Annotated in this window: 52 protein-coding genes, 1 tRNA gene and 1 riboswitch (1 of these 54 cut by a window edge); of the genes, 6 read left to right on the top strand and 47 right to left on the bottom strand. The window is 62.3% G+C overall.

The features are described 5' to 3' along the window. Nucleotides 1–254: 254 nt before the first annotated feature. From AWB74_RS25845 to AWB74_RS25815, 7 genes are all read right to left on the bottom strand, one after another. Nucleotides 255–330: transfer RNA gene (locus tag AWB74_RS25845), tRNA-Thr, on the bottom strand. 18 nt (nucleotides 331–348) lie between these two features. Further along, complete coding sequence (locus tag AWB74_RS25840) at nucleotides 349–834, bottom strand: ClpXP protease specificity-enhancing factor (RefSeq protein ID WP_061149511.1); 486 nt, start codon at nucleotides 832–834, stop codon at nucleotides 349–351. Between the two features lie 63 nt (nucleotides 835–897). Then, nucleotides 898–1,509: a glutathione S-transferase N-terminal domain-containing protein gene (locus tag AWB74_RS25835; protein WP_014192402.1), complete on the bottom strand. Its 612-nt coding sequence runs from the start codon at nucleotides 1,507–1,509 to the stop codon at nucleotides 898–900. Nucleotides 1,510–1,603: 94 nt separating this feature from the next. Then, nucleotides 1,604–2,359 carry a cytochrome c1 gene (locus AWB74_RS25830; RefSeq protein ID WP_061149510.1) on the bottom strand — a complete coding sequence of 252 codons (756 nt, stop codon included), beginning with the start codon at nucleotides 2,357–2,359 and terminating at the stop codon, nucleotides 1,604–1,606. A gap of 23 nt (nucleotides 2,360–2,382) precedes the next feature. Then, nucleotides 2,383–3,765, bottom strand: a complete 1,383-nt coding sequence (locus AWB74_RS25825) for a cytochrome b (RefSeq protein ID WP_061149509.1) — start codon at nucleotides 3,763–3,765, stop codon at nucleotides 2,383–2,385. Next, nucleotides 3,766–4,386, bottom strand: coding sequence for a ubiquinol-cytochrome c reductase iron-sulfur subunit (gene petA / locus AWB74_RS25820; protein ID WP_041730699.1), 621 nt, complete (start codon nucleotides 4,384–4,386; stop codon nucleotides 3,766–3,768). 218 nt (nucleotides 4,387–4,604) lie between these two features. Then, on the bottom strand, nucleotides 4,605–5,351 hold the full coding sequence (locus AWB74_RS25815) for a Nif3-like dinuclear metal center hexameric protein (RefSeq protein WP_061149508.1): 747 nt from the start codon (nucleotides 5,349–5,351) through the stop codon (nucleotides 4,605–4,607). Between the two features lie 20 nt (nucleotides 5,352–5,371). On the opposite strand from AWB74_RS25815, the gene AWB74_RS25810 reads away from it, so the two are divergent. Continuing rightward, nucleotides 5,372–6,595 carry a S1C family serine protease gene (locus AWB74_RS25810; protein ID WP_061149507.1) on the top strand — a complete coding sequence of 408 codons (1,224 nt, stop codon included), beginning with the start codon at nucleotides 5,372–5,374 and terminating at the stop codon, nucleotides 6,593–6,595. A gap of 97 nt (nucleotides 6,596–6,692) precedes the next feature. Here AWB74_RS25810 and tatC read toward each other — a convergent pair whose 3' ends face one another. The 29 genes from tatC to AWB74_RS25665 all read right to left on the bottom strand — a co-directional run bounded on the left by tatC (nucleotide 6,693) and on the right by AWB74_RS25665 (nucleotide 28,094). Next, a complete protein-coding gene (tatC, locus tag AWB74_RS25805; protein WP_061149506.1) occupies nucleotides 6,693–7,469 on the bottom strand; it encodes a twin-arginine translocase subunit TatC in 777 nt (258 codons plus the stop codon). Between the two features lie 50 nt (nucleotides 7,470–7,519). Continuing rightward, nucleotides 7,520–8,050: a Sec-independent protein translocase protein TatB gene (gene tatB, locus AWB74_RS25800; RefSeq protein WP_061149505.1), complete on the bottom strand. Its 531-nt coding sequence runs from the start codon at nucleotides 8,048–8,050 to the stop codon at nucleotides 7,520–7,522. A gap of 36 nt (nucleotides 8,051–8,086) precedes the next feature. Beyond that, nucleotides 8,087–8,323, bottom strand: a complete 237-nt coding sequence (tatA, locus tag AWB74_RS25795) for a Sec-independent protein translocase subunit TatA (protein WP_061126099.1) — start codon at nucleotides 8,321–8,323, stop codon at nucleotides 8,087–8,089. A gap of 150 nt (nucleotides 8,324–8,473) precedes the next feature. Next, complete coding sequence (locus AWB74_RS25790; protein WP_061126100.1) at nucleotides 8,474–8,836, bottom strand: histidine triad nucleotide-binding protein; 363 nt, start codon at nucleotides 8,834–8,836, stop codon at nucleotides 8,474–8,476. Between the two features lie 30 nt (nucleotides 8,837–8,866). Further along, the gene (locus AWB74_RS25785) at nucleotides 8,867–9,259 is read right to left on the bottom strand and encodes a DUF4870 family protein (protein WP_061149504.1); all 393 of its coding nucleotides are present in this window, start codon (nucleotides 9,257–9,259) and stop codon (nucleotides 8,867–8,869) included. 32 nt (nucleotides 9,260–9,291) lie between these two features. Beyond that, on the bottom strand, nucleotides 9,292–9,660 hold the full coding sequence (locus AWB74_RS25780) for a phosphoribosyl-ATP diphosphatase (RefSeq protein WP_061126102.1): 369 nt from the start codon (nucleotides 9,658–9,660) through the stop codon (nucleotides 9,292–9,294). Beyond that, nucleotides 9,657–10,061: a phosphoribosyl-AMP cyclohydrolase gene (gene hisI / locus AWB74_RS25775; RefSeq protein ID WP_061149503.1), complete on the bottom strand. Its 405-nt coding sequence runs from the start codon at nucleotides 10,059–10,061 to the stop codon at nucleotides 9,657–9,659. The genes AWB74_RS25780 and hisI overlap by 4 nt, the downstream gene beginning before the upstream one ends. A 4-nt stretch (nucleotides 10,062–10,065) precedes the next feature. Next, nucleotides 10,066–10,839 carry an imidazole glycerol phosphate synthase subunit HisF gene (gene hisF / locus AWB74_RS25770; protein ID WP_061149502.1) on the bottom strand — a complete coding sequence of 258 codons (774 nt, stop codon included), beginning with the start codon at nucleotides 10,837–10,839 and terminating at the stop codon, nucleotides 10,066–10,068. A 78-nt stretch (nucleotides 10,840–10,917) separates the two neighbouring features. Further along, nucleotides 10,918–11,670 carry a 1-(5-phosphoribosyl)-5-[(5-phosphoribosylamino)methylideneamino]imidazole-4-carboxamide isomerase gene (hisA, locus tag AWB74_RS25765; protein WP_061149501.1) on the bottom strand — a complete coding sequence of 251 codons (753 nt, stop codon included), beginning with the start codon at nucleotides 11,668–11,670 and terminating at the stop codon, nucleotides 10,918–10,920. A gap of 148 nt (nucleotides 11,671–11,818) precedes the next feature. Beyond that, complete coding sequence (gene hisH, locus AWB74_RS25760) at nucleotides 11,819–12,460, bottom strand: imidazole glycerol phosphate synthase subunit HisH (RefSeq protein WP_087039194.1); 642 nt, start codon at nucleotides 12,458–12,460, stop codon at nucleotides 11,819–11,821. Continuing rightward, the gene (locus AWB74_RS25755; protein WP_061149499.1) at nucleotides 12,457–13,077 is read right to left on the bottom strand and encodes a YchE family NAAT transporter; all 621 of its coding nucleotides are present in this window, start codon (nucleotides 13,075–13,077) and stop codon (nucleotides 12,457–12,459) included. The genes hisH and AWB74_RS25755 overlap by 4 nt, the downstream gene beginning before the upstream one ends. A 38-nt stretch (nucleotides 13,078–13,115) precedes the next feature. After that, nucleotides 13,116–13,703 carry an imidazoleglycerol-phosphate dehydratase HisB gene (gene hisB / locus AWB74_RS25750; protein WP_061149498.1) on the bottom strand — a complete coding sequence of 196 codons (588 nt, stop codon included), beginning with the start codon at nucleotides 13,701–13,703 and terminating at the stop codon, nucleotides 13,116–13,118. 32 nt (nucleotides 13,704–13,735) lie between these two features. Further along, nucleotides 13,736–14,809, bottom strand: a complete 1,074-nt coding sequence (hisC, locus tag AWB74_RS25745) for a histidinol-phosphate transaminase (protein ID WP_061149497.1) — start codon at nucleotides 14,807–14,809, stop codon at nucleotides 13,736–13,738. A 92-nt stretch (nucleotides 14,810–14,901) separates the two neighbouring features. Continuing rightward, complete coding sequence (hisD, locus tag AWB74_RS25740; protein ID WP_061149496.1) at nucleotides 14,902–16,224, bottom strand: histidinol dehydrogenase; 1,323 nt, start codon at nucleotides 16,222–16,224, stop codon at nucleotides 14,902–14,904. Between the two features lie 46 nt (nucleotides 16,225–16,270). Next, entirely contained in the window at nucleotides 16,271–16,972 is a 702-nt protein-coding gene (gene hisG / locus AWB74_RS25735) for an ATP phosphoribosyltransferase (RefSeq protein WP_061149495.1), read from the bottom strand. Further along, the gene (murA, locus tag AWB74_RS25730; protein ID WP_061149494.1) at nucleotides 16,969–18,240 is read right to left on the bottom strand and encodes a UDP-N-acetylglucosamine 1-carboxyvinyltransferase; all 1,272 of its coding nucleotides are present in this window, start codon (nucleotides 18,238–18,240) and stop codon (nucleotides 16,969–16,971) included. The genes hisG and murA overlap by 4 nt, the downstream gene beginning before the upstream one ends. Nucleotides 18,241–18,391: 151 nt before the next feature. Next, a complete protein-coding gene (locus tag AWB74_RS25725) occupies nucleotides 18,392–18,631 on the bottom strand; it encodes a BolA family protein (protein WP_061149493.1) in 240 nt (79 codons plus the stop codon). A 20-nt stretch (nucleotides 18,632–18,651) separates the two neighbouring features. Then, entirely contained in the window at nucleotides 18,652–19,407 is a 756-nt protein-coding gene (locus AWB74_RS25720; RefSeq protein ID WP_061149492.1) for an ABC transporter permease, read from the bottom strand. After that, nucleotides 19,404–20,330, bottom strand: coding sequence for an ABC transporter ATP-binding protein (locus AWB74_RS25715; protein ID WP_061126113.1), 927 nt, complete (start codon nucleotides 20,328–20,330; stop codon nucleotides 19,404–19,406). The genes AWB74_RS25720 and AWB74_RS25715 overlap by 4 nt, the downstream gene beginning before the upstream one ends. A gap of 217 nt (nucleotides 20,331–20,547) precedes the next feature. After that, on the bottom strand, nucleotides 20,548–20,835 hold the full coding sequence (locus tag AWB74_RS25710; RefSeq protein WP_061149491.1) for an STAS domain-containing protein: 288 nt from the start codon (nucleotides 20,833–20,835) through the stop codon (nucleotides 20,548–20,550). Then, on the bottom strand, nucleotides 20,832–21,461 hold the full coding sequence (locus AWB74_RS25705; protein WP_061149490.1) for an MlaC/ttg2D family ABC transporter substrate-binding protein: 630 nt from the start codon (nucleotides 21,459–21,461) through the stop codon (nucleotides 20,832–20,834). Before AWB74_RS25705 ends, AWB74_RS25710 begins: the two co-directional genes overlap by 4 nt. A 124-nt stretch (nucleotides 21,462–21,585) precedes the next feature. Next, nucleotides 21,586–22,473, bottom strand: a complete 888-nt coding sequence (locus AWB74_RS25700; RefSeq protein WP_061149489.1) for an MlaA family lipoprotein — start codon at nucleotides 22,471–22,473, stop codon at nucleotides 21,586–21,588. A gap of 11 nt (nucleotides 22,474–22,484) precedes the next feature. Continuing rightward, nucleotides 22,485–23,069: an outer membrane lipid asymmetry maintenance protein MlaD gene (gene mlaD, locus AWB74_RS25695; protein ID WP_061149488.1), complete on the bottom strand. Its 585-nt coding sequence runs from the start codon at nucleotides 23,067–23,069 to the stop codon at nucleotides 22,485–22,487. Nucleotides 23,070–23,162: 93 nt separating this feature from the next. Then, nucleotides 23,163–23,930: a lipid asymmetry maintenance ABC transporter permease subunit MlaE gene (gene mlaE / locus AWB74_RS25690; protein ID WP_061126118.1), complete on the bottom strand. Its 768-nt coding sequence runs from the start codon at nucleotides 23,928–23,930 to the stop codon at nucleotides 23,163–23,165. Next, nucleotides 23,927–24,742, bottom strand: a complete 816-nt coding sequence (locus tag AWB74_RS25685; protein WP_061149487.1) for an ABC transporter ATP-binding protein — start codon at nucleotides 24,740–24,742, stop codon at nucleotides 23,927–23,929. The genes mlaE and AWB74_RS25685 overlap by 4 nt, the downstream gene beginning before the upstream one ends. A gap of 98 nt (nucleotides 24,743–24,840) precedes the next feature. Then, the gene (gene thiE / locus AWB74_RS25680) at nucleotides 24,841–25,914 is read right to left on the bottom strand and encodes a thiamine phosphate synthase (protein WP_087039193.1); all 1,074 of its coding nucleotides are present in this window, start codon (nucleotides 25,912–25,914) and stop codon (nucleotides 24,841–24,843) included. Continuing rightward, a complete protein-coding gene (locus AWB74_RS25675; RefSeq protein ID WP_061149486.1) occupies nucleotides 25,911–26,717 on the bottom strand; it encodes a thiazole synthase in 807 nt (268 codons plus the stop codon). The genes thiE and AWB74_RS25675 overlap by 4 nt, the downstream gene beginning before the upstream one ends. Nucleotides 26,718–26,740: 23 nt before the next feature. Further along, complete coding sequence (thiS, locus tag AWB74_RS25670) at nucleotides 26,741–26,938, bottom strand: sulfur carrier protein ThiS (protein WP_061149485.1); 198 nt, start codon at nucleotides 26,936–26,938, stop codon at nucleotides 26,741–26,743. Nucleotides 26,939–26,954: 16 nt separating this feature from the next. Next, complete coding sequence (locus AWB74_RS25665; protein WP_087039192.1) at nucleotides 26,955–28,094, bottom strand: FAD-dependent oxidoreductase; 1,140 nt, start codon at nucleotides 28,092–28,094, stop codon at nucleotides 26,955–26,957. A 178-nt stretch (nucleotides 28,095–28,272) separates the two neighbouring features. Further along, nucleotides 28,273–28,397, bottom strand: a riboswitch (TPP riboswitch). 228 nt (nucleotides 28,398–28,625) lie between these two features. Here AWB74_RS25665 and AWB74_RS25660 point away from each other — a divergent pair. The 3 genes from AWB74_RS25660 (at nucleotide 28,626) to AWB74_RS25655 (ending at nucleotide 31,774) form a co-directional block, all read left to right on the top strand. Further along, nucleotides 28,626–30,368, top strand: a complete 1,743-nt coding sequence (locus AWB74_RS25660; RefSeq protein WP_061149516.1) for an ABC transporter ATP-binding protein/permease — start codon at nucleotides 28,626–28,628, stop codon at nucleotides 30,366–30,368. Nucleotides 30,369–30,621: 253 nt separating this feature from the next. Next, entirely contained in the window at nucleotides 30,622–30,987 is a 366-nt protein-coding gene (locus AWB74_RS46495) for a hypothetical protein (protein WP_160110319.1), read from the top strand. A gap of 1 nt (nucleotide 30,988) precedes the next feature. Continuing rightward, a complete protein-coding gene (locus AWB74_RS25655; protein WP_061149483.1) occupies nucleotides 30,989–31,774 on the top strand; it encodes a DUF1828 domain-containing protein in 786 nt (261 codons plus the stop codon). A 57-nt stretch (nucleotides 31,775–31,831) separates the two neighbouring features. Here AWB74_RS25655 and AWB74_RS25650 read toward each other — a convergent pair whose 3' ends face one another. The 3 genes from AWB74_RS25650 to AWB74_RS25640 form a co-directional block, all read right to left on the bottom strand. Further along, nucleotides 31,832–33,298, bottom strand: a complete 1,467-nt coding sequence (locus tag AWB74_RS25650; protein WP_061149482.1) for a glutamate synthase subunit beta — start codon at nucleotides 33,296–33,298, stop codon at nucleotides 31,832–31,834. Nucleotides 33,299–33,376: 78 nt separating this feature from the next. Next, entirely contained in the window at nucleotides 33,377–38,080 is a 4,704-nt protein-coding gene (locus AWB74_RS25645; protein ID WP_061149481.1) for a glutamate synthase-related protein, read from the bottom strand. Nucleotides 38,081–38,402: 322 nt separating this feature from the next. Next, nucleotides 38,403–39,110 carry a transposase gene (locus AWB74_RS25640; RefSeq protein WP_061149480.1) on the bottom strand — a complete coding sequence of 236 codons (708 nt, stop codon included), beginning with the start codon at nucleotides 39,108–39,110 and terminating at the stop codon, nucleotides 38,403–38,405. A 206-nt stretch (nucleotides 39,111–39,316) separates the two neighbouring features. Here AWB74_RS25640 and AWB74_RS25635 point away from each other — a divergent pair, with 206 nt between their 5' ends. Together AWB74_RS25635 and AWB74_RS25630 are read left to right on the top strand one after the other, a co-directional pair. After that, nucleotides 39,317–40,042: an OmpW/AlkL family protein gene (locus tag AWB74_RS25635; protein WP_061149479.1), complete on the top strand. Its 726-nt coding sequence runs from the start codon at nucleotides 39,317–39,319 to the stop codon at nucleotides 40,040–40,042. Between the two features lie 293 nt (nucleotides 40,043–40,335). Continuing rightward, a complete protein-coding gene (locus AWB74_RS25630; RefSeq protein ID WP_061149478.1) occupies nucleotides 40,336–40,713 on the top strand; it encodes a DUF883 family protein in 378 nt (125 codons plus the stop codon). A 4-nt stretch (nucleotides 40,714–40,717) separates the two neighbouring features. Here AWB74_RS25630 and ugpQ read toward each other — a convergent pair whose 3' ends face one another. The 8 genes in view from ugpQ to AWB74_RS25590 are tightly spaced (at most 60 nt apart) and all read right to left on the bottom strand, a layout consistent with a single transcriptional unit that may run on beyond the window. Continuing rightward, nucleotides 40,718–41,473, bottom strand: coding sequence for a glycerophosphodiester phosphodiesterase (gene ugpQ, locus AWB74_RS25625; protein ID WP_061149477.1), 756 nt, complete (start codon nucleotides 41,471–41,473; stop codon nucleotides 40,718–40,720). Between the two features lie 13 nt (nucleotides 41,474–41,486). Then, entirely contained in the window at nucleotides 41,487–42,563 is a 1,077-nt protein-coding gene (locus AWB74_RS25620) for a sn-glycerol-3-phosphate import ATP-binding protein UgpC (protein WP_061149476.1), read from the bottom strand. Nucleotides 42,564–42,567: 4 nt separating this feature from the next. Further along, nucleotides 42,568–43,413 carry a sn-glycerol-3-phosphate ABC transporter permease UgpE gene (gene ugpE, locus AWB74_RS25615; RefSeq protein ID WP_061126129.1) on the bottom strand — a complete coding sequence of 282 codons (846 nt, stop codon included), beginning with the start codon at nucleotides 43,411–43,413 and terminating at the stop codon, nucleotides 42,568–42,570. Further along, the gene (ugpA, locus tag AWB74_RS25610; protein ID WP_061149475.1) at nucleotides 43,410–44,294 is read right to left on the bottom strand and encodes a sn-glycerol-3-phosphate ABC transporter permease UgpA; all 885 of its coding nucleotides are present in this window, start codon (nucleotides 44,292–44,294) and stop codon (nucleotides 43,410–43,412) included. Before ugpA ends, ugpE begins: the two co-directional genes overlap by 4 nt. 60 nt (nucleotides 44,295–44,354) lie before the next feature. After that, nucleotides 44,355–45,680 (bottom strand): sn-glycerol-3-phosphate ABC transporter substrate-binding protein UgpB, encoded by a 1,326-nt coding sequence (gene ugpB / locus AWB74_RS25605; RefSeq protein ID WP_061149474.1) that lies wholly within the window; start codon nucleotides 45,678–45,680, stop codon nucleotides 44,355–44,357. 44 nt (nucleotides 45,681–45,724) lie between these two features. After that, nucleotides 45,725–46,945 carry a deoxyguanosinetriphosphate triphosphohydrolase gene (locus AWB74_RS25600; RefSeq protein WP_061149473.1) on the bottom strand — a complete coding sequence of 407 codons (1,221 nt, stop codon included), beginning with the start codon at nucleotides 46,943–46,945 and terminating at the stop codon, nucleotides 45,725–45,727. Nucleotides 46,946–46,999: 54 nt separating this feature from the next. Then, nucleotides 47,000–48,076, bottom strand: coding sequence for a 3-dehydroquinate synthase (aroB, locus tag AWB74_RS25595; RefSeq protein ID WP_061149515.1), 1,077 nt, complete (start codon nucleotides 48,074–48,076; stop codon nucleotides 47,000–47,002). Between the two features lie 16 nt (nucleotides 48,077–48,092). After that, nucleotides 48,093–48,157: the end of a shikimate kinase gene (locus tag AWB74_RS25590; RefSeq protein ID WP_061149472.1), read on the bottom strand. 481 nt of this gene lie beyond the right edge of the window; only the last 65 of its 546 coding nucleotides appear in the window; the start codon falls outside the window, past its right edge; the stop codon is at nucleotides 48,093–48,095.

Here is a 48,157-nt window from a genome sequence, read left to right as displayed (position 1 = left end):
CAGAACCGCACTCGCCATCAAGCGCCCACACTTATCGGCTGTTAGTTTTTAAAGAGCACATCGCAAGACCGTCAAACCTGCCTACCGTCTTGCGTCGCTGCGTTGTCTGCAGCAGAGAAACGAGATTATGAAGAACGCTTCGATCACTGTCAACAAGTATTTCGCAACTTCTTAACTTGCTGACTGACCTACTCGTCCAACCGACTTAAAGCAAACGGGTCGTGCAAACATCGCACGACCCGTGCCGTAAATCTTGGTGCCGGCTGCAGGACTCGAACCCGCCACCTGATGATTACAAATCAACTGCTCTACCAGATGAGCTAAGCCGGCGAAGCTCGAGATTCTACTTCATTTGACGACTTTGAGGTGAGACCTCGCGGCCGATTTCGACGCATCGTCGTCGGCGTTCGATTCCGGCTCGTCATGAGAACTCGAACTGGCCGGCTCCTCGATCTGCCGATCACGCTCGACCGGCCGTGACCCAATGGGCGCACTGGCCAAGTCCACGCCCGAATGCGAGGCCGGCTCGACCGGAAACGCCATGCCTTGTCCGTTTTCCCGCGCATAAATGGCGAGCACGTTTGCGACCTGCACTTCGATCTTGTGGGACTTGCCCGAGAAGCGCGCGCTGAACTCGATCCACTCGTTGCCCATCTGCAGTTGGCTCGTCGCCTCGAAACTGATGTTCAACACGATCTCGTCGTTGCGCACGAACTGGCGCGGCACGCGCGTAGCCGCATCGACTCGCACGGCGATGTGGGGCGTAAAGCCATTGTCCGTGCACCACTCATACAGCGCGCGCAACAAATACGGCTTGGTGGAAATCTCTTGCATCAACTTTCCTCTGTCGAAACGCGACCGCGCGAAACCACGCAGCCGCCTTCCAACGCATGCAAACTATCGACGCATCACCTTTTCGGAAGGCGTCAGCGCTTCAATATAAGCCGGGCGGCTGAAGATCCGCTCGGCGTACTTCATCAACGGTGCCGCATTCTTCGACAACTCGATGCCATAGTGATCCAGACGCCACAGCAGCGGCGCGATCGCGACGTCGAGCATCGAAAACTCTTCGCCCAGCATGTACTTGTTCTTCAGGAAGATCGGCGCGAGCTGCGTGAGGCGGTCGCGGATCGCGCCACGCGCCTTCTCGTGATTCTTCTCGGCGGCCTTGCCCTTCTCGTTCTCGAGCGTGCCGACGTGAACGAACAGTTCCTTCTCGAAGTTCAGCAGGAACAGGCGCGCGCGGGCGCGCTGCACCGGATCTGCCGGCATAAGCTGCGGGTGCGGGAAACGCTCGTCGATATATTCGTTGATGATATTCGACTCGTACAGGATCAGGTCGCGCTCGACGAGAATCGGCACCTGTCCGTAAGGGTTCATTACCGCGATGTCTTCCGGCTTGTTGAACAGATCGACGTCGCGGATCTCGAAATCCATGCCCTTTTCGAACAACACCAGCCGGCAGCGCTGGGAGAACGGGCAAGTAGTGCCGGAATACAGAACCATCATGTTTTTAAAGTTCCTTCAGTAAACTCGAAGGGCCGGCCGCGACGCTCCCTTTCCGGGGAACGCCGTCGCGCCGACCCACGCCGTCGAGGGCGCGCTATTTGATATCTTTCCAGTATGCCGCGTTCAGGCGCCACGCGAGGAAACTCAATAGCGCCAGGAACAGCAGAACCCAGACGCCGAGCCGCTTGCGCGTCTGCTGCGCGGGTTCCGACATCCACGACATGTACGAAACGAGATCGGCCACACTCGAATCATAATCCACGGATGACATGGCACCAGGCGTAACCTGAGTGTAACCGACGAACCTTTTTACCTTTTCGCCGGTGTGCTCGTCCGTGTCGGTCTCGAATTTGGCGTCCCGGATACCCTGGAGCGTCCAGAGCACGTGCGGCATCCCGACATTTTCGTACACGCGATTGTTCCAGCCGGTCGGCCGCGTCGGATCGCGGTAGAAACTCCGCAAGTACGTATAGAGCCAATCCTTGCCGCGCGCCCGCGCCTCGACCGACAAATCCGGCGGCGACGCACCGAACCACGCTTTCGCGTCTTCCGGGCGCATCGCGATGGACATCGTGTTGCCGACTTTGTCCGTCGAAAACAGCAGATTGTCCTGGATCTGCTTCTCACTGATGCCGAGATCGGTCAGCCGGTTGTACCGCATCAGATTCGCGCTGTGGCAGTTCAGGCAGTAGTTTACAAAGATTTGCGCGCCGTGCTGCAGAGACGCGAGATTGTCCGAGCTATCGGGCGCGCGGTCGAGCACCGCTTCTTCCTCCGCCTGCACGGGCGCCGCGGCGAACGCGAACAGCACCGCGGCGATGATCGATATTGCAGAGAGCCATTTTTTCATCGTATTTGTCTCCGGACGTGCGCTCAGTGAGGTTTGTAGTGCACTCGCTCGGGCGGCGTCTTGAACTTGCCGCGCGGCGTCCAGAAAGGCATGCCGAGGAAGAATGCGAAGTAGATCAGCGCGCAGATCTGCGCAATCAGCGTCGCGGCCGGCGATGGCGGTCGCGTGCCCAAAAATCCGAGCATCAGGAACGCGAACACGAAAATCGCGTAGAAGACCTTGTGGAACAGCGGCCGATAGCGAATCGACTTCACCGGGCTCCTGTCCAGCCACGGCAGGAAAAACAGCGAAACCACCGCCGTGCCCATCACGACCACGCCCCAGAACTTCGATTCCGTCAGCGCCATGAAGATCAGCACCAGCACGGCGAGCACCGGCAGGCCGAGCCGCCACTTGCCGCGCGCGCGCACGAGCGCGAGCAGGGCAAGCGCCGCGATGACGATCATCAGCACGATCTTGAACGGATCGGTCGTCGCGCGGAGCATCGCGTAGAACGCCGTGAAGTACCACACCGGCGCGATTTCAGGCGGCGTCTGCAGCGGGTTGGCCGGCACGAAGTTGTTCGCTTCGAGGAAGTAGCCACCCATCTCCGGCGCGAAAAAGATGATCGCCGCGAAGATCAGCAGAAACACGCACACGCCCATGAAGTCGTGCACCGAGTAGTACGGATGGAACGGAATGCCGTCGAGCGGAATGCCGTTCGCGTCCTTCTTAGCCTTGATCTCGATGCCATCGGGATTGTTCGAGCCGACTTCATGCAGCGCGACCAGATGCGCGACCACGAGCCCGATCAGCACGAGCGGAATCGCGATCACGTGGAACGCGAAGAAGCGGTTCAGCGTGACATCCGACACGACGTAATCGCCGCGAATCCACAGCGACAGATCCGGGCCGATGAACGGAATCGCGGAGAACAGGTTCACGATCACCTGCGCGCCCCAGAACGACATCTGCCCCCACGGCAGCAGATAGCCGAAGAACGCCTCGGCCATGAGGCATAGGAAGATCGCGCAACCGAAGACCCACACGAGTTCACGCGGCTTGCGGTACGAGCCGTACATCAATCCACGGAACATGTGCAGGTAGACGACGACGAAGAACATCGACGCGCCTGTCGAATGCATGTAGCGGATGAGCCAGCCCCACGGCACCTCGCGCATGATGTACTCGACCGATGCGAACGCGAGCGTCGCATCGGGCTTGTAGTTCATCGTGAGAAAAATGCCCGTGACGATCTGGTTGACCAGCACCAGCAGCGCGAGCGAGCCGAAGAAGTACCAGAAGTTGAAGTTCTTCGGCGCGTAGTATTCGGAGACGTGTTTCTTCCACGTCGACGTCATCGGGAAGCGACGGTCGATCCAGCCGACCAGTCCCGTCGTCTCGACTTCCTTTTCTGCGGTCGCCATTTACGCCTCTCCCTTTTCGTCCTTGCCGATCACGAGTTGCGTCGCGGAAGTGAACATGAACGGCGGAATGTCCAGATTCTGCGGCGCGGGCTTGTTCTTGAAGACGCGGCCGGCCATGTCGTAGGTCGAGCCGTGGCACGGGCAAAGGAAGCCGCCCGGCCAGTTATCGGGGAGATTGGGTTGAGGACCTTCGGTGAAGCGCGGCGTCGGCGTGCAGCCCAGATGCGTGCACACGGCAACCGCCACGAAAATGTTCTTGTGATCGGCACGCGAACGGAACTCGTTGTTGCAGTACTCCGGCAACGGCATCGAGAATTCCATCTTCGATTGCGGGTCGGCCACTTCATTGTCGGCCTTCTTGACGTCGGCCAGCATCTCGTCGGTGCGATTCACGATCCACACCGGTTTGCCGCGCCAGGCGACGGTCATCATGTCGCCGGGCTTGAGTCCGCTGATATCGACCTCGACGGGCGCGCCCGCCGCCTTGGCCTTCGCGGATGGTGCAAACGAGCCTACGAACGGAACCAGCGTCGCCACACCTCCGATTCCGCCTGTTACGGTCGTCGCAATCAGCCAGGTACGGCGGCCGCCGTCGACGCGTTTTTCTTCCTTGTCTCGCATCACACGCCCCACTTCTGAGTTGGATTTATACCGTCACATCAGTTGTTCCGCCGCTAGTGTGCGCGAATGGAGTTGGCATTTACAAGGGCCGACTAGCAAAAATCACTCGAAGTGATTGATGCTTCAGGGTTTTCCCCACGTTTTTCGCGCAATCTCATGAAGCGTTCATTTAAGCCGACTGCCAGCGTCAATAATCGCCGAACGGGCTTAATGGTGCATTAAACCGGATTATCGACATCGATAAAAAGATGTTCGAGATCGAATTGCTCCGATAGATGCGCACCCACTGCCTGCACACCGTAGCACTCCGTCGCGTGATGGCCGGCCGCGATGTACGCGACGCCCGATTCCGCTGCGATGTGCATGGTCTGCTCGGAGACTTCGCCGCTGAGATAAACGTCCGCGCCAGCCGCGATGGCTTCTTCGAAGTAGCCTTGCGCGCCGCCGGTGCACCACGCGACGCGACGCAGTTCCTTGTCCGTATCGCCGAACACGAGCGGCTTTCGGCCGAGCGCGTTTTCGACCATCGCGCTGAAATGCTCGAGCGGGAGCGGCATGCCGAGCGTCGCGACCCAGCCGAGGTCCTGATCGGCAAAACGGGCGTCCGCGATCAGGCCGAGCCGCGCGCCGATCTGCGCGTTGTTGCCCAACTCCGGATGCGAGTCGAGCGGAAGATGATAGGCAAAAAGATTGATGTCGTTGGCGATCAGCGTGCGCAGCCGTCGATGCTTGCGGCCCGTGATCTGCGGCGCCTCGTTGCGCCAGAAGTAGCCGTGATGCACGAGCACGGTATCCGCGCCCCACTCCACAGCGGCTTCCAGAAAGGCCAGCGACGCTGTCACGCCGGTCGCGATCTTGCGCACGCGCCGCGCGCCTTCAACCTGCAGACCGTTCGGGCAATAGTCCTTGAAGCGGCCGATTTCCAGCAGATTGTTCAGATACAATTCGAGTTCGATCCGATCCATGAAATCCTCTATCCCTTTAAATGCTTAGACGCTTCTGGCTATTTTTTGCCCAAGCGGTCACCGTGCTTTTGGCCCTGATGTTCATCATCGCGACCTTGAAACCGCAGTGGCTCCAACGTCAAGGCCAGTTCGGCAAGCAGCTTGCCGAGCCGATCGTCGCATTGCAGGAAGTGGCGCCGAGCATCGGCTCGCGACCGCTCCAGTCGTCCTTTTCGGAAGGCGCGCAAAAGGCGATGCCGGCCGTCGTGAACGTGTTCTCCAGCAAGGACGGCAATCTGCCGCCCGACCCGCGTGCGAAAGACCCGCTGTTCCGCTACTTCTTCGGTGACAAGAACAAGCGCAAGAGCGACGAGCCGCCGGCGTCGAATCTCGGCTCCGGTGTCATCGTCAGCTCGGAAGGTTACATTCTAACGAACCAGCATGTCGTCGACGGTGCGGATCAGATCGAAGTCGCCCTCGCCGATGGCCGCACGTCGAGCGCAAAGGTGATCGGCGTCGATCCGGAAACCGACCTCGCCGTACTCAAGATCAACATGACCAACCTGCCGAGCATCACGCTCGGGCGGATGGATCAGACGCGCGTGGGCGATGTCGTGCTCGCGATCGGCAATCCGTTCGGCGTCGGTCAGACGGTCACGATGGGCATCGTGAGCGCGCTCGGGCGCAATCATCTCGGCATCAACACGTTCGAAAACTTCATCCAGACCGACGCGGCGATCAACCCCGGCAATTCGGGCGGCGCATTGGTCGACGTGAACGGCAATCTGCTCGGCATCAACACGGCGATCTATTCGCGCAGTGGCGGTTCGCTGGGCATCGGCTTCGCGATTCCCGTGTCGACCGCGCGCAGCGTGCTGGAAAGCATCATCACGACCGGCACCGTGACGCGCGGCTGGATCGGCGTGGAGCCGCAGGACGTGACACCTGAAATCGCCGAATCGTTCGGGCTCGACCAGAAGTCCGGCGCGATCGTCGCGGGCGTGCTGCAGGGCGGCCCGGCGGACAAGGCGGGCATCAAGCCGGGCGACATCCTCGTGTCCATCAACGACGACACGATCACCGATACGACGCGTCTCTTGAACGTCGTCGCGCAGATCAAGCCGGGCACGTCCGTGAAGGTTCATCTGATGCGCAAGAACAAGGAACTCGACGTCAGCGTGATGATCGGCAAACGTCCCGCGCCGCCGCGCGCGCCGCAGATGCCGGATGAAGACGGCGATCAGGGCGACCAGAGCGACGAGTAAGTCGCCGCTGTCCGGAAAGCAAAAAGGCAGCTTCGATCGGATCGAAGCTGCCTTTTTTGTATCTCATCGACGCGACAATTAGTCGCACCCGCCACCGCTATTCTGCCGCGGCTTCCTCACTCTTGATCTGTTCCTTGCCGATCACCAGCCGCGCCGCGATGATGCCCAACTCATAAAGAATGACGAGCGGAATCGCGAGAATCAGCTGCGAGAAGACATCGGGAGGCGTGACGACCGCCGAAATCACGAAAGCGCCGACGATCACATATGGACGAATCTGCTTGAGCTTCGCGATCGACACGACGCCCATGCGCGCGAGCAGCACGACGACGATCGGCACCTCAAACGTCACGCCGAACGCGATAAACATCGTCAGCACGAAGCTCAGGTAATTGTCGATATCCGTCGTCATTTCCGCGCCGAGCGGCGCGTTGTAATGCGCCATCACGCGGAAGATAGTCGGGAACACGACGAAATACGCGAACGCCATGCCGCACAGGAACAGCGAATAGCTGCTGAACACGAGCGGCCCGACGAGTTTCTTCTCGTGCTGATACAGGCCCGGCGCGACGAACGCCCAGATCTGATACAGCACGAACGGCAGCGCGATGACGAACGCGACGAGCATTGTCACTTTCATCGGCACGAAGAACGAGCCGGTGACGTCGGTGACGATCATCTTGCCGTCGGCCGGCAGGTTTTGCATCAGCGGGCGAGCCAGCAGTTTGAAGATGTCCGGCGCCCAGTACACCAGCGCGACGAACACGACGATGACCGAAGCGCCCGCGCGAATGATGCGATCGCGCAATTCGACCAGATGCGAAATGAACGTCTCTTCGACGGGCTCTTCTTTGGATTGTTGCGGGTCGCTCACGCCGGCCCTCGGTTGATCATGGAAGGAATGGGGATCGAAGCGCGGCTCGCTCAGAAGAAGCGGGTCTGCCGGCGCAGCGTGGCGGGTGTATGGCGAGCGACGCGCGCCGCGCCCGACTGAACCCGCGTGCGGCGCGCGGTGGTGCGCTTGTACCAGTTGGGAATCGCGCTCTGCTTGACGCGCCAGTTCTTGCGCTTGGTCGACGCTGATGACGGCGTGCTGGCCCAAGGCTTGTCCGATGCGGCGCTATCCGTGGATTCCGTCTCGCCGCCCGCGATGCTCGGCGCGACCGACGTGCCTTCCTTCCACGCATCGTTCAATTCGGACTCGTGGCGCTTGAGCGTATCGTGAATCGACGACTGGACGTTCGTCGCCGCCGTTTCGAACTCGGTGCGCATTTTCTTCAGCTCGTCGAGCTCCATCTCACGCGCCACTTCCGACTTGACGTCGTTGATGTAGCGCTGAGCGCGCCCAAAGAGCGCACCCGCCGTGCGTGCGACGCCTGGCAGGCGCTCCGGCCCGAGGACCACCAGCGCCACGACGCCGATGACCGCCATTTTGGTCAGACCGAGATCGAGCATTGAACGAGAAGTGGATGGTTGCGGTCGGCGGCCGGATTAACGGTAGTCGCCCGAGCGGGACTTGTCCTTCGCTTCGACGTCCACCGCGCCGTTACGCGGCAGTTCGCGCTGATCGGCCGAATTCGCCGGCGTTTCGCCATCGCGCATGCCTTCCTTGAAACCCTTCACCGCGCCGCCCAGATCGCCGCCGATATTGCGCAGTTTCTTCGTGCCGAAGACGAGCGCCACGATCAACAAGACGATCAACCAATGCCAAATGCTTAACGAACCCATGATAAAACTCTCCGTGATTCCGCCCCGAATTGGGTACCGGGGACGGAAGGTCGGCCTTTCGACCCAGGCCGAGGCATCGCCTCAGCTTCAACTATTGATTTTGCTCGCCCAATATTTCATTGGAAAGGAGAATGCCGACAAAAATGCGGCTTACCCCATTCGGCGCCACGGGCGCTCGCCGGCTAACAAATGCGCGTGGATGTGATACACCTCCTGCCCGCCGCCCGGTCCGGTATTAATTACCGTGCGAAAGCCCGTGTCGCCCCCCGTGTAGGACACACCCAAGTCTTTCGCCAACCTTCCAACGAGACTCACCATTCTACCAAGCAGCGGACTGTCACTTTCTGTGCAGTGAGAAAGTGTTTCAATATGCTTCCGCGGGATCACCAGCACATGCACCGGCGCAGCAGGGTTGATGTCGTTGAACGCGACAAATTCATCGTCTTCGTAGACTTTCGTGCTCGGAAGCTGTCCGGAAGCGATCCGGCAAAAAATACAGTTGTCTTGGCTCATGGACTTGACGGATTTCGTTGTCGGATGTGATTAGAACCACGCGGTCGGTTCGAGCGTCTTGCTTTCGTAAAGAAAGAGCCAGCCCTTGATTATCCGATACAGCGTCCAGACCCACGTCGCGCCGATGATCAGGAAGCCGAGGCCGAAAACCCAAATCAGGGCGAATCCGACGATGTGCCCGAGCAGCGACCACCAGAACGTGCGAATCTGCCAGGTGAAGTGATCCGCGAACGGCGTGCCTTCGGCATCGCTGCGCTTGACGTAGTTGAGGATGATGGCGACGAGGCCGGTGAGTCCGCCCGTCAGCCAGTAGACCGCATACAGCGCGTACAGCACATGCGTGAACGTGCGCATGCTGCGCAGCCGTTCCGGATCGGATGAATTCTGAACGACAGGCGGATAGGGTTCGTACGGCCGGTTCATGCTTTAACTCCTTCGCGGGTGCGAGACGCTCGTCAGCCGCCGTTTTGCTCGCGCTCGCGCGACTTGCGCAGCGCCTTCTCTTCGATCCCCGACAAGCCTTCGCGGCGCTCGAGTTCGGCGATGACGTCGGCGGGACTCAGGTCGAAATGCGACAGCGTCACGAGACAATGAAACCACAAATCGGCGACCTCGCTGACCAGTGCTTTCGGTGCGCCGCCGTGGCGCGCGTCCTTCGCGGCGAGCACGACTTCCGTCGCTTCCTCGCCGATCTTCTTCAGGATCGCATCGTCACCTTTGTGAAAGAGTCGGGAAACGTAGGATTGTTCCGGATCGCCGCCCTTGCGGCTGTCGATGATCGCGGCGAGTCGCAACAGCGTGTCCAGCGTGGTGGCTTGCGTCATTTGTAGATGCTTTCTGGGTCTTTCAACACGGGTTCGACGGCGACCCACTCGCCGTTCTCGGCCGTGCCTTCGAATTTCTGGAAAAAACAGGAATGGCGTCCGGTGTGGCACGCGATACCCGACACCTGTTCGACCTTGAGCAGCACGACGTCTTCGTCGCAATCGAGGCGCACGTCGTGCACGTGCTGCACGTGGCCCGATTCCTCGCCCTTGAACCACAGGCGCTGACGCGAACGCGAAAAATACACCGCGCGCTTCAGTTCGATGGTCTTCGCGAGCGCCTCGCGATTCATCCACGCGAACATCAGCACGTCGTTGGTCGATGCTTCCTGCGCGATCACCGGCACGAGGCCGTTCGCGTCCCACTTAACTTTGTCGAGCCAGTCGGCTTGCGCGTTCATCGGCTTACGTCCTCACCGAAATGCCCTGATCGGCCATGAAGCGCTTCGCTTCGCCGATCGTGTGCTCGCCGTAATGGAAAATGCTCGCGGCGAGCACCGCGTCCGCGTGACCTTCGACGATGCCGTCCGCCAGGTGCTGCAAGTTGCCGACACCGCCCGACGCGATCACCGGCACCGGCACCGCGTCCGACACGGCGCGCGTCAACGCCAGGTCGAAGCCGGCCTTGGTGCCGTCACGGTCCATGCTGGTGAGCAGGATTTCGCCCGCGCCATATTCGGCCATCTTGCGCGCCCATTCGATCGCGTCGATGCCGGTCGCCTTGCGGCCGCCGTGCGTGAAGACTTCCCAGCGCGGCGCTTCACCTTCGGCCGACACGCGTTTCGCATCGATTGCGACGACGATGCATTGCGAGCCGTGCTTGTCCGACGCGTCGCGCACGAGTTGCGGATTCGCCACCGCCGACGAATTCATGCTGATCTTGTCCGCGCCCGCGTTCAGCAGGCGCCGCACGTCTTCGACCGCGCGCACGCCGCCGCCGACCGTCAGCGGAATGAACACCTGCGACGCCACCGATTCGATGATCGGCAGGATCAGATCGCGTTGATCGGACGTGGCGGTGATGTCGAGGAACGTGAGTTCATCGGCGCCCTGATCGTCGTAGCGCCGCGCGATTTCGACGGGATCGCCCGCGTCGCGCAATTCGACGAAGTTGACGCCCTTCACGACGCGGCCAGCGGTCACGTCGAGACAGGGAATGATGCGTTTTGCGAGAGCCATTTTCTGTGCCGATACGAAGTAGTAGCAGCCGGAAGGCGAGTAAAGAACCGCCCGGCCATGCTCGCGCCGCGAGAAGATTTACGCGCCGTCCGGTTCGCGCAGCACGTCGGCGCGTGTCTGGGCGGCCGTGAAATCGAGATCGCCCGAGTAGATCGCGCGGCCGCAGATCACGCCTTCGACGCCTTCGTCCTCGACTTCGCAGAGCGATTCGATATCCGCGATGTTCGACAGCCCGCCGCTCGCGATCACCGGAATTTTCACCGCCCGCGCGAGGCGCACGGTCGCGTCGATGTTGATGCCCTGAAGCATGCCGTCGCGGCCGATGTCCGTATAAATAATCGATTCGCAGCCGTAGTCCTCGAACTTGCGGGCGAGATCCACGACTTCGTGACCCGTCAGCTTGCTCCAGCCGTCGGTGGCGACCTTGCCGTCTTTCGCGTCCAGCCCGACGATGATATGGCCGCCGAACGCACTGCACGCGTCGCGCAGGAAGCCCGGATTCTTGACCGCCGCCGTGCCGATGATCACGAACGACAAACCGTCGTCGAGATAGCGCTCGATGGTTTCCAAATCGCGGATGCCGCCGCCCAGCTGCACGGGAATCTCGCTGCCCACTTCTTCGATGATCGCGCGGATCGCGTCGCCGTTTCTCGGCTTGCCAGCGAAGGCGCCGTTCAGATCGACCAGATGCAGCCGTCGCGCGCCGCGATCGACCCAATGTCGGGCCATTGCTGCAGGATCTTCTGAAAAAATGGTCGCCTGGTCCATATCGCCCTGTTTGAGGCGCACGCACTGACCGTCCTTAAGATCGATGGCCGGAATGAGCAGCATAGGTATCGCGTATTTTCGGGGTGAAGTTGATCAAAACGGCGCGCGTGCGGTCTTTCTTGCCTCTCGCGCCGTCTCGCTAGTGTAGTACAAGTCTTGCAACGGTCATGCGCCCGTCGTAATAGGCGAAAACGCTAGCGGGCACGCCATTTCACGGGTTCCAGTGCACGAAATTGCGGTACAGGCGCAATCCGGCGTCCGCGCTCTTTTCCGGATGAAACTGGGTCGCGAAGATATTGTCACGCGCCACCGCCGACGCAAATGCGCTGCCATACACGGTTTCGCCGGATGTGTGCGCCGGATTGTCCGGTACCACGTAATAGCTGTGCACGAAGTAGAAGAACGCGCCGTCCGCGACGCCGTCCCATATCGGGTGCGCCTGGGTCTGGCGCACGCGGTTCCAGCCCATCTGCGGCACCTTGAAGCGCGATCCGTCGTCCTGCAGGAGACCGTCGAGCTGGAAGCGCACGACCTTGCCCGGCAGCAGACCGAGGCCTTTGGTGTCGCCTTCCTCGCTCCAGTCGAAGAGCATCTGCTCGCCGACGCATACACCGAGCATCGGTTTTTCGCGCGCCGCCTGCATCAGTGCTTCCTGCAGGCCGGAATCGGCCAGATGGCCCATGCAGTCGCGCATCGCGCCCTGGCCCGGCAGCACGACGCGATCCGCCGCGTGGATGCCTTGCGGCTGATCGACGATCGCCACGTTCGCGTCGGGTGCAGCCTTTTTCAGCGCCTGATAGACCGAGCGCAGGTTGCCCATTCCGTAATCAACAATCGCAATCGAAGTATTCATTTCAAAGATGGCATCAAGGCCTTCAACCCGTTGACGATGAACTCCACCGCCAGCGCGGACAACATCAAACCCATGAGACGCGTGCCGATATTGATCCCGGTGCGCCCGACCACGCGCGCGATCGGCTCGGCGAGATTCAGCGCGCCGAAGCACAGCCCCGCGATGATCGCGCCCAGCACGACGAGTCCGAAACGGTCATACCAGTGCTGCGCATTGGCAGCATAGACGATCACCGTGCTGATCGAGCCGGGACCGGTCAGCAGCGGAATCGCGAGCGGCACGACCGCGATGCTGTTGCGCTCCTCGGCTTCCATGCGTTCTTCGGGCGTCGAGCGCGCGTTGCCGACCTGCGCGTTCAACATGCTGATCGCCATGAGCAGCATGATGATGCCGCCGCCCACTTCGAACGATCCGACCGATATGCCGAAGAACGCGATGATCTGCTGCCCGAGCAGCGCGGTCACCGCGATCACGCAGAACACCGAAATGGACGCGACGCGAATCGTATTGCGCCGTTCGATGTCCGACTGCTGCGCGGTCAGGCTGAGAAAAAACGGTATCGCGCCGATCGGATTGATCAGCGCGAGCAGCGATATGAACGACTTGAACAGATCCATCGTAAGCCCGGCGCGCGCGCCGGATCAGAGCCGGCGAGTCAGAGACTGCCTTTGGTCGACGGAATTTGCCCCACGGCGCGTTCATCGACTTCGCACGCCATACGCAGCGCGCGGCCGAACGCTTTGAACACGGTTTCGACCTGATGGTGCGCGTTGATGCCGCGCAGATTGTCGATATGCAGCGTCACGCCCGCGTGATTCACGAATCCGCGGAAGAATTCGATGGTGAGATCGACGTCGAACGTGCCGATGCGCGCGCGCGTGAACGGCACATGAAATTCGAGACCCGGACGGCCGGAAAAATCGATCACGACGCGCGACAGCGCTTCGTCGAGCGGCACGTACGAATGCCCATAGCGGCGAATACCCTTGCGGTCGCCGATAGCCTTCGCCACCGCCTGACCGAGCGTGATGCCGGTGTCCTCGACGGTATGGTGATCGTCGATATGGAGGTCGCCATGCGCTTCGACATCGAGATCGATGAGCCCGTGACGGGCGATCTGGTCGAGCATGTGATCGAGGAACGGGACGCCGGTGGCGAGCTTCTGCTTGCCGGTGCCGTCCAGATCGAGCTTCACACGGATCTGCGTTTCGCTGGTGTTGCGAACGACTTCCGCAATGCGCATTTTGATTCCTTGAGACTTGATCGTTGTGGGGTTCAGTGTGGCGCGAGCTTTTTCAACGCCGCGACCATGTGCGCGTTTTCTTCGGCCGTGCCGACCGTCAAACGTATGCAGTTGGCGAGCAATGGATGCATTTTACCCACGTTTTTGATCAAAACCCGCGAAGTCAGAAGGGTTTCGAAAGCAACGGCCGCGTCCGGAACGCGCACAAGCAGGAAATTGCCCGCGCTCGGAAAAACCGTCATGCCCGGCAGCGCGGCGACTTCGCGCGCCAGTTGCGTGCGTTGCGCGCGCAGCTCGGCGGCCTGCGCGTCGAGCACGTCGAGGTGATCGAGCAGGAAATCCGCGGTGGCTTGCGTCAACACGTTGATGTTGTAGGGCGGGCGCACCTTGTCGAACTGCATGATCCACGAAGGCCGGCCGGCCATGTAGCCGAGGCGGATGCCCGCGAGTCCGAGCTTCGAGACCGTGCGCATCACGACGACGTTGTCGAAGTCCGCCGCGCGCGGCATCCAGCTCTTTTCCGCGAACGGCTGATAGGCCTCGTCGATCACGACCAGACTCTTCGATGCCGCCGCGATCACGCGTTCGATGTCGGCGTCGTCGTAGAGCGTGCCGGTCGGGTTGTTCGGATACGCGAGGTAGACGAGCGCGGGCGCGTGCTCGCCGATGGCGGCGATGAGCGCGTCGGCGTCGAGCGTGAAGTCGGCCTTCAGCGGCACGCCGATGAACTCGAGATGCGCCAACTTCGCCGACATTTCGTACATCACGAAGCCCGGCGTCGGCGCCACCACCTTCGCGCCCGGCGTCGAGCACGCGACCGACATCATGCTGATCAACTCGTCCGAGCCGTTGCCGAGCAGCACATCGCAGGCTTCGGGAACGTGCATCGCGCGCTTGATCTTCGCGAGCAGCTCCGCCGGACGCGGCGCCGGATAGCGATTCAACGCCACGCCCGCGAGATGCACGCCGAGGCGTTCGGCCAGATCGGCGGGCAGCGTGGAGGGATTTTCCATCGCGTCGAGCTTGATCAGCCCCGTGGCGTCGGGCACGGGATAGCTCGTCATCGCGAGTACGTCGGGACGAATGATGTCTTGGGCTGTCGTCATGATTTCCCGGCGCTCTCTCGCCGGATATGAGCGGCGGCTCTCAGGCCGCCTCGTTCGATGGGCTCGGCTTAGCGTAAGCCGATATTTATCAGTCAGCCGATATTTTTCATTCGGTATTCGGCGCTCTTCGCGTGCGCCTGCAGGCCTTCACCGTACGCCAGTTCCGCCGCGATTTCGCCGAGCGTCTGCGCGCCGTCCGCGCTCACTTCGATCACGCTCGAACGCTTCATAAAATCGTAGACGCCGAGTGGCGACGAGAAACGCGCCGTGCGCGAAGTGGGCAGCACGTGGTTCGGGCCCGCGCAGTAGTCGCCGAGGCTCTCGCTCGTATAGCGGCCGAGGAACATCGCGCCTGCGTTGTGAATCTGCGCGGCCCACTGATGCGGATCGAGCGCGGAAATTTCGAGGTGCTCCGGCGCGATGTCGTTCGCGATCGCGCACGCTTCGCTCATGTCCTTCACCTTGATGAGCGCGCCGCGGTCTTCGAGCGAACGCTGGATGACTTCGCGGCGCGGCATCGCAGGCAGCAGTTCGACGATCGCATCTTCGACGCGCTGAATGAAGTCATCGTCGGGACACAGCAGAATGGATTGCGCAAGCTCGTCGTGCTCGGCTTGCGAAAAGAGATCCATCGCGACCCAGCGCGGATCGGTGGTGGCGTCGCAAATCACGAGAATCTCGGACGGCCCCGCGATCATGTCGATGCCGACCGTACCGAACACGCGACGCTTCGCCGACGCGACATACGCATTGCCCGGGCCGCAGATCTTGTCGACGGCGGGCACCGTTTGCGTGCCGTACGCGAGCGCGGCCACGGCCTGCGCGCCGCCGATCGTGAACACGCGGTCCACGCCGCCGAGCAGCGCCGCCGCGAGCACGAGCGGATTCTTCACGCCGTCCGGCGTCGGCACGACCATCACGATTTCCTTCACGCCCGCGACGCGCGCCGGAATCGCATTCATCAGCACCGACGACGGATACGCCGCCTTGCCGCCCGGCACATAGATGCCCGCGCGATCGAGCGGCGTGACTTTCTGGCCGAGCACTGTGCCGTCGGCTTCGGTGTATTGCCAGCTATGGCTGCCGCACTCGATGCGTTGCTTCTCGTGATAGCCGCGCACGCGCGCCGCCGCCGCTTCGAGGGCCGCGCGGCGCTTGGGTTCCAGACCTTCGAGCGCCGCTTCCATTTCCGACAGCGGCAGCTCGAGCGCCGCGACGCTCGCAGCCTTCAGGCGATCGAACTTGTTGGTGTATTCCAGCACGGCCTGATCGCCGCGCGCTTTGACATCCGCGAGAATCTGCGCGACCGAGCGCTCGATCGCTTCGTCTTCGCTTGCCTCGAATGCGAGGACCGCCCGCAGCGCCTTGTGAAAACCATCGGCGCTGGAATCGAGTTTGCGAATCTTGATAGACATGCTGGTTTTCCGTTTTGCTTGTGGCGCGCCGCGGTGCGCGGCTCGCCTATTTGCCTGTGCCGCCCGCGCTGAGCGTGGCGCGCTCGAACGCGTCGAGATAGGGCTTGAGCGCCGCGCGCTTCAGCTTGAGCGCCGCCTGGTTCACGACGAGGCGCGATGAAATCTGCATGATCTCTTCCACCTCGACGAGGTTATTCGCCCGCAGCGTGCCGCCCGAACTCACCAGGTCGACGATCGCATCCGCGAGGCCGACGAGCGGCGCGAGCTCCATTGATCCGTACAGCTTGATCAGATCGACGTGCACGCCCTTCGACGCGAAATGCTGGCGAGCGGTCTCGGTGTACTTTGTCGCGACACGCAGGCGCGCGCCCTGACGCACCGCGCTCGCGTAGTCGAAACCGGCCTTCACGGCCACCGACATCCGGCAACGCGCGATGTCGAGATCGATCGGCTGATACAGACCGCCGCCGCCATGCTCGATCAGCACGTCTTTCCCCGCGACGCCGAAATCCGCCGCGCCGTATTCGACGTAAGTCGGCACATCGGTCGCGCGCACGATGATCACGCGCAGGTTCGGATTCGTGGTCGGCAGAATCAGCTTGCGCGAGCTTTCCGGATCTTCGGCCACCTGCACGCCGGCCGCCGCGAGCAGCGGCAGCGTTTCTTCGAAGATACGCCCTTTCGACAGCGCGAGCGTCAGCGGCGCGCGCGGCTCCACCGACGACGACGTCTGCGGCAGCGAACTCATTGTTCGCTCCCGCTGCCCTTGATGCGGCGTACGTTTGCGCCCACGGCCGTCAGCTTCGATTCCATGCGGTCATAGCCGCGATCCAGATGGTAGATGCGGTCGATGAGCGTTTCGCCGTCGGCGCACATCGCCGCGATCACGAGGCTTGCCGACGCACGCAAATCCGTCGCCATGACCTTCGCGCCGGAGAGCATTTCGACGCCCGACACGAGCGCCGTGTTGCCGTCGATCGTAATGCGCGCGCCGAGACGGTTCAGCTCCTGCACGTGCATGAAACGGTTCTCGAAGATCGTCTCCACCACTTGCGACGTGCCGTTCGCGATCGTGTTGAGCGCCATGAACTGCGCCTGCATGTCGGTCGGGAACGCCGGGTATTCGGATGTGCGGATGTTTACCGCTTCCGCGCGCTTGTCCATGCGCACGCGCATCCAGTCGTCGCCTTCTTCGATGCTCACGCCGGCTTCGCGCAGCTTGGCGGTGACGGCATCGAGCAGATGCGTGCTCACGCGACGCAGCGTGACATCGCCGCCCGCCGCCGCGACCGCGCACAGGAACGTGCCCGCTTCGATGCGATCCGGCACGACGTCATGCTTCGCGCCATGCAGCCTGTCGACGCCCTGAATGACGAGCCGGTCCGTGCCGATGCCGTCGATCTTTGCGCCCATCTTCACGAGCAGATGCGCGAGGTCGCTCACTTCCGGCTCGCGCGCCGCGTTCTCGATGACGGTCTCGCCTTCGGCCAGCACCGCCGCCATCAGCAGGTTTTCCGTGCCGGTGACGGTGATCATGTCCGTGATGATGCGCGCGCCCTTCAGGCGCTTCGCGCGCGCCTCGATGAAGCCGTGCTCGATGTTGATCTCGGCGCCCATCGCCTGCAGGCCCTTGATGTGCTGATCGACCGGGCGCGCGCCGATCGCGCAGCCGCCGGGCAGCGACACCCTCGCCTCGCCGAAGCGCGCGACGAGCGGCCCGAGCACGAGAATCGACGCGCGCATCGTCTTCACCATTTCGTACGGCGCGATCAGCTTGTCGACCTTCGACGCATTGAGGGTCACGCGGCCGTCGCCGGACACTTCGCACTGCACGCCCATCTGACGCAGCAGCTTGAGCATCGTGCGCACGTCCTGGAGATTCGGCACGTTCGACAAATGGACGTCGTCGGCGGTGAGAAGGCTTGCGCAAAGAATGGGCAAAGCCGCGTTCTTCGCGCCCGAGACGGTGATTTCGCCGGAAAGCTTCGCGCCTCCCGTGATGACCAGTTTATCCATGCTTGCTTGTCCTTCGACCGAGCTTCCTGCTGCGGAGCCATTTTCAGCGCCGCGGTTATCTTGAATGAATCGCACTCTTTACTGCCTTTGTCTGCCGGTGATGCCGGTGTTGCGGGGTTTAATGTGACCTGATTGGCTTCGCCGGGTGGACTCAGGCCGGTTTCCACTCGTCTGGGGTGAGGGTCTTCATGCTGAGCGCATGAATCTCCTCGCGCATGCGCTCGCCGAGCGCCGCGTAAACCAGTTGATGACGCGCGATCAACCGCTTGCCGACGAATGCGTCGCTCACGATGGTCGCGAAAAAATGCTGGCCGTCGCCTTCCACTTCGAGATGCTGACAGGCCAAACCTTTGGCGATGTAGTCCTTCACTTGCTCCGGAGTCGGCAACATAGTGGAAGTCTCCTTGAGAATTAGTGACGCAGCTTGTAGCCGCTCGCGAGCAAACGCACGGCGATCAACGCCAGCACCGCGAGAAACCCGCCGACGATGCCGAGGCTCACCAGCGGATTGACATCGGACAGGCCGAAAAAGCCGTAACGGAAGCCGTCGATCATGTAGAAAAACGGATTCAGATGCGACACCGCGCGCCACAGCGGCGGCAGCGTATGCGTCGAGTAGAACACGCCGGAAAGAAACGTGAGCGGCATGATCAGGAAGTTCTGGAATGCGGCCAGCTGATCGAACTTGTCGGCCCAGATGCCCGCGATCAAACCGAGCGTGCCGAGAATCCCCGATCCGAGAATCGCGAACGCAATAATGTAGAACGGCGCGGAAAAAGACATCGGGATGAACCATATCGTCACGATGAACACGCCGAACCCGACACTCAGGCCGCGCACGACCGACGCCAGCACGTACGCGAAAAACATCTCCCAGTGCGCGATGGGCGGCAGCAGCACGAACACGAGATTGCCCGTGATCTTCGACTGGATCAGCGACGACGAACTGTTCGCGAATGCGTTTTGCAGCACGCTCATCATCACGAGGCCCGGCACGAGAAAGCTCGTATAGCCGACACCCGGATACACCTGCACGTGACCCGACAGCGCGTGACCGAAGATGGTGAGATACAGCAGCGCCGTCACGACCGGCGCGAGCACGGTCTGAAACGAGACCTTCCAGAAGCGCAACAGCTCCTTGTAGAACAACGTCTGAAAACCGCTCATGAAAGTCCCTCGACCACTTCCGGCTCGTTCATCACCTGCACGAACACGTCTTCCAAGTCGGCCTTGCGCACTTCGATTTCATCGAACGTGCAGCCGGCCGCACGGCATTTCGCGAGAATCGGCTCGACGTCGTCGTAGCTCGCGAGCCGCAGCAGATGCTGCGTGCCCGACACCGCGTGCGGATCGACTTCGAGCGACCGCAGCTCGGCGGGCAACGCGCCGTTCGACAGACGCAGATACAACTGCATACCCGAGAATCGCTGCAGCAGCGCACTCGTGCGTTCGAGCGCGACGACCTCGCCGCGACGCAGCATCGCGAGGCGGTCGCACAGCGATTCGGCTTCTTCGAGATAGTGCGTCGTCAGGACGATCGTGTGGCCTTCGCGATTCAGGCGCGAGATGAACTTCCAGAGCGTCTGACGCAGTTCGACATCGACGCCGGCAGTGGGCTCGTCGAGCACGATCACCGGCGGCCGATGTACCAGCGCCTGCGCGACCAGCACGCGACGCTTCATCCCGCCCGAGAGTGCGCGCGTGTTGACGTCGGCTTTCTCGGTCAGATCGAGATTGGCCATGACTTCGTCGATCCAGTCGTCGTTGTTGCGCAAGCCGAAGTAGCCCGACTGAATACGCAGCGACTCGCGCACGGTGAAGAACGGATCGAAGACCAATTCCTGCGGCACGATGCCGAGCGCGCGGCGCGCCGCCCGGAAGTCGCTGACGACATCGTGGCCGCGCACGGAGATCGTGCCGCTATCGGCGCGTGCGAGGCCGGCCAGAATGCTGATCAACGTGGTTTTGCCTGCGCCGTTGGGGCCGAGCAAGCCAAAGAACTCGCCCTCTTCGACCGTGAGGCTCACGCCCTTGAGCGCCTGGAGATCCTTGTAGCGCTTCCTGACGTTTCGGATTTCTATGGCTGACATTGTGGACAGTGCGGGACAGTGCGCGCGCCTCACGCGGCCGCGCCTCGAATGTGCGGAAGTTCGCCTGCCGGACCCGGGCTCCGACAAAAAGGGGCCGGGTATGGGCCCGAAAAAACGTTTGATTATAGGGCAAAGCGGCTGAGGCCGACTTCGGAGCGATCCTGATTACGGCGGCGGAGCATGCCCCGCCGCCTTCTGCACTTGAGTCAGATCAGGATCAATGTCGGAACGTGAGGAGCGTATCGACGCCGTAGGCTCGCGCAAGACTGACGAGCCCGGAAGGAAGATTGATGACACCGAACGCGGCGCCGCGCGCGGACGCGGCGCGCTGCCATGCGAGCAGCACGGCGAGCGCGGAGGAATCGAATTGCGTGAGCGGCGCGCAATCGACTTCGGTCGCGCCTGCTGCGATGCGCGACAGACCCGCGTCGAGCGCGGCGTTCGCGCTCTCGTGGGTCAGGGTGGCGGCCGTCTGAAAACGGCCGCCCGCGGCTGGCGTGCTCACGATGCCTTGCCGCCCGCGAGTTGCTGGTTACGCTGCGTGAGGAATTGCAGCAGGCCGCTCACGCCGTTCTGCGAGATCTGCTCGTTGAACTGCTGCTGGTACGCCTGGATCAGCCACGCGCCGAGCACGTTGATGTCGTACACGCGCCAGCCTTGCGGCGTCTTGTACAGGCGGTAGTCGAGCTCGACCGGCTGACCGTTGTTCATCACGACCGAACGGACCACGACGTCGGTGTCGTCCGGATTCGCGCGGAACGGCTTGTACTGCACCGTCTGGTTACGCACCTGCGCGAGCGCGCCCGAGTACGTGCGGATCAGGAGCATCTTGAACTGCTCGACGATCTGCTTCTGCTGCTCCGGCGTGGCCGTGTTCCAGTTGCGACCCATCACGAGGCGCGTCGTGCGCGTGAAGTCGGTGTACGGCAGGATCTTTTCATTGACGAGCTTGCTGATCTCGTTGATGTCGCCCGACTGGATCTGCTTGTCGGACTTGATCTGATCGAGGACTTGCTGCGTGATCGACTTGATCAGCACGTCGGGCGAGTTCGCATCGACAGCCTGCGCCGACGCCGCGCCGCAGAACGCCATGAACATCGCGAAGATGGGAAGAAGCAAAAGTTTTTTCATCACGGACCCTGCAAAGTAAGAGGCTTCGGTTTGAGCGTTCCGCCCGAAGCGAGTTCAGGCGGCATGGCAGCCAAAGCGTAAGAAATGTCGTTAGATATGTTACCGCGCGTTAGAAAAAGCCCGCTCAACGCAAGCGGAATGAAGGGAAACCAGACGGCGGAACGTATTGGTTGCCTGGCACGGTGCTGCCCGAGCCGCTCGCCGGTCTGGGCGCCGCGGCGCCCGAAGCAGGCGCAGCCGGGGCCGCCGCCGACGCGCCTTCGGGCGCAGCCGCGCCGTCCGTGTCGCCGTAATTCGGCAGCGGCGCTTCGCCGTAGTCCGGCATGCTGTCGTCGCCGCCGCTGATCAGGTACTGACGGCGCTGCAGATACGCGTTGCGCACGAATGAATATTTGTCGAGCGCGGCGTCGGCGAGCACATCGGTTGCACCGAGGAGATTCGCGCGCACGTTGATGAGATTCACGCCATAGAGCGCCCAACTCACCGAATCAGGACTCACGTAAGTGAGCGGATTACCGAAATAATCGACGACGAGCCCCGAGGAATCGCGCACCGTGCTCGGTCCGAGCAGCGGCAGCACGAGGTACGGGCCGGACGGCACACCATAGTGGCCGAGCGTCAGGCCGAAATCGCCGGAATGCTTCGGCAGCTTCGCGATGGTCGCGACGTCGAACAGACCGCCGACGCCGAACACCGTGTTGATCGCGACGCGCATGACGTCCGACACACCGTCCGCGATCTTCAATTGCAGCAGATTGTTCGCGGCGATGTACACGTCGCCGATGTTCGAGAAGAAGTTGGTCACGCTGTTGCGCACCGGCTCCGGCACGGCCCACACGTAACCCTGCGCCACCGGCTTGAACGCGTATTGATCGACTTTGTCGTTGATCGTGAACATCGTCCGGTTGTAGCTCTCGAATGGGTCCCCCTTGGTCGGCGTCGTTACCGTCGCGCAACCGGTGAGCGCCACGACGCTTGCCACGATGATCGCGCGCCGTATCCCCATCGCCATATTCTTTCTCCTTATTGAGCCGCGCCAGAGGCAGCGGTTGCGCCAGCGGCGCCCGAGGCGCCCATCGCGCTCGCCGCGCCCGGGAAGGCAGGCGCGGGTGCGGCGGGCGCTGCCGGCGCCGCGGATGACTTCGACGCGCCGGAATCCGCCGCCTTGTTGTAGAGGAACTGGCCGATCAGGTTTTCGAGCACCACGGCGGATTGCGTCATCGAAATGGTGTCGCCGTTCTTGAGCATGTCGGTGTCGCCGCCCGGCTCGAGGCCGATGTACTGCTCACCGAGCAGACCCGAGGTCAGGATCTTCGCGGACGAATCCTTCGGAAACTGATACTGCTGGTCGATATCGATCGTCACGACAGCCTGATACGTGTTCGAATCGAAGCCGATGCCACCGACGCGCCCCACCGTCACGCCCGCGCTCTTGACCGGCGCGCGCGCTTTCAGCCCGCCGATATTGTCGAACTTGAGCTTGACCGCGTAGGTTTTCTGGAACGACAGCGAGCTCATGTTGCCCGCCTTCAGCGCAAGAAACAGCAGCGCCACGAAACCGAGCACCACGAAGAGGCCGACCCAAAAGTCGAGAGCAGTCTTTTTCATCGTCTTCCCAAAGAGAATCTTTCCGCAGATGGCGCGTGACGGTCTGTGCCGCTCACCACGCCGCGCCGTTGACTGGCGCCTGCGCTTGGTTCATTAGCTGAACATCAGTGCGGTCAGCAGAAAATCGAGCCCGAGCACGGCGAGCGACGCATAGACGACGGTTTTCGTCGTCGCGCGCGACACGCCTTCCGGCGTGGGCCTCGCCTCGTAGCCCTGGAACAGCGCGATGAACGTCACCGCGAAGCCGAACACGATGCTCTTGATGACGCCGTTGCCGACATCGCGCCACACGTCCACGCCGCCCTGCATCTGCGACCAGAACGCGCCCGGATCGACGCCGATCAGCATCACGCCGACGACATAGCCGCCGACGATGCCCACCGCGCTGAAAATGGCCGCCAGCACCGGCATGGCGACGATACCCGCCCACATGCGCGGCGCGACGACGACCTTCAGCGGGTCGACCGCCATCATTTCCATCGCCGTGAGCTGCTCGCCCGCCTTCATCAGGCCGATCTCCGCAGTCAGCGACGTGCCCGCGCGACCCGCGAAGAGCAGCGCCGTCACAACGGGGCCGAGCTCGCGCACGAGCGACAGCGCGACGAGCAGCCCGAGCGCCTGTTCCGAGCCGTAGCGGCTCAGCGTGTAATAGCCCTGCAGGCCGAGCACGAAACCGACGAACAAGCCCGACACCGCGATGATGACGAGCGAATAGTTGCCGACGAAATGAATCTGTTTCGTGACGAGGCGCGGACGGCGCAACAGCGAGAAAAATTCGAATACGAGGCGCAGGAACATGCGCGTCGCGTAGCCGGCGGTGCCGAAACCGTCGAGCACCCAGCGTCCGAGCGCGCTGATCATGCCTGCCCTCCGATGCCGAAATCCGCAGCGAGCGGCGTGCTCGCGTAGTGGAATTTGAAGGGGCCATCCGGCGTGCCGTCGATGAACTGACGCACGGTCGGGTCTTCCGATGCCCGCAGTTGCGCCGGCGTGCCTTCGGCGTGAATGCCGCCGTTGGCGATGAAATACACGTAGTCGGCGATCGCGAACGATTCGGGCACGTCGTGCGTGACGAGAATGGAGGTTGCGCCGAGCGCGTCGTTGATCGTGCGGATGAGTTGCGCGGTGATGCCGAGCGAAATCGGATCGAGACCGGCGAACGGCTCGTCGTACATCATCAGTTCGGGATCGAGCGCGATGGCGCGGGCGAGCGCGACGCGGCGCGCCATGCCGCCGGAAATTTCCGACGGCGCAAGATCACGCGCGCCGCGCAATCCGACCGCGTTGAGCTTCATCAGCACGAGGTCGCGGATCAGCGCTTCCGGTAAATCCGTATGTTCGCGCAGCGGGAACGCCACGTTTTCGAACACGGTCTGGTCCGTGAACAGTGCGCCGAATTGAAACAGCATGCCCATCTTGCGGCGCAGCGTGTACAGACCTTCGCGCGTCTGCTTGCCGACGTCCTGTCCGCCGAACAGCACCTGGCCGCGACTCGCTTTCACGAGGCCGCCGACGAGGCGCAAGGTCGTGGTCTTGCCGCAGCCGGAGCCGCCCATGACCGCGACGACCTGCCCACGCGTGAAACGCATGTTCAGGTTCGACAGAACGAGCCGGTCGCCGTAGCCAAAATCGACGTCGCGTAGCTCCAGCAGAGTCTCGGAGGAAGCAGGCACTGGGTAAGAGAATTCCGTTGACGCAAGAGGCGGAATTATAGGGCCTGCGCGCAATCGGTGCTTTGCCTAGTCCGGGGCTTCCTTACATTTCAGAAATTTTACCGTTGACTCGTATACATATTTTGCAGCGACGAAACCGCCAATGCCGTGTCCGGCGCCTCGGTCACGGCGCGCACGACCGCGGCACTCCCGACACCTGTCGCGAGCACGTCAGGCATGACCTTCGCGTCGATACCCCCGATCGCGACGAGCGGCACACGGCCCGACAGCAATTGCACGTAACGGGCGAGCCTGGCGAGGCCCTGCGGCTTGGTCGGCATGACTTTCGTCGTCGTCGGGAAGACGGCGCCGAGCGCGAGGTAGCTCGGCCTGAAATGCAGCGCGCGCAGCATTTCGTAATAGCCGTGGGTCGACAGACCGAGCCGCAGACCAGCCTTCGCGATCGCGCCCAGATCCGCCGTCTGCACGTCTTCCTGGCCGAGATGCACGCCGTATGCGCCCGCCGCGATCGCCTCGCGCCAATGATCGTTGATGAACAGCTGCGCGTCGTGCCGCCGTCCCGCTTCGACCGAGCGTGCGATTTCGCGCTGAAGGTCGGCGGCATCGGCCGACTTGCGGCGCAATTGCGTGGTGCGTACGCCGAGATCGAGCACGCGTTCGACCCATTCGGCGCTCGGCAGCACCGGATAGAGACCCAGACGGTCGGGGCACGCCGGAAAACCGCCTTCGGGCGCCGCGGGCAAATCGGCCACGCGCGGGAACGTCGCGAAATCGACGGGCCACGCGTCAGCCTTGTTTTCATCGCCGGCGCGCCAGGCGAGCGCGAGCGTCAGCGCGTCGTGCGGCTCGAAATTGCAGTCGAGGAACGCGGCGAGCGCAGCCAGCCAATCATCCGACCATTCGCCTTCCAGCGCGAAATGCTCGTCGCCGCGACGCAGCGTAACGCGTCCGCCGTGCGCTTCGAGCACCGCCGCGTTTCCGCTTTCGATCGAATCGTCATGTTCAGTAAGGACAATCAGGTCACTCGCCGACGGCGATTCCGGCACGGTCAGGCAAACGCGCCAGCGCGTCTCGGCTGCGGGCCATTCGCCCAGACGCGCGCGAATCCGTTCGGCGACTTCCGTCAATTCGTCGGCAGGGGGCCAGAAAACCTCGCGATTCAGCAAACTCATGCCGCGCCTCCATCCTGATGCCAGAACGGCATGCCGACGACCGGCGTGCTCGCCTGCGCGCTGTCGCGCTCGGCCATCGGTCCGGCGAGGAACGCCATGCGCCCCGCTTCGACGCCGAGCGCAAACGCGCGCGCCATCTGCGGGGGAAACGTCGCCTGCGACACGGCCGTATTGAGCAGCACGCCGTCGAAGCCCCATTCCATCACCTGACACGCGTGCGACGGCACGCCGAGACCCGCATCGACAATCAGCGGCACGTCCGGCAACCGCTCGCGCAGCGTGCGCAGCCCGTACGGGTTCGTCACGCCCTTGCCGGTGCCGATCGGCGCGCCCCACGGCATCAGCGCCTCGCAGCCGGCATCGAGCAGGCGCCGCCCGATCACCAGATCTTCCGTGCAGTACGGCAGCACCTTGAAGCCGTCGCGGATCAGCTTCGACGCCGCTTCGACGAGCCCGATCGGGTCGGGTTGCAGCGTGTAGTCGTCGCCGATCAGTTCGAGCTTGATCCACGGCGTCTCGAACACTTCGCGCGCCATGTGCGCGGTCGTGAGCACCTCGTCGACGCTCTGGCAGCCCGCCGTATTCGGCAAGAGCGCGACGCCGTGGCGCTTCAGCACATCGAAGAAGCCGGCTTCGCCCGTCTCCGACTGGCGGCGCAGCGCGACCGTGACCATGCCCGGCCGAGCGGCGTCGATGGAGTCGGAGAGCGATTGCAGCGACGGATAACGCGACGTGCCGAGCAGCACACGGCGCGGAAACGCTTCGCCGTAAAGCGTGAGAAGGTCGGCGGTAGGAATGGTCATGGTTCGATCCTTCGGTTCGTGATTCAGCCGCCCGCGACGGGCGACACGACATCGAGCCTGTCGCCGGAAGCGAGCGTTTTCGTAGCGTGCTCGCCGCGCGCGACGAACTGGCCGTTCAGCGCGACGGCGAACGGCGGCTTCGCGCCGAACGCGGTGAGCGCCTCGTTGACGGTGGCGGCGTCGGGCAAATCGAAGACGCGTTGATTGATGTGGATGTTCATGATTCTTTCCTGATGACTAGAGCGCGGCGACGGCGGTTTCGTCGTGCAGCAGTTCGGGCCAGCGCGCCGTTTCGCGAAATTGCGCAAAGGCATCGTGACTTGCGATATCGCCCGAACTGAGCGCGTTGGCCAACTGGCATGCGCTGTCCGCGACTTCGGGCGCGATCATGAAGCCGTGCCGGTACAGGCCGTTCACGCGCAAGGTCCGCGCCCCGTCCCAGACGATGGCCGGGCGATGATCCGGGAGCGTCGGCCGGCAATGCGCGTTCAGTTCGAGGATGCGCGCCTCGCCGAAGCCCGGATGCACGGCAAACGCGGCGCTCAGCAGTTCGAGCGCCGAGCGCACGCTGACAGGCGACATGTCCTCGCCTTCGACTTCCGTCGCGCCGATCACGTACAGATCGTTCTCCTTCGGCGCGATATAGAGCGGATAGCGCGGATGCAGCAGACGCACCGGTCGCGATAGCCCGATGCCCGGCGCGTGCACGCGCGCGACTTCGCCACGGATGCCGCGCAGCGCGGGCCACGCTGGTTTGCCGCCGAGACCGCGGCAATCGATGATCCAGCGGGCGTCCGGCATCGCATCGACAGGCGTGTTCCAGTGCGTGCGCACGCCGCGCGCGGCGAGCCCGGCCGCGAGCGCGGCGAGTGCCTGACGATTGTCGAGCTGTCCCTCGTTCGGCAGCAGCCAGCCTTGCGGGAAGCGCGTGCCGAGCGCGGGCTCGGCTTGCGCGACCTGCGCGCCCGCGAGCTTGACGAACCCGCCGTCGAGCAGACCGGGCGGCGAATTGGCGCGCAATCGGCGCTCGAAGAGCGGCGCCTCGGCGCGGTCGGCGCCGTGCCAGACGACGAGCGTGCCGTTGCGCTGAAAGAACACCGGCTCGGGCAATTGCGCGATGAGTCGCGGCCAGCGTTCCAGCGACGCTGCTCCCAGCCCGACGACGAGCGGCTCCGCGCTCGCCGCCTCCGCGAGCGGCGCGAGCATCGCGGCGGCGACCCACGCAGCCGACTGCGTGCCGGCTGCATCGCCGCGTTCGTAGAGCGCGACGTCATGACCCGCGCCCGCGAGTTGCCAGGCGACGAGCCGCCCGACGAGCCCGCCGCCGACGACGGCAAAATCCGGCCGGCGCACGACGCCTTGTTCAATCCTGTTCAATTCGATGTCTCCATAAAGCGCCGATGCTGCACGAGGAGACGAAGTACGCGATCTCGACCATGCTGGCGCGGCGCCACATCACAAGGACGAAATCAGCGGAGAGACCGGCTCGGCATGATGGAACGCGCCGGGCGGAAAAGGTAGGACTGGAAGAGACTGGGGACATGGCGCGAGCTGCGCGCGGTCTCCGGAAACTTCCCTCGCCGGTATTACCCGGATCGGGTGCAAAGGGTCTCTCTCAGCCTCGCCGCGCTGACTGCCATTCCGGCCGTCGATGCGCGCGAAGCACCCCTGTTTCGTCGAGGATCATTAAAGCATGAAAGCCGAATCCGCTGCAAACGGGGATTGCCCGGCTTTTATCGTGCACTTCGGCACTCTGGCACAATGCCGCGAACATGGTTCGCCGAATCACCGCGCGAAATTAAGTGAGCGTTAAGAGAACCCCGGAACAATTTGCCGGGCCGGAAATCGCTGCGCCAGCCCGGTCGCGAACGCAATTCGGGCGCCTCGAAGCGCATCAGCAGGAAGCTCATGACCAACACTCGTACCGAAAACACGCAGCAAAAAGCCGACCAAGTGTCGGCATGGAGTCTAATCAGGCCCTATTGGGTGTCGGAGGAGCGCGGCGTCGCGTGGGGGCTGCTCGTCGCGATCATCGCGATCAACATGACGGTCGTCTGGATCAACGTGCGGCTCAACAGCTGGAACGCCGACTTCTACAACGCGCTGCAGAACAAGAACGTCAAGGACTTTCCGCATCTGCTGCTGATCTTCACGGGCCTCGCGTTCGCGTACATCCTGCTTGCGGTGTACGGGCGGTATCTGCGGCAGATGCTCGCGTTCCGCTGGCGGCAATGGCTCACCAACAGGTTTCTGGAGCAATGGCTCGGCGACAAGGCGTTCTACCGGATCGAGCGTGATCGCCTCGCCGACAACCCCGACCAGCGTATCTCCGACGACCTGCAGTCCTTCGCCACGACGACCCTCTCGCTGTCCCTCGACCTGCTTTCGACGCTCGTCACGCTGGTCACCTTCATCACGATTCTGTGGACCATCGCGGGCGCGCTGACGTTTTCGCTCGGCGGCACGCCGATCACGATTCCCGGCTACATGGTGTGGGCCGCCGCGCTCTACGCGATTCTCGGCTCGCTCATCATCCAGAAGGTCGGGCATCCGCTCGTGTCGATCAATTATCAGCAGCAGAAGGTGGAGGCGGATTTCCGCTTCGGCCTGATCCGCGTGCGCGAGAACGCCGAGCAGATCGCGTTCTACGACGGCATCTCGACCGAGACGGCCAACGCGAAGACGATCTTCCACCGCATCCGCGACAACTGGTGGCTCATCATGAAGTACACGAAGCGCATGACCTTCGTGCTGAGCTTCTACGGACAGATCGCGATCATCTTTCCGATCATGGTCGCCGCGCCGCGCTACTTCGCCGGCGCGTTTACGTTCGGCGTGCTGATGCAGATTTCATCGGCGTTCGGCACTGTCAGCGATTCGTTCTCGTGGTTCATCAACTCGTATTCGACGCTGGTCGAATGGCGCGCCACCGTGAATCGTCTGCGCGAATTCAAGCGCGTGATGCGCTCGACTCATATTCGCGAGGAAACGTCGCCGGCGACGGAACACGGCGGCATCAATCTGCACTACACGAGCACGCCTTCGCTCACGACGAACGGACTTCTGCTTGCATTGCCCAACGGCACGCCGCTGTCGCGCGTGGCGAACGTATCGATCGAGCCGGGATCGCGCTGGCTGGTCGTCGGGCCTTCGGGATCGGGCAAGAGCACGTTGATGCGCGCGCTCGCGGGCCTGTGGCCATTCGGCGACGGCACGATCGACGCACCCGTCGACGCGAAGATGATGTTCATCCCGCAGATGAGCTATTTGCCGATCGGCACGCTGCGCGCGGCACTTTCGTATCCGTCGCCCGGCGGAACGTTCAGCGACGAAGAATCGCGCGAAGTGCTGCGTCTGTGCAATCTCGAAGCGTATGCGGATCGGCTGGAAGAGAGCGCGCATTGGGCGCGGAGTCTGTCGCCGGGCGAGCAGCAGAGGCTCGCTGCTGCGCGCGTGCTGCTGCACAAGCCGGATTTCGTGTTCCTCGATGAAGCCACCAGCGCGCTCGATGCCGAGAACGAGCTGCATATCTACAACACGCTCGTGGAGCAGTTGCCGAAAGCGGCGATTCTGAGCGTGGCGCATCGCGAATCGGTGGCGATGTTCCATGATTACAAGATCGAGATCGAGAGGGCGATGGCGGAGGCTTGAGGCTGCCTTCCATCGTGTGCTGAAAACCGCACCCGCGAGCCATCGCCGGTGCGGTTTTTCTTATTTGTAAGCGTGGTTGATTCGATCGATTTCTTGCGTTCTAGACTGTCGCGTCTTACCGGCAAGAAGGCAGCAGATGGATCTAAAGCTACTGACAGACGGCGATCTCGAATCCATGCGTCGCGTCCCGAAGGTCATCGTCAATCCGCGCGCGCGGTGGGTGGCGAAAGGCGGACATCGCGAACGCAACTTCATGCTTCACGACGCCCGCGATGCAACGCAAGCGTATCGACTCTTCTTACGCGTCTCGGTAACGAACGGCAGCGTATTCTCGGCTGGCCTCGCGCGGGTCTGGGCATCCGATGACGTCCTGATCCTCTCGCGCTACAACGGCCCGTATCATGCACACAGGAACATCATAGAACGTACGAAGGTTCCGTTTGGATGTCATCGGCATATCGCCACGCAGCGATACATCGTTGCGGGCTTCGATGCAGACGGATTCGCCGAGCCGACGTCTGGCTACAATTCCATCGAAGGCGCGTTCGAATGTCTGTGCAGAGATTGCGGCGTCGCCTCACCCGACTATCATCCACTTCAACACGAACTTGAGTTCTGACATGTTGCTCGATACGCCCGATGCTGTGAAGCGACTGCTTTGCGAGTCGTGGTGCTCCGAACTCGATGTTGCTCAGGACGGCGACACCCTCCGTCTTTCGATGCCCCTGCTCGAACCCGACGGCGATTATCTGACCGTCTGGCTAAGACAGGCGATGGGCGGCTGGCGGATTGAAGACGCGGGCAGCACGCTGATGCGTGTTTCGTACGACTCGGATCCGAGCGCGCTGCTGCGCGGTCCGCGTCGCGTTCTGCTAGACAAGCTGCTCAATGAATACGGCGCGCGCCTGTCCAACGATGGTCAGATCGTCGCCGAATCCGACGAGCAATCGCTCGCCATTTCACTTCTGCGCTACGGTCAAGCACTGTTGCGTGTGAACGATCTGCGAGGCTGGAGCAAATCGCGAGTCGCGTCCACCTTCTTCGACGATCTCAAGCTTCATCTTGCGGATATCGTGGGCGCGGAAAACGTCGTGCAACGGTACTTGCCGCCCGAAGTCCCCGATGCAGCCGATTATCCAGTGGACTTCTTTCTCAAGGGCTCGCGAACGCCGGTCTTCGTCTTCGGCATTGCGAATGCGGATCGCGCGCGCGTCGCGACGATCGTCTTGCAGCACCTCGATTTACACATCGAACGCTTCGATTCGATCATCGTGTTTCAGGACGCCAGCGTCATTCCAAGTATCGATCTGCGCCGCCTCATGAACGCAGCCAACGACATGGTCGACTCCATCGACGCGAAAGCAGCGCTCGCGAAGAAGATTCGCCATCGAATGCACGCAGCCTAGACGCAAAAAGGGCGGACAACCTCACGGTCATCCGCCCTTTTTCATTGCATCACGTACTTACCGCGGCAACTCGCTGGAACCCATCAGATACGCATCCACCGACCGCGCGCACTGCCGTCCTTCACGAATCGCCCAGACAACCAGCGATTGCCCGCGACGCATATCGCCCGCCGTGAACACCTTATCGACGGACGTGTAATACGCCTTGTCGCCCTCGGTGGCAGCGCGCACATTGCCGCGCGCATCCTTCTCGACGCCGAACGCGTCCAGCACCGGCGAAACCGGCTGCGTGAAGCCCATGGCGAGCAGCACGAGATCGGCCTTCATTTCGAACTCGGAACCCGGCACTTCCTGCATCTTGCCGCCCTTCCACTCGACGCGCACCGCGATCAGCTTCTCGACCTTGCCGTTCTTGCCTTCGAAGCGCTTCGTCGCGACCGACCAGTCGCGATCGCAGCCTTCCTCGTGCGACGACGACGTGCGCAGCTTGATCGGCCAGTACGGCCACACGAGCGGCTTGTTCTCTTCCTCCGGCGGCTGCGCGAGCAGCTCGAACTGCGTGACGCTCTTCGCGCCATGGCGGTTCGACGTGCCGACGCAATCCGAACCCGTATCGCCGCCGCCAATCACGACGACATGCTTGCCCTTCGCAAGCAGTTGATCCGTGACCTTGTCGCCCGCGTTGACCTTGTTCTGCTGCGGCAGGAATTCCATCGCGTAATAGATGCCTTCGAGCTCGCGGCCCGGCACCGGCAGATCGCGCGGCATTTCAGAGCCGCCCGCGATCACCACGGCATCGAACTGTTCTTTCAGCTCGTCCGGCGTGATGGTTTCCTTCGCCGTATTGGCGATGTACTCGGGCAACGCATCCTTGCCGATGAACACGTTCGTGCGGAACGACACGCCTTCCGCTTCCATCTGGCGCATGCGGCGGTCGATCAGCCACTTCTCCAGCTTGAAGTCGGGAATGCCGTAACGCAGCAATCCGCCGATGCGATCGTTCTTTTCGAACACAACGACTTCGTGACCCGCGCGCCCAAGTTGCTGCGCGGCGGCAAGGCCGGCAGGCCCCGAACCGACGACCGCGACCTTCTTGCCCGTCTTGTGCTTCGGCGCTTGCGGCACGACCCAGCCTTCGGCGAACGCCTTGTCGATGATCGCGTGTTCGATCGACTTGATGCCGACCGGATCGTCGTTGATGCCGAGCGTGCACGCGCTTTCGCACGGCGCCGGGCAGATGCGGCCCGTGAACTCAGGGAAGTTGTTGGTCGAGTGCAGCACGTTGATCGCACTCTTCCAGTCCTGCTGGAACACGAGATCGTTGAAGTCCGGAATGATGTTGTTGACCGGACAGCCGTTGTTGCAGAACGGAATGCCGCAATCCATGCAGCGCGCGCCCTGAACCTTCGCGTCTTCATCGGTCAGCGCGGCGACGAATTCCTTGTAGTGCTTGACGCGGGTCAGCGGTGCTTCGTACGCCTCATGGCGGCGTTCGAACTCGAGAAAACCGGTTGCCTTGCCCATTTCTTTCTCTATGTACAGTGAGGGACCTGCTTCCCGATACGCTCGCATCGGGAAGGTCGTCTATCTATAAAACCGGCTTCAAGCCGCGATGGCGTCCTTCGACTTCTTCGCGCCCATCTCCGTGAGCGCGCGCCTGTATTCGGTCGGGAACACCTTGACGAACTGACGGCGCGCCGAATCCCAGTTTTCGAGCAGCGATTTCGCGCGCGGCGAGCCGGTGAACTGGAAGTGACGCTCGACGAGACCCTTGAGCAGCGCTTCGTCGGTCTTGCCGGCGTGCCACAAAGAGCGATCCACCGTGCGTTCCTGTTCCGCCTGCTGCAGAACCGGATCGAGTGCGACCATCGACTTGTTGCACTTGCCCGAGAACGCACCGTCCGGGTCGTACACGAACGCGATGCCGCCCGACATGCCCGCCGCGAAGTTGCGGCCCGTCTCGCCGAGCACGACCACCGTGCCGCCCGTCATGTATTCGCAGCCGTGGTCGCCCGTGCCTTCGACGACCGCCGTCGCGCCGGAATTACGCACGCAGAAGCGCTCGCCCGCGACGCCGCGGAAATACGATTCGCCTTCGATCGCGCCGTACATCACCGTGTTGCCGCAGATGATGTTTTCCTCGGACTTGCCGCGGAAGTCGTTGGTCGGGCGAATGATGATGCGTCCGCCCGACAGGCCCTTGCCGACGTAGTCGTTGCCATCGCCGACGAGATCGAGCGTGACGCCCTTCGCGAGGAACGCGCCGAAGCTCTGGCCCGCCGTGCCCTTCAACTGGATGTGGATCGAGTCGTCGGGCAAGCCGTCGTGACCGTGCTTCTTCGCGATCATGCCGGACAGCATCGCGCCGACCGTGCGGTTCACGTTGCGCACCGGCTGAATGAACGATACATGCTCGCCCTTCTCGATCGCCGCCTTCGACTTCTCGATCAACACGTGATCGAGCGCCTTGTCGAGACCGTGATCCTGCACGTCGACATGCTTGCGCGCGACGTCTTCGCCGACCGGCACCTGATAGAAGATGCGCGAGAAGTCGAGGCCCTTCGCCTTCCAGTGCTCGATGCCCTTCTTCATGTCGAGCAGATCGACGCGGCCGATGAGGTCATCGAACTTGCGGATGCCGAACTGCGCCATAATTTCGCGCACTTCTTCCGCAACAAAGAAGAAGAAGTTGACGACGTGTTCCGGCTGACCCGAGAACTTCGCGCGCAACACCGGATCTTGCGTCGCGACGCCGACCGGGCACGTATTCAGATGGCACTTGCGCATCATGATGCAGCCTTCGACGACGAGCGGCGCGGTCGCGAAACCGAACTCGTCGGCGCCGAGCAGCGCACCGATTACGACGTCGCGGCCGGTCTTCATCTGACCGTCGGCCTGCACGCGGATACGTCCGCGCAGACGGTTGAGCACCAGCGTCTGCTGCGTTTCGGCGAGACCGAGTTCCCACGGCGTGCCTGCGTGCTTCAGCGACGACAGCGGGGATGCGCCCGTGCCGCCGTCATGACCCGCGATCACGACGTGATCCGCCTTCGCTTTTGCAACGCCAGCGGCAACCGTGCCGACACCCACTTCCGACACGAGCTTCACCGAAATGCTCGACGACGAATTCACGTTCTTCAGATCGTGAATGAGCTGCGCGAGATCTTCGATCGAATAGATGTCGTGGTGCGGCGGCGGCGAAATCAGACCGACGCCCGGCACCGAATAACGCAGCTTGCCGATGTAATCGGAAACCTTGTGGCCCGGCAACTGACCGCCTTCGCCCGGCTTCGCGCCCTGCGCCATCTTGATCTGGATCTGATCCGCCGACGCGAGATATTCCGCCGTCACGCCGAATCGTCCCGACGCGACCTGTTTGATCTTCGAACGCAGCGAATCGCCGTCCTTCAGCGGAATGTCGGTGATGACTTCCTTGCCGATGATCGATTGCAGCGTGTCGCCGTTCTTGATCGGAATGCCGCGCAGTTCGTTGCGATAACGCGTTTCGTCCTCGCCGCCTTCGCCTGTGTTCGACTTGCCGCCGATGCGGTTCATCGCGACAGCCAGCGTGGCGTGCGCTTCCGTGCTGATCGAGCCGAGCGACATCGCGCCCGTTGCGAAACGCTTGACGATGTCCTTCGCCGATTCCACTTCATCGAGCGGAATCGCCTTCGACGGCGACACCTTGAACTCGAACAGACCGCGGAACGTCATATGACGCTTCGTCTGGTCGTTGATGATGTGCGCGTATTCCTTGTACGTCTGATACGAGTTGCTGCGCGCCGAGTGTTGCAACTTGGCGATCGCATCCGGCGTCCACATGTGCTCTTCGCCGCGCACGCGATACGCGTATTCGCCGCCCGCGTCGAGCATGTTCGCGAGAACGGGGTTGTCGCCGAATGCATCGCGATGCAGACGAATCGCTTCTTCCGCCACCTCGAAGATGCCGATGCCGCCGACCTTCGACGCCGTGCCCTTGAAATACTTCTCGACGAGTTCCGACGACAGGCCGACCGCTTCGAAAATCTGCGCGCCGGTGTAGGACATGTACGTCGAGATGCCCATCTTCGACATGACCTTCAACAGGCCCTTGCCGACCGCCTTGGTGAAGTTGTAGATGACCTTGTCGGCGGAGAGATCGCCCTTCAGGCCTTCGGCCAAGTTGGCGAGCGTTTCCAGCGCGAGATACGGGTGAACGGCTTCTGCGCCGTAGCCCGCGAGCAGCGCGAAGTGATGCGTCTCACGCGCCGATCCCGTTTCCACGACGAGACCCGTGCTCGTGCGCAGGCCGTGCGCGACGAGATGCGAGTGAATCGCGGACGTGGCGAGCAGCGCCGGAATCGCGACGTTGTCGCGGTCCGCCTTGCGGTCCGACACGATCAGGATGTTGTAGCCGGAGCGCACGGCATCGACGGCTTCGGCACACAGCGACGCGATGCGCGCCTCGATGCCTTCCTTGCCCCACGCCGCCGGATAGACGATGTTCAGCTCGTACGAGCTGAACTTGCCGCCGGTGTACTTGTCGATCGCGCGGATCTTCGCGATGTCCTTGAAGTCGAGCACGGGCTGCGACACTTCGAGGCGCATCGTCGGGTTGATGTTCGTCGTGTCGAGCAGGTTCGGCTTCGGACCGATGAACGAGACGAGCGACATCACGAGGTTTTCGCGGATCGGATCGATCGGCGGGTTCGTCACCTGCGCGAACAACTGCTTGAAGTAGTTGTAGAGCGTCTTGTTCTTGTTAGACATGACCGCGAGCGGCGAGTCGTTGCCCATCGAGCCGACGGCTTCTTCGCCCGACTGCGCCATCGGCGCCATCAGGAACTTGAGGTCTTCCTGCGTGTAGCCGAACGCCTGCTGACGATCGAGCAATACCGCGGCTTCGCGACGCTGCGTTTCGACGTCTTCCGCCTTCGGCTCGATCTCGTCGAGCTTGATGCGCACGGCTTCGATCCAGCTCTTGTACGGCTTGGCGTTGGACAGGTTGTCCTTCAGTTCCTTGTCCTGGATGATGCGGCCCTGTTCCATGTCGATCAGGAACATCTTGCCCGGCTGAAGACGCCACTTCTGCACGATCTTCGATTCGGGAATGGGCAGCACGCCGGACTCCGACGCGAGAATCACGAGATCGTCGTCCGTGACGAGATAGCGGGCCGGACGCAGGCCGTTACGGTCGAGCGTGGCGCCGATCTGGCGGCCGTCCGTGAACGCGATCGCGGCGGGGCCGTCCCACGGCTCCATCATCGCGGCGTGATATTCGTAGAACGCGCGGCGGTTGTCGTCCATCAGCGTGTGCTGCTCCCACGCTTCAGGGATCATCATCATCATCGCGTGGACGAGCGGGTAGCCGGCCATCACGAGCAGTTCGAGACAGTTGTCGAACGATGCCGTGTCCGACTGGCCCGGATAGATCAGCGGCCAGAGCTTCGGCAGATCGTCGCCGAGCACGTAGGACGCGATCGCGCCGGTGCGCGCGTTCAGCCAGTTGACGTTGCCCTTCACGGTGTTGATTTCACCGTTGTGCGCGATCATGCGATACGGGTGCGCGAGTTCCCACGCCGGGAACGTGTTGGTCGAGAAGCGCTGATGCACGAGCGCGAGCGCGGAAACGACGCGCTCGTCCTGCAGATCACGGTAGTACACGCCGACCTGGCCCGCGAGCAGCAGCCCCTTGTAGACGACGGTGCGCGACGACATCGACGGCACGAAGTATTCCTTGCCGTGCTTGAGCTTCAGCGCCTGAATGCGATGGCTCGCGGTCTTGCGGATGATGTACAGCTTGCGCTCGAGCGCGTCCGTCACGACGATGTCCTTGCCGCGTCCGATGAAAATCTGGCGGATCAGCGGCTCGCTCGCCTTCACGGTCGGCGAAATCGGCATGTTGGAATCGACGGGCACGTCGCGCCAGCCGAGCACGACCTGGCCTTCGGCCTTCACCGTGCGTTCCAGCTCCTGCTCGCACGCGAGACGCGACGCGTGTTCCTTCGGCAGGAAAATCATGCCGACGCCGTATTCGCCAGCCGGCGGCAACGTCACGCCCTGCTTGGCCATTTCCTCGCGATAGAAGCCGTCCGGCACCTGGATCAGGATGCCGGCGCCATCGCCCATCAGCGGATCGGCGCCGACCGCGCCACGGTGATCGAGATTCTCGAGAATCTTGAGACCCTGCTGAATGATCTCGTGGCTCTTTTTCCCCTTGATATGGGCGACGAAGCCGACGCCACAGGCGTCGTGTTCGTTCGCAGGGTCATACATGCCCTGCGCGGCGGGAAGCGAACCGGCTACCGGCTGCTGATGATCGTTCATGGGGACACCGTCTCTACTGTGAGGGGCCGACTCGGCCGTTGAACCATTTTCTTGTTGCCTGCGACGGTTTCTTTCAACTTGATGTGTCACGAAGCACGGTCGTGCGCGGCACGCTGCACCGCGGCAATCGCCGGAAATCGAAATATACGCGACGAATCAAAAAGATGGAAATAAAACTTGATGGTCGGGCACCAATTATCGATATGGTGCAAACTTGCCCAAATAAAATGGGGACACAACAATCATCAGCTAAAAGAAACGGCGTAGCTCGAAAATTCGAGACGCCGTTTCATGTGTTCCTTCGGGCTTGCCGCCGAGGCCGTTATTGCGGTTGCGGCGTTTCGCGGATCTTGCGCGGACGTCCGCGCGGCAGCGGCGACACCCGGCGGTTGGCTGCATGCGATGCCCACTCGCGATAGGCGTCGCTGCCGAGCACCCAGCCTTTGAGCGTCGCCTGCAGAAGACGATTCGCCTCGCGTTCGTCGAGCGGCTGTTCGCACAGCTCCTTGTAGGCGTGCTGGCGTTCGAACGGCGTATTGCCGAGCGACCAGAAGAGCGGATGGTCGGTGATGAGGCCATCGAGCGTAAGCCCGACGTGATGACGAAAGCTGGACCACTTGTAGTCCTGCGGCGTCGCGACGAGCTGGGCGCGCACCGGCGCCATCTCGACGACGCGCGTTGCAAGCAGAAAGTAACGCTCGCCCTCGATTACCGTGGCGCGATAGCGCCCCTCCCACAACGTGCCGCGCCGCATGTAGCGCCGATTGAAGTGCGCCACGTAACGACGCCCGACGGCCTGCATTGCTTTGGGCAGGCTCGATTCGTCGCGGGGCGTGACGAGCAGATGCACAGCTTGCGGCATCAGCGCATAGGCATGGATGGAGAGGTGATGATCACGTGAAGCAGTCCTCAAGCAGTCGATGAATAGCTCATAGTCCTGGTCGTCGACGAAGGCGGGTTGCTGGTCGAGACCACGCAGGATGACATGCTGCGGCTGTTCGGGAACGTAGAGTCGTGCAAGCCGTGCCATTCTGGATATTCCGTTGGTCGCGTTTGTGTTACCCCAATCGGGGGCCTTTCGGAGCCGTTGCGGCAGCATGGATGAAACACATGCAAGCGCCGTGCAACGAGGCCCCAACGCCGCCCTTTGCCCTAGGGAAAATGCTCTACGGCACCGCTATGGTTAATGTGAAATGTTGTGTTCATAATGGGCGTGCTTTTTTGGAGGAGCACAAATTGAAAATAAAACAAGTCATCACAGGGATCGCGGCATTAGCGTGTGTGTCCACTGCGGCACATGCACAATCTGCCGGCTCCATCTATGTAACTGGAGGCTGGTTTCACTTTGCCCCGCAAGACAGCAGCGGTCCGCTCAAAGAAACAAGTGTAGGCGGATCTCCGGTCAATATCGATGTTCCCGGTACGGGCGCCGGCATTTCGAGCGCTGATACCGCCGGCTTCACGGTAGGTTACTTCGCCACCGATCACATCGCCGCAGAACTTGAAATGGGCATTCCGCCCACCTTCGACCTGGAGGGCACCGGCAACCTCGACCGGTATGGCAAACTCGGCAGCGCGAAGCAATGGAGCCCGACGCTGCTGTTCAAATACTTCTTCAACGCTCCTCAGGCGAAGTTCCGCCCGTTCGTCGGTATTGGCGTGACGCGTACCTGGTTCACCGACGCGCAGATCACGAATCAGCAGTTCGAGGGCTCGGTCCTGCATGGTCCGACCACCGTCGACACGGATAGTTCGTGGGCGCCCGTGTTTAATGTCGGCGCGACGTACAATTTCACAGAACACTGGTTCGCGGGATTTTCCGTGTCGTTCATTCCTTTGAAGGCCACGGCGAAGTTGAACACGCAGGCTCAAACACCTGTCGGCACGCTGAATGTCCAGTCGCAAGCGAAAATCACGCTCAACCCGATCGTCACATATCTGCGCGTAGGCTATCGCTTCTAAAGTGAAATTGCTCGCTGGCAAGTAACCGAGATATTCACGTCATCGCGAAAACAAACAAAACGCCGGCATGATTCGTTCACGCCGGCGTTTTCGTATTCATCGCTTGTAAATGTGACCGTCGCGGGAAGAAATGGCTTGCAGAACTTACGTGCCGAAACGTGCGACCACACATCGCGGCCGCGCATACCGAAGCGTTGCGCAACGATGAAGCATCGGCATCGAATTTGCTGCATGATGAGTTTCCCCGCCGCATATGCGGGTCATCCACGACTCATCCATCGACGGAGCGATCTATGAACGCACTGCCTAATACGCGAGACGCCATCGGAGATTCATGGACCACGACGAGCCGCCGCGCGCGCCGCATGGCGCGTCATGGCCGTGAAGCAGCCGAAGATATCGGCGCCGAATTGCGCACGCTTTTGAGCGAACTGGAAAGCGCCCTGGCCGAAGGCACGTCGGCCGATGCCGCCGCGCTGCGCGCGCAGATCGGCGAGCGCCTCGACAGCGCGCGCGCACGTCTGAACGACACGCACGCCGCGCTACGCCATCGCGCCGGCGCCGTGTTCGAAGACGCCGATGCCTACATCCACGAAAGGCCCTGGCAGACGATCGTGCTCGTCGGCGGGCTGGCGCTCGTCGCGGGCGTGCTGCTCGCGCGCGTGCGTTGACGTTTCAGCCCGGCGAAGCTTCCAGAAAATCCGCGCCAATGATGTCGATGCGATCCGTACAGATTGCATCGACACCCCATTGCGCGAGCAGACGCGCGCGCGCCGGATCGTTCACCGTGTAGGCGAGGATGCGCAGGCCCGCATCCTTGATCTGCGCGACGAGCGACTCATCGAGCGCGCGATGGCTCGCGTGCAGCGATACACACGACAATGCCGCCGTCTGCGCGCGCCAGTTCGCGGGCACGCGTTCGTAAAGCATGCCGCGCGGCAGGTTCGGCGCGACATCGCGCGCGGCTTCGAGCGCCGCATACGAGAACGATGACAACAGCGGCGCCGGTTCGGCATCCGCCCACAAGCGCGCCGCCTCGCGCGCCACGAGCACGCCTGTTTCAATATCGCGCCCCTGACACGGCTTGATCTCGATGTTCGCAGCGAGCCCATGCTTGATGCATCGCTCGTGCACTTGCGCGAGCGTCGGCATGCGCGCGTTTGCGAACTCCGCGCCGAACCACGAGCCCGCGTCGAGCGCGCGCAACTGCGCGTAAGTCAGCGCTTTCGCCGCGCCGCGGCCGTTCGACGTGCGATCCACTGCGTCGTCGTGCAGCAGGAAGACGATATCGTCGGCGGAGAGCTTCGCGTCGAACTCGATCATCCGATGGCCGAGACGCGCGCCCACGTCGATGGCTTCGAGCGTGTTCTCCGGCGCGAGCTTGCCGCCGCCGCGATGCGCGACGATCGCGGGATAAGGCCAGGTTCTCATCGCATCGCCTCCATTAGTTCGCGCGCAGTCCCGTCGACGGATCGAAAAAATGCAGATGCCGCGCGGGCAACGACACGTTCAACCGCTCGCCGCGCCGCGGCCGATGCTCATGCGGCAAGCGCGCCGCCACATCGTGCTTGCCCCATCTGCCATGCGCGAGATTGTCCGCGCCGAGCAACTCCGCCGAATCGACATCGAGCGTGACGGTTGCGGCGTTATCGATGCCCGGCGTCATATGTTCCGGACGAATGCCGATGATCCACTCGCGCCCATGCATCGCGCTATTCACGCCGGATACCGGCAATGAAGGTCCATCGCCCGCGACGATGAAAGTCGCGCCGTCTTCCGACACACGCCCTTCGAGCAGATTCATCGCAGGCGACCCGATGAAACTCGCGACGAACACCGTCGCCGGACGTTCGTACACTTCGGTCGGCGCACCGATCTGCTCGGCGTGCCCCTTGTTCATCACGATGACGCGCTGCGCCAGGGTCATCGCTTCGATCTGATCGTGCGTGACATACAGGCTCGTCGTCGCGAGCCGCGCATGCAGGCGCTGGATTTCGAGGCGCATCTGCACGCGCAGCTTGGCGTCGAGATTCGAAAGCGGCTCGTCGAACAGAAACACTGCGGGTTCGCGCACGATCGCACGGCCCATCGCGACGCGCTGCCGCTGCCCGCCCGACAACTCGCGCGGCTTGCGCGCCAGCAAATGTTCGAGTTCAAGGATACGCGCAGCGTTCGTCACGCGTTCGTCGATGATCTTCTTCTCGAAACCGCCGATCTTGAGCGCATACGCCATGTTCTGCGCGACGCTCATGTGCGGATAGAGCGCGTAGTTCTGAAAGACCATCGCGATGTCGCGATCCTTCGGCTCCAGCTTGTTCACGACCTTGCCACCGATTTCGATCGCGCCTTCGGACACGGACTCGAGACCCGCGACCATGCGCAGCAACGTGGACTTGCCGCAGCCCGACGGTCCGACCATCACGACGAACTCGCCGTCTTCGATCGCCACATCGATGCCATGCAGCACGTAGTTCGCGCCGTCGTAAGTCTTTTTGACGCTTTTCAGATTCAACGCAGCCATGTTTTTATTTCTCGGAATCGACGAGGCCGCGCACGAACCAGCGCTGCATCGTCAGCACGACGGCGAGCGGCGGCAGCATCGCGAGCAGCGTCGCGGCCATCACGAGATGCCATTCCGTCGCGGTATCGCCCGACGCGATCATGCTCTTGATGCCGACCACCGCCGTCTGCAGCGACACCTGATTGGTGATGAGGATCGGCCAGAGATACTGGTTCCAGCCGTAGATGAACGTAATGACGAAGAGCGCCGCGATATTCGTCTTCGAGAGCGGCAGCACGACGTCCCAGAAAAATCGGAGCGGCCCCGCGCCGTCGATGCGCGCCGCTTCCATCAGTTCGTCGGGCAGCGTCATGAAGAACTGGCGGAAGAGAAACGTTGCGGTCGCGGAGGCGATCAGCGGCAGCGTCAATCCGGCATAAGTATTCGACAGATGCATCGACGAAACGACTTCGACCGTTGGGAAGATACGCACTTCGACAGGCAGCATCAGCGTGATGAAGATGAGCCAGAACGCGAGGTTCTTCATCGGAAAGCGGAAGAAGACGATGGCGTACGCGGAAATGATCGACACCGCGATCTTGCCGATCGAAATCACGAGCGCCATCACGAGGCTGTTGAGCAGCATGAGACCGAACGGCGCCGCCGCGTTGCCGCTGCCGTGCGTCCAGATGTGCGCGATGTTCTCGAAAAGATGCGAGCTGGGAATCAGCGAGAGCGGCACGCTGAAGACTTCCTTCGAATTCATCGAAGCAGCGCAGAACGCGACGTACACCGGAAACACGATCATGGCGACGCCGAGCAGCAGCACCGCGTGACAGAAGATATCGAAGCCGCGGCGGTTTTCGATCATGAGTATTGCACCCTGCGTTCGACGAAGCGGAACTGCACGACCGTCAGCCCGACGACGATCACCATCAGCACGACGGACTGCGCGCCCGAGCTGCCGATGTCGAGCCCCTGGAAACCTTCCGCGAAGATCTTGTAGATGAGCGTCTTGGTCGATTGCGCGGGACCGCCGCCGGTCGCGGCATCGATGACGGGGAAGGTATCGAAGAACGCGTACACGAGATTCACGACGAGCAGGAAGAAGCTCGTCGGCGACAGCAACGGCAACGCGATGCCGAAGAAGCGCCGCACGGGTCCGGCGCCATCGATGGCGGCCGCTTCGATCAGCGATTGCGGAATCGCCTGCAAGCCCGCGTAGAAGAACAGGAAGTTGTAGCTGACCTGCTTCCATACCGACGCGAGCACAACGAGGAACATCGCCTGCGTGCCGTTGAGCGCGTGATTCCAGATGATGCCCTGCTTCGCGAGCGCATACGTCACGAGCCCGATGCTCGGGTTGAACAGAAACGACCACAGCACCGCGGCGATAGCGGGCGCCACCGCATACGGCCAGATGAGCAGCGTCTGATACGCCTTGGCGCCGCGCGTCACGCGATCCGCGCACGCGGCGAGCAAGAGCGAGATCACGAGCCCCGACACGGTGACGAGCGCGCAGAAGATCATCGTCGTGCTGAACGACGACAGGTACAGCGGATCGGCGAACAACTGCCTGAAGTTCGCGAGCCCGACGAACTCGCTCGACGTGCCGAACGCATCCTGACTTTGCGTGGCCTGCCAGAGCGCTTCGCCCGCGGGCCACAGAAAGAACAGCGCGGTGATTGCGAGCTGAGGCGCGACGAGCAGATACGGCAAGACACTCGTATCGAAACGAGAGCGTTTTTCCATGCTTGGCTTATCCAGAAGCGCCCGCGCTTTTTCAGCACGGGCGCATGCGCTTAGTGACCTTTAATTGCCGGTTTTTTCGAAACGGCGCAGCAGTTCGTCGCCACGTTGCACTGATGCGTCGAGCGCTTGCTGCGGCGTCTTCTTCTCGGCCCAGACCTGCTCGAGCTCTTCATCGACGATGGTGCGGATCTGCGGCATGTTGCCCAGACGCAGGCCCTTCGTGAACGGCAGCGGCGGCTTGTTCATCATCTGCTTGATCGCGATGTCCGCGCCCGGATTCTTGTCGTAAAAGCCCTGCTTCTGCGTGAGCTCATACGCGGCCTGCGTGACCGGCAGATAGCCCGTGTCCTGATGCCATTTCGCGGCGACTTCCGGCGTCGACAGATACGCGAGGAACTTCGCGACGCCCTTGTAGACGGTGGGGTCCTTGCCCGACAACACCCACAAACTCGCGCCGCCGATGATCGCGTTCTGCGGCGCGCCCTTCACGCTCGCGTCGTACGGCATCATGCCGACGCCGTAATCGAACTTCGCGTATTTGGCGATGGTCGCACGCGAGCCCGACGAGTTCGTGATGATGCCGCAGTCGCCGCTATAGAACTTCGACACCGGCTCGTCCTTGCGGCCCACATACGTGAACGTGCCTTCCTTCGCCATGTTCTGCAGGAACTGGATATGCGCGACCTGCAGCGGCTTGTTGAATTCGAGCTTGGCGTCGAGGCCGTCGAAGCCGTTGTTCTTCGTCGCGAACGGCGCGGCGTGCCACGCGCTGTAATTTTCGAGCTGAATCCAGCTCTGCCATCCCGAGGAATAACCGCACGAGTAACCCGCGGCTTTCAGCTTCTTCGCGTCGGCTTCGACGTCGGCCCAGGTTTTCGGCGGCTGATTCGGATCGAGCCCGGCCTTCTTGAACGCGTCCTTGTTGTAGTAGAGAACGGGCGTCGAGCTGTTGAACGGCATCGAGATGAGATGGCCGGTCTTCGCGTCGCTGTAATAGCCGGCGATGGTCGGCACGAATGCCTTTTCGTCGAGCGGCACGCCTGCCTGCTTGAACACATCGGAGACGGGAATGACGGCTTTCTTCGCCTGCATCATCGTCGCTGTGCCGACTTCGTAGACTTGCAGGATCGCGGGCGCATTGCCGCTGCGATACGCCGCGATGCCCGCCGCGAGCGTCTGGTCATACGTGCCCTTGAACACGGGAACGATCTTGTAATCGCTCTGGGACTTGTTGAAGTCGGTGGCGATGTCGCTCACGCGCTCGCCGAGCGCGGCTTCCATCGCGTGCCAGAACTGGATTTCCGTCGCGGCGTGTGCGGCCGTGGCGGCGCCGAACATGAGAACGGCGGCCGCCGGGATCGAGCGGAACAAGGGCTTGCAGCTCATCGATGAGTCTCCTTTTGAGGATTCGCGCTTAGAAACGCGCGATCTTAGTTGTTGTCGATGACAAACAGGCGTTGATACTCTTTCAATGCGTAGCGATCCGTCATGCCGGCGATGTAATGCGCGATCAGCCGCGCCTGCGAGCTGTCATGGCTCAATGAAGGCGCATCGTTGGCCGATTCCTCCGCCACTGGCAAGCGCGCCTGATATGCAGGCGGTAGAAGACGCGGGTCATCGGTGAAGGCTTCGAACAGGCCCGTCACGACGCGCTTCGCCTTGTTCGCCATACGCATCACGCGATAGTGCCGGTACAGGTTCTTGAACAGAAAGCGCTTGAGTTGCGCCGCCTGAGCCGCGACTTCATCGCTGTGCGCGACGAGCGACGGCGCCTTGCGGATATCGTCGAGCGATTGCGGCGCGACGCGTTCGAGATTGCGGCTCGTCGACTCGATCAGATCGACGATCAGCGTATTGATGATGCGGCGGATAGTCTCGTGAATCAGCCTGCGCCCTTCGATGTTCGGATAATCGGCGCGGGCGGCATCGAAATGCGTGTGCCACAGGCTCACTTCGGAAAGCTGTTCGAGCGTGATGAGGCCGGAGCGCAGGCCGTCGTCGACATCGTGATTGTTGTACGCGATTTCATCCGCGACATTCGCGATCTGCGCTTCGAGCGAAGGCTGCTTGCCGGTGAGAAAGCGCTCGCCGAGATCGCCGAGCTTGCGCGCGTTCTCACGCGAACAATGCTTGAGAATGCCTTCGCGCGTTTCGAAGCACAAGTTCAGGCCGTTGAACGCGCCGTAGTGCTCTTCGAGTTGATCGACCACTGCGAGGCTCTGCAGATTGTGCTCGAAGCCGCCGTGATCGCGCATGCATTCGTGCAGCGCATCCTGTCCGGCGTGGCCGAACGGCGTGTGGCCGAGATCGTGCGCGAGCGAAATCGCTTCGACGAGATCCTCGTTCAGCCGCAGATTGCGCGCGACCGAACGCGCGATCTGCGCGACTTCGAGACTGTGCGTGAGCCGCGTGCGGAAGAGGTCGCCTTCGTGATTGACGAAGACCTGCGTCTTGTATTCGAGCCGGCGAAACGCGGTCGAATGCACGATGCGGTCGCGGTCGCGCTGGAACTCGGTGCGCGCGGCGGGCGGCGCTTCGGCGAATCTGCGCCCGCGCGATTGCGACGAATGCGCGGCGTACGGCGCGAGATGCGCCTCGAGCGCGAGCGACGACGGCGCGCCCGGCGGAAGTTGCTGTTCTTTTTCGCTCACCGGCTGCTCCGCTTCGTCGTGGTGCTTCGTCGTATTAGCCGCCGCTCGCGCGGATCAGACGCTGGCTGCGAGCGTCGCGCGCACCGCCTGATCGGGCGCGCTCGTGATCTCGGTCGCGCCGAAGCGGGTCAGCAGAATGAATTTGATCTCGCCGGCTTCCGCTTTCTTGTCGACCTTCATCAGATCGACGTAGCGGTCGTCGCCGAGCCTGGGCGCCGTGACTGGCAGCCTGGCCGCTTCGATCACGCGCACGAGACGCTGGCGCGCGGCTTCGTCGAGCTTGCCGAGGCGCACGGACAGGTCCGCCGCCATCACCATGCCGCAGCCGACCGCCTCGCCGTGCAGCCATTCGCCGTAGCCGAGACCGGCTTCGATCGCATGGCCGAAGGTATGGCCGAAATTAAGGATCGCGCGCTGCCCGCCTTCGCGCTCGTCCGACGCCACCACCGACGCCTTGATCTCGCACGAGCGCTTCACGGCGTGCGCGAGGGCGTTTTCGTCCAGACGATTGAGCGCGTCGATGTTCGCTTCGATCCACTCGAAGAAATCGGCGTCCTTGATCGCGGCCGTCTTGATGACTTCGGCGATGCCCGCGGCCAGCTCGCGCTCCGGCAAAGTCCGCAGCGCACCGATATCCGCGATCACCGCTTGCGGCTGATAGAACGCGCCGATCATGTTCTTGCCGAGCGGATGATTGATGCCCGTCTTGCCACCGACAGACGAATCGACTTGCGACAGCAGCGTAGTCGGAACCTGGATGAACGGCACGCCGCGCATGTAGCACGCAGCCGCGAAGCCGGTCATGTCGCCGACGACGCCGCCGCCGAGCGCGATCAGCGTCGTCTTGCGGTCGGCACGTTCGGTGAGGAGCGCATCGAAGATCTTGTTGAGCGTTTCCCAGTTCTTGTGCGCCTCGCCGTCAGGAAGGACGACCGTCGTCACTTTCTTGCCGAGCGGTTCGAGCGCCGCACGCAACTGGTCGCCGTAGAGCGGATCGATGGTGGAGTTCGTGACGATCGCCACGGACGCACCCTTGATATGCGGCGCGAAAAGTTCGCTGCGGCCGATCAGGTCCGCACCGATATGAATGGGATAGGCGCGCTCGCCCAGTTCGACGTTGACTATATTCATGGCGGACATGTGATCTTCAGGCCGGTTTGACGACGCCGGCGACCTCCAGTTGCATCAGGACCATGTTCACGAGCGCGTTCA

The sequence above is a fragment of the Caballeronia arvi genome (assembly GCF_001544695.2).
GTDB lineage: Bacteria > Pseudomonadota > Gammaproteobacteria > Burkholderiales > Burkholderiaceae > Caballeronia > Caballeronia arvi.
This window is presented reverse-complemented; position numbering and strand designations above follow the sequence as displayed.

What these genes read in the sequence shown, in the direction of transcription:
- AWB74_RS25840 (WP_061149511.1), bottom strand. Translation starts at nt 834, where the DNA reads ATGCAAGAGATTTCCACCAAGCCGTATTTGTTGCGCGCGCTGTATGAG.
- AWB74_RS25835 (WP_014192402.1), bottom strand. Translation starts at nt 1,509, where the DNA reads ATGATGGTTCTGTATTCCGGCACTACTTGCCCGTTCTCCCAGCGCTGC.
- AWB74_RS25830 (WP_061149510.1), bottom strand. Translation starts at nt 2,359, where the DNA reads ATGAAAAAATGGCTCTCTGCAATATCGATCATCGCCGCGGTGCTGTTC.
- AWB74_RS25825 (WP_061149509.1), bottom strand. Translation starts at nt 3,765, where the DNA reads ATGGCGACCGCAGAAAAGGAAGTCGAGACGACGGGACTGGTCGGCTGG.
- petA (WP_041730699.1), bottom strand. Translation starts at nt 4,386, where the DNA reads ATGCGAGACAAGGAAGAAAAACGCGTCGACGGCGGCCGCCGTACCTGG.
- AWB74_RS25815 (WP_061149508.1), bottom strand. Translation starts at nt 5,351, where the DNA reads ATGGATCGGATCGAACTCGAATTGTATCTGAACAATCTGCTGGAAATC.
- AWB74_RS25810 (WP_061149507.1), top strand. Translation starts at nt 5,372, where the DNA reads ATGCTTAGACGCTTCTGGCTATTTTTTGCCCAAGCGGTCACCGTGCTT.
- tatB (WP_061149505.1), bottom strand. Translation starts at nt 8,050, where the DNA reads ATGCTCGATCTCGGTCTGACCAAAATGGCGGTCATCGGCGTCGTGGCG.
- tatA (WP_061126099.1), bottom strand. Translation starts at nt 8,323, where the DNA reads ATGGGTTCGTTAAGCATTTGGCATTGGTTGATCGTCTTGTTGATCGTG.
- AWB74_RS25790 (WP_061126100.1), bottom strand. Translation starts at nt 8,836, where the DNA reads ATGAGCCAAGACAACTGTATTTTTTGCCGGATCGCTTCCGGACAGCTT.
- AWB74_RS25785 (WP_061149504.1), bottom strand. Translation starts at nt 9,259, where the DNA reads ATGAACCGGCCGTACGAACCCTATCCGCCTGTCGTTCAGAATTCATCC.
- AWB74_RS25780 (WP_061126102.1), bottom strand. Translation starts at nt 9,660, where the DNA reads ATGACGCAAGCCACCACGCTGGACACGCTGTTGCGACTCGCCGCGATC.
- hisI (WP_061149503.1), bottom strand. Translation starts at nt 10,061, where the DNA reads ATGAACGCGCAAGCCGACTGGCTCGACAAAGTTAAGTGGGACGCGAAC.
- hisF (WP_061149502.1), bottom strand. Translation starts at nt 10,839, where the DNA reads ATGGCTCTCGCAAAACGCATCATTCCCTGTCTCGACGTGACCGCTGGC.
- hisA (WP_061149501.1), bottom strand. Translation starts at nt 11,670, where the DNA reads ATGCTGCTCATTCCGGCCATCGATCTTAAGGACGGTCAGTGCGTGCGC.
- hisH (WP_087039194.1), bottom strand. Translation starts at nt 12,460, where the DNA reads ATGAATACTTCGATTGCGATTGTTGATTACGGAATGGGCAACCTGCGC.
- AWB74_RS25755 (WP_061149499.1), bottom strand. Translation starts at nt 13,077, where the DNA reads ATGGATCTGTTCAAGTCGTTCATATCGCTGCTCGCGCTGATCAATCCG.
- hisB (WP_061149498.1), bottom strand. Translation starts at nt 13,703, where the DNA reads ATGCGCATTGCGGAAGTCGTTCGCAACACCAGCGAAACGCAGATCCGT.
- hisC (WP_061149497.1), bottom strand. Translation starts at nt 14,809, where the DNA reads ATGACGACAGCCCAAGACATCATTCGTCCCGACGTACTCGCGATGACG.
- hisD (WP_061149496.1), bottom strand. Translation starts at nt 16,224, where the DNA reads ATGTCTATCAAGATTCGCAAACTCGATTCCAGCGCCGATGGTTTTCAC.
- hisG (WP_061149495.1), bottom strand. Translation starts at nt 16,972, where the DNA reads ATGAGTTCGCTGCCGCAGACGTCGTCGTCGGTGGAGCCGCGCGCGCCG.
- murA (WP_061149494.1), bottom strand. Translation starts at nt 18,240, where the DNA reads ATGGATAAACTGGTCATCACGGGAGGCGCGAAGCTTTCCGGCGAAATC.
- AWB74_RS25725 (WP_061149493.1), bottom strand. Translation starts at nt 18,631, where the DNA reads ATGTTGCCGACTCCGGAGCAAGTGAAGGACTACATCGCCAAAGGTTTG.
- AWB74_RS25720 (WP_061149492.1), bottom strand. Translation starts at nt 19,407, where the DNA reads ATGAGCGGTTTTCAGACGTTGTTCTACAAGGAGCTGTTGCGCTTCTGG.
- AWB74_RS25715 (WP_061126113.1), bottom strand. Translation starts at nt 20,330, where the DNA reads ATGTCAGCCATAGAAATCCGAAACGTCAGGAAGCGCTACAAGGATCTC.
- AWB74_RS25705 (WP_061149490.1), bottom strand. Translation starts at nt 21,461, where the DNA reads ATGAAAAAACTTTTGCTTCTTCCCATCTTCGCGATGTTCATGGCGTTC.
- AWB74_RS25700 (WP_061149489.1), bottom strand. Translation starts at nt 22,473, where the DNA reads ATGGCGATGGGGATACGGCGCGCGATCATCGTGGCAAGCGTCGTGGCG.
- mlaD (WP_061149488.1), bottom strand. Translation starts at nt 23,069, where the DNA reads ATGAAAAAGACTGCTCTCGACTTTTGGGTCGGCCTCTTCGTGGTGCTC.
- mlaE (WP_061126118.1), bottom strand. Translation starts at nt 23,930, where the DNA reads ATGATCAGCGCGCTCGGACGCTGGGTGCTCGACGGTTTCGGCACCGCC.
- thiE (WP_087039193.1), bottom strand. Translation starts at nt 25,914, where the DNA reads ATGAGTTTGCTGAATCGCGAGGTTTTCTGGCCCCCTGCCGACGAATTG.
- AWB74_RS25675 (WP_061149486.1), bottom strand. Translation starts at nt 26,717, where the DNA reads ATGACCATTCCTACCGCCGACCTTCTCACGCTTTACGGCGAAGCGTTT.
- thiS (WP_061149485.1), bottom strand. Translation starts at nt 26,938, where the DNA reads ATGAACATCCACATCAATCAACGCGTCTTCGATTTGCCCGACGCCGCC.
- AWB74_RS25660 (WP_061149516.1), top strand. Translation starts at nt 28,626, where the DNA reads ATGACCAACACTCGTACCGAAAACACGCAGCAAAAAGCCGACCAAGTG.
- AWB74_RS46495 (WP_160110319.1), top strand. Translation starts at nt 30,622, where the DNA reads ATGCTTCACGACGCCCGCGATGCAACGCAAGCGTATCGACTCTTCTTA.
- AWB74_RS25655 (WP_061149483.1), top strand. Translation starts at nt 30,989, where the DNA reads ATGTTGCTCGATACGCCCGATGCTGTGAAGCGACTGCTTTGCGAGTCG.
- AWB74_RS25650 (WP_061149482.1), bottom strand. Translation starts at nt 33,298, where the DNA reads ATGGGCAAGGCAACCGGTTTTCTCGAGTTCGAACGCCGCCATGAGGCG.
- AWB74_RS25645 (WP_061149481.1), bottom strand. Translation starts at nt 38,080, where the DNA reads ATGAACGATCATCAGCAGCCGGTAGCCGGTTCGCTTCCCGCCGCGCAG.
- AWB74_RS25640 (WP_061149480.1), bottom strand. Translation starts at nt 39,110, where the DNA reads ATGGCACGGCTTGCACGACTCTACGTTCCCGAACAGCCGCAGCATGTC.
- AWB74_RS25630 (WP_061149478.1), top strand. Translation starts at nt 40,336, where the DNA reads ATGAACGCACTGCCTAATACGCGAGACGCCATCGGAGATTCATGGACC.
- ugpQ (WP_061149477.1), bottom strand. Translation starts at nt 41,473, where the DNA reads ATGAGAACCTGGCCTTATCCCGCGATCGTCGCGCATCGCGGCGGCGGC.
- AWB74_RS25620 (WP_061149476.1), bottom strand. Translation starts at nt 42,563, where the DNA reads ATGGCTGCGTTGAATCTGAAAAGCGTCAAAAAGACTTACGACGGCGCG.
- ugpE (WP_061126129.1), bottom strand. Translation starts at nt 43,413, where the DNA reads ATGATCGAAAACCGCCGCGGCTTCGATATCTTCTGTCACGCGGTGCTG.
- ugpA (WP_061149475.1), bottom strand. Translation starts at nt 44,294, where the DNA reads ATGGAAAAACGCTCTCGTTTCGATACGAGTGTCTTGCCGTATCTGCTC.
- ugpB (WP_061149474.1), bottom strand. Translation starts at nt 45,680, where the DNA reads ATGAGCTGCAAGCCCTTGTTCCGCTCGATCCCGGCGGCCGCCGTTCTC.
- aroB (WP_061149515.1), bottom strand. Translation starts at nt 48,076, where the DNA reads ATGAATATAGTCAACGTCGAACTGGGCGAGCGCGCCTATCCCATTCAT.